General features: G+C 51.4%; 60 protein-coding genes, 6 tRNA genes and 1 other RNA gene (1 of these 67 running past the window's edge). 29 read left to right on the top strand and 38 right to left on the bottom strand.

What is annotated here, in order from left to right; all coding sequences use genetic code 11:
- From H575_RS06790 to H575_RS06750, 9 genes are all read left to right on the top strand, one after another.
- Positions 1–1,515, top strand: partial view of a V-type ATP synthase subunit I gene (locus H575_RS06790; RefSeq protein ID WP_042699883.1) — the 3' portion only. Its footprint begins 471 nt before the window's first position; only the last 1,515 of its 1,986 coding nucleotides appear in the window; the start codon falls outside the window, past its left edge; it ends in the stop codon at positions 1,513–1,515.
- Between the two features lie 3 nt (positions 1,516–1,518).
- Positions 1,519–1,770, top strand: coding sequence for an ATPase (locus H575_RS06785; RefSeq protein WP_042699880.1), 252 nt, complete (start codon positions 1,519–1,521; stop codon positions 1,768–1,770).
- 15 nt (positions 1,771–1,785) lie between these two features.
- Positions 1,786–2,364: a V-type ATP synthase subunit E family protein gene (locus H575_RS06780; protein WP_042699879.1), complete on the top strand. Its 579-nt coding sequence runs from the start codon at positions 1,786–1,788 to the stop codon at positions 2,362–2,364.
- An 8-nt stretch (positions 2,365–2,372) separates the two neighbouring features.
- A complete protein-coding gene (locus H575_RS06775) occupies positions 2,373–3,431 on the top strand; it encodes a V-type ATP synthase subunit C (RefSeq protein WP_042699876.1) in 1,059 nt (352 codons plus the stop codon).
- Positions 3,432–3,734: a V-type ATP synthase subunit F gene (locus tag H575_RS06770; RefSeq protein WP_042699873.1), complete on the top strand. Its 303-nt coding sequence runs from the start codon at positions 3,432–3,434 to the stop codon at positions 3,732–3,734.
- Positions 3,725–5,470, top strand: coding sequence for a V-type ATP synthase subunit A (locus H575_RS06765; protein WP_042699871.1), 1,746 nt, complete (start codon positions 3,725–3,727; stop codon positions 5,468–5,470). The genes H575_RS06770 and H575_RS06765 overlap by 10 nt, the downstream gene beginning before the upstream one ends.
- Positions 5,471–5,472: 2 nt before the next feature.
- Positions 5,473–6,849: a V-type ATP synthase subunit B gene (locus tag H575_RS06760; protein ID WP_042699868.1), complete on the top strand. Its 1,377-nt coding sequence runs from the start codon at positions 5,473–5,475 to the stop codon at positions 6,847–6,849.
- A 7-nt stretch (positions 6,850–6,856) separates the two neighbouring features.
- Entirely contained in the window at positions 6,857–7,522 is a 666-nt protein-coding gene (locus H575_RS06755) for a V-type ATP synthase subunit D (protein WP_042699865.1), read from the top strand.
- 250 nt (positions 7,523–7,772) lie between these two features.
- Positions 7,773–8,720 (top strand): MBL fold metallo-hydrolase, encoded by a 948-nt coding sequence (locus H575_RS06750; RefSeq protein ID WP_042699862.1) that lies wholly within the window; start codon positions 7,773–7,775, stop codon positions 8,718–8,720.
- A gap of 164 nt (positions 8,721–8,884) precedes the next feature.
- Here H575_RS06750 and H575_RS06745 read toward each other — a convergent pair whose 3' ends face one another.
- From H575_RS06745 to H575_RS06735, 3 genes are read right to left on the bottom strand one after another with little or no spacing between them, the layout of a single operon-like run.
- Positions 8,885–9,079, bottom strand: coding sequence for a 30S ribosomal protein S17e (locus tag H575_RS06745; RefSeq protein ID WP_042699859.1), 195 nt, complete (start codon positions 9,077–9,079; stop codon positions 8,885–8,887).
- Between the two features lie 9 nt (positions 9,080–9,088).
- Positions 9,089–9,601 (bottom strand): thiamine-phosphate synthase family protein, encoded by a 513-nt coding sequence (locus H575_RS06740; RefSeq protein ID WP_052320004.1) that lies wholly within the window; start codon positions 9,599–9,601, stop codon positions 9,089–9,091.
- Positions 9,601–10,152 (bottom strand): HDIG domain-containing metalloprotein, encoded by a 552-nt coding sequence (locus H575_RS06735; protein ID WP_042699856.1) that lies wholly within the window; start codon positions 10,150–10,152, stop codon positions 9,601–9,603. Before H575_RS06735 ends, H575_RS06740 begins: the two co-directional genes overlap by 1 nt.
- Positions 10,153–10,206: 54 nt before the next feature.
- Here H575_RS06735 and H575_RS06730 point away from each other — a divergent pair, with 54 nt between their 5' ends.
- Positions 10,207–10,389 carry a hypothetical protein gene (locus tag H575_RS06730; protein ID WP_042699853.1) on the top strand — a complete coding sequence of 61 codons (183 nt, stop codon included), beginning with the start codon at positions 10,207–10,209 and terminating at the stop codon, positions 10,387–10,389.
- 33 nt (positions 10,390–10,422) lie between these two features.
- Here the strand turns inward: H575_RS06730 and H575_RS06725 are convergent, their stop codons facing one another.
- The 23 genes from H575_RS06725 to H575_RS06620 form a co-directional block, all read right to left on the bottom strand.
- The gene (locus H575_RS06725; RefSeq protein WP_042699850.1) at positions 10,423–12,111 is read right to left on the bottom strand and encodes a class I adenylate-forming enzyme family protein; all 1,689 of its coding nucleotides are present in this window, start codon (positions 12,109–12,111) and stop codon (positions 10,423–10,425) included.
- A 163-nt stretch (positions 12,112–12,274) separates the two neighbouring features.
- Entirely contained in the window at positions 12,275–13,963 is a 1,689-nt protein-coding gene (locus tag H575_RS06720; RefSeq protein WP_042699847.1) for a class I adenylate-forming enzyme family protein, read from the bottom strand.
- Positions 13,964–13,967: 4 nt separating this feature from the next.
- Positions 13,968–15,674, bottom strand: coding sequence for a class I adenylate-forming enzyme family protein (locus H575_RS06715; RefSeq protein WP_081406699.1), 1,707 nt, complete (start codon positions 15,672–15,674; stop codon positions 13,968–13,970).
- A 92-nt stretch (positions 15,675–15,766) separates the two neighbouring features.
- Positions 15,767–18,199 (bottom strand): heavy metal translocating P-type ATPase, encoded by a 2,433-nt coding sequence (locus tag H575_RS06710; protein WP_042699842.1) that lies wholly within the window; start codon positions 18,197–18,199, stop codon positions 15,767–15,769.
- Positions 18,196–18,792 (bottom strand): L-threonylcarbamoyladenylate synthase, encoded by a 597-nt coding sequence (locus H575_RS06705; protein ID WP_042699839.1) that lies wholly within the window; start codon positions 18,790–18,792, stop codon positions 18,196–18,198. Before H575_RS06705 ends, H575_RS06710 begins: the two co-directional genes overlap by 4 nt.
- Positions 18,792–19,460, bottom strand: a complete 669-nt coding sequence (locus tag H575_RS06700; RefSeq protein WP_042699837.1) for a DUF5612 domain-containing protein — start codon at positions 19,458–19,460, stop codon at positions 18,792–18,794. Before H575_RS06700 ends, H575_RS06705 begins: the two co-directional genes overlap by 1 nt.
- 10 nt (positions 19,461–19,470) lie before the next feature.
- Positions 19,471–19,541, bottom strand: a tRNA-Gly gene (locus H575_RS06695).
- A gap of 42 nt (positions 19,542–19,583) precedes the next feature.
- The gene (locus H575_RS08980; RefSeq protein ID WP_081406698.1) at positions 19,584–20,237 is read right to left on the bottom strand and encodes an ArsR family transcriptional regulator; all 654 of its coding nucleotides are present in this window, start codon (positions 20,235–20,237) and stop codon (positions 19,584–19,586) included.
- A gap of 158 nt (positions 20,238–20,395) precedes the next feature.
- Complete coding sequence (gene rpsB, locus H575_RS06685; protein WP_042699835.1) at positions 20,396–21,004, bottom strand: 30S ribosomal protein S2; 609 nt, start codon at positions 21,002–21,004, stop codon at positions 20,396–20,398.
- Position 21,005: 1 nt separating this feature from the next.
- Positions 21,006–22,205, bottom strand: a complete 1,200-nt coding sequence (eno, locus tag H575_RS06680; protein ID WP_042699831.1) for a phosphopyruvate hydratase — start codon at positions 22,203–22,205, stop codon at positions 21,006–21,008.
- Between the two features lie 2 nt (positions 22,206–22,207).
- The gene (locus tag H575_RS06675) at positions 22,208–22,396 is read right to left on the bottom strand and encodes a DNA-directed RNA polymerase subunit K (protein ID WP_042699830.1); all 189 of its coding nucleotides are present in this window, start codon (positions 22,394–22,396) and stop codon (positions 22,208–22,210) included.
- A 37-nt stretch (positions 22,397–22,433) separates the two neighbouring features.
- Positions 22,434–22,508 (bottom strand) — tRNA-Pro (locus H575_RS06670).
- 16 nt (positions 22,509–22,524) lie between these two features.
- Positions 22,525–22,713, bottom strand: coding sequence for a DNA-directed RNA polymerase subunit N (locus tag H575_RS09160; protein WP_081406697.1), 189 nt, complete (start codon positions 22,711–22,713; stop codon positions 22,525–22,527).
- A gap of 72 nt (positions 22,714–22,785) precedes the next feature.
- Positions 22,786–23,184, bottom strand: a complete 399-nt coding sequence (locus tag H575_RS06665; protein ID WP_011833613.1) for a 30S ribosomal protein S9 — start codon at positions 23,182–23,184, stop codon at positions 22,786–22,788.
- A 14-nt stretch (positions 23,185–23,198) separates the two neighbouring features.
- A complete protein-coding gene (locus H575_RS06660) occupies positions 23,199–23,621 on the bottom strand; it encodes a 50S ribosomal protein L13 (protein ID WP_052320013.1) in 423 nt (140 codons plus the stop codon).
- Between the two features lie 7 nt (positions 23,622–23,628).
- The gene (locus H575_RS06655; RefSeq protein ID WP_011833615.1) at positions 23,629–23,982 is read right to left on the bottom strand and encodes a 50S ribosomal protein L18e; all 354 of its coding nucleotides are present in this window, start codon (positions 23,980–23,982) and stop codon (positions 23,629–23,631) included.
- On the bottom strand, positions 23,983–24,810 hold the full coding sequence (locus H575_RS06650) for a DNA-directed RNA polymerase subunit D (RefSeq protein WP_042699825.1): 828 nt from the start codon (positions 24,808–24,810) through the stop codon (positions 23,983–23,985).
- Positions 24,811–25,206 (bottom strand): 30S ribosomal protein S11, encoded by a 396-nt coding sequence (locus H575_RS06645; RefSeq protein ID WP_042699821.1) that lies wholly within the window; start codon positions 25,204–25,206, stop codon positions 24,811–24,813.
- A 2-nt stretch (positions 25,207–25,208) separates the two neighbouring features.
- Positions 25,209–25,754, bottom strand: coding sequence for a 30S ribosomal protein S4 (locus H575_RS06640; RefSeq protein ID WP_042699818.1), 546 nt, complete (start codon positions 25,752–25,754; stop codon positions 25,209–25,211).
- A 13-nt stretch (positions 25,755–25,767) separates the two neighbouring features.
- A complete protein-coding gene (locus H575_RS06635; protein ID WP_042699816.1) occupies positions 25,768–26,220 on the bottom strand; it encodes a 30S ribosomal protein S13 in 453 nt (150 codons plus the stop codon).
- 74 nt (positions 26,221–26,294) lie between these two features.
- Positions 26,295–26,379, bottom strand: a tRNA-Ser gene (locus H575_RS06630).
- Between the two features lie 184 nt (positions 26,380–26,563).
- On the bottom strand, positions 26,564–26,836 hold the full coding sequence (locus tag H575_RS06625; protein WP_042699813.1) for a DNA-directed RNA polymerase subunit L: 273 nt from the start codon (positions 26,834–26,836) through the stop codon (positions 26,564–26,566).
- 59 nt (positions 26,837–26,895) lie between these two features.
- A complete protein-coding gene (locus H575_RS06620; protein WP_042699810.1) occupies positions 26,896–27,510 on the bottom strand; it encodes a translation initiation factor IF-2 subunit beta in 615 nt (204 codons plus the stop codon).
- Positions 27,511–27,713: 203 nt separating this feature from the next.
- Between H575_RS06620 and H575_RS06615 the strand changes: the two genes are divergently transcribed.
- Positions 27,714–28,877, top strand: coding sequence for an archaellin/type IV pilin N-terminal domain-containing protein (locus H575_RS06615; RefSeq protein ID WP_042699807.1), 1,164 nt, complete (start codon positions 27,714–27,716; stop codon positions 28,875–28,877).
- 23 nt (positions 28,878–28,900) lie between these two features.
- Here H575_RS06615 and H575_RS06610 read toward each other — a convergent pair whose 3' ends face one another.
- The 3 genes from H575_RS06610 to H575_RS06600 are packed head-to-tail and all read right to left on the bottom strand — an operon-like array spanning position 28,901 to position 31,975.
- Positions 28,901–30,118, bottom strand: coding sequence for a phosphoglycerate kinase (locus H575_RS06610; RefSeq protein ID WP_042699804.1), 1,218 nt, complete (start codon positions 30,116–30,118; stop codon positions 28,901–28,903).
- 43 nt (positions 30,119–30,161) lie between these two features.
- Positions 30,162–31,226: a DNA primase regulatory subunit PriL gene (priL, locus tag H575_RS06605; protein ID WP_052320002.1), complete on the bottom strand. Its 1,065-nt coding sequence runs from the start codon at positions 31,224–31,226 to the stop codon at positions 30,162–30,164.
- Between the two features lie 5 nt (positions 31,227–31,231).
- Positions 31,232–31,975: a DNA polymerase sliding clamp gene (locus H575_RS06600; RefSeq protein WP_042699802.1), complete on the bottom strand. Its 744-nt coding sequence runs from the start codon at positions 31,973–31,975 to the stop codon at positions 31,232–31,234.
- A gap of 105 nt (positions 31,976–32,080) precedes the next feature.
- Between H575_RS06600 and H575_RS06595 the strand changes: the two genes are divergently transcribed.
- The 4 genes from H575_RS06595 to H575_RS06580 all read left to right on the top strand — a co-directional run bounded on the left by H575_RS06595 (position 32,081) and on the right by H575_RS06580 (position 35,763).
- Positions 32,081–32,692: an RlmE family RNA methyltransferase gene (locus H575_RS06595; RefSeq protein ID WP_042699799.1), complete on the top strand. Its 612-nt coding sequence runs from the start codon at positions 32,081–32,083 to the stop codon at positions 32,690–32,692.
- Positions 32,667–33,632: a GTP 3',8-cyclase MoaA gene (gene moaA, locus H575_RS06590; protein ID WP_042699796.1), complete on the top strand. Its 966-nt coding sequence runs from the start codon at positions 32,667–32,669 to the stop codon at positions 33,630–33,632. The genes H575_RS06595 and moaA overlap by 26 nt, the downstream gene beginning before the upstream one ends.
- 187 nt (positions 33,633–33,819) lie before the next feature.
- Positions 33,820–35,508, top strand: coding sequence for an AMP-binding protein (locus H575_RS06585; protein ID WP_042699793.1), 1,689 nt, complete (start codon positions 33,820–33,822; stop codon positions 35,506–35,508).
- A 170-nt stretch (positions 35,509–35,678) separates the two neighbouring features.
- Positions 35,679–35,763 (top strand) — tRNA-Leu (locus H575_RS06580).
- 83 nt (positions 35,764–35,846) lie between these two features.
- On the opposite strand, the gene H575_RS06575 is transcribed toward H575_RS06580, so the two are convergent.
- The 3 genes from H575_RS06575 to H575_RS06565 are packed head-to-tail and all read right to left on the bottom strand — an operon-like array spanning position 35,847 to position 39,942.
- Positions 35,847–37,721: an ABC transporter ATP-binding protein gene (locus H575_RS06575; RefSeq protein ID WP_052320012.1), complete on the bottom strand. Its 1,875-nt coding sequence runs from the start codon at positions 37,719–37,721 to the stop codon at positions 35,847–35,849.
- Positions 37,722–37,765: 44 nt separating this feature from the next.
- Positions 37,766–39,502, bottom strand: a complete 1,737-nt coding sequence (locus H575_RS06570) for an ABC transporter ATP-binding protein (RefSeq protein ID WP_042699790.1) — start codon at positions 39,500–39,502, stop codon at positions 37,766–37,768.
- Entirely contained in the window at positions 39,499–39,942 is a 444-nt protein-coding gene (locus tag H575_RS06565; RefSeq protein WP_042699787.1) for a MarR family winged helix-turn-helix transcriptional regulator, read from the bottom strand. The genes H575_RS06570 and H575_RS06565 overlap by 4 nt, the downstream gene beginning before the upstream one ends.
- Positions 39,943–40,606: 664 nt before the next feature.
- Between H575_RS06565 and H575_RS06560 the strand changes: the two genes are divergently transcribed.
- A complete protein-coding gene (locus H575_RS06560) occupies positions 40,607–41,356 on the top strand; it encodes a hypothetical protein (RefSeq protein ID WP_211213866.1) in 750 nt (249 codons plus the stop codon).
- A 707-nt stretch (positions 41,357–42,063) separates the two neighbouring features.
- Here H575_RS06560 and glnA read toward each other — a convergent pair.
- Positions 42,064–43,449 (bottom strand): type I glutamate--ammonia ligase, encoded by a 1,386-nt coding sequence (gene glnA, locus H575_RS06555; RefSeq protein ID WP_081406694.1) that lies wholly within the window; start codon positions 43,447–43,449, stop codon positions 42,064–42,066.
- A gap of 118 nt (positions 43,450–43,567) precedes the next feature.
- Here glnA and H575_RS06550 point away from each other — a divergent pair, with 118 nt between their 5' ends.
- The 6 genes from H575_RS06550 to H575_RS06525 all read left to right on the top strand — a co-directional run bounded on the left by H575_RS06550 (position 43,568) and on the right by H575_RS06525 (position 47,944).
- Entirely contained in the window at positions 43,568–43,969 is a 402-nt protein-coding gene (locus H575_RS06550) for a pyridoxamine 5'-phosphate oxidase family protein (protein ID WP_042699781.1), read from the top strand.
- Positions 43,970–44,100: 131 nt separating this feature from the next.
- Positions 44,101–44,742, top strand: coding sequence for a DUF2150 family protein (locus tag H575_RS06545; RefSeq protein ID WP_042699779.1), 642 nt, complete (start codon positions 44,101–44,103; stop codon positions 44,740–44,742).
- Positions 44,739–45,191 carry a DUF5814 domain-containing protein gene (locus H575_RS06540; protein WP_052320001.1) on the top strand — a complete coding sequence of 151 codons (453 nt, stop codon included), beginning with the start codon at positions 44,739–44,741 and terminating at the stop codon, positions 45,189–45,191. Before H575_RS06545 ends, H575_RS06540 begins: the two co-directional genes overlap by 4 nt.
- 85 nt (positions 45,192–45,276) lie before the next feature.
- Positions 45,277–45,786, top strand: a complete 510-nt coding sequence (locus tag H575_RS06535; protein ID WP_042699776.1) for a hypothetical protein — start codon at positions 45,277–45,279, stop codon at positions 45,784–45,786.
- Positions 45,783–46,970, top strand: a complete 1,188-nt coding sequence (locus tag H575_RS06530; RefSeq protein WP_042699774.1) for a M20 family metallopeptidase — start codon at positions 45,783–45,785, stop codon at positions 46,968–46,970. Before H575_RS06535 ends, H575_RS06530 begins: the two co-directional genes overlap by 4 nt.
- Entirely contained in the window at positions 46,970–47,944 is a 975-nt protein-coding gene (locus H575_RS06525; RefSeq protein WP_042699771.1) for an archaeosine biosynthesis radical SAM protein RaSEA, read from the top strand. The genes H575_RS06530 and H575_RS06525 overlap by 1 nt, the downstream gene beginning before the upstream one ends.
- 294 nt (positions 47,945–48,238) lie before the next feature.
- Here the strand turns inward: H575_RS06525 and H575_RS06520 are convergent, their stop codons facing one another.
- From H575_RS06520 to H575_RS06510, 3 genes are all read right to left on the bottom strand, one after another.
- Positions 48,239–48,430 carry a hypothetical protein gene (locus tag H575_RS06520; protein WP_042699768.1) on the bottom strand — a complete coding sequence of 64 codons (192 nt, stop codon included), beginning with the start codon at positions 48,428–48,430 and terminating at the stop codon, positions 48,239–48,241.
- 63 nt (positions 48,431–48,493) lie between these two features.
- Positions 48,494–49,369 (bottom strand): type II methionyl aminopeptidase, encoded by an 876-nt coding sequence (gene map / locus H575_RS06515; RefSeq protein WP_042699765.1) that lies wholly within the window; start codon positions 49,367–49,369, stop codon positions 48,494–48,496.
- 4 nt (positions 49,370–49,373) lie between these two features.
- Positions 49,374–50,507 carry a M24 family metallopeptidase gene (locus H575_RS06510; RefSeq protein ID WP_042699762.1) on the bottom strand — a complete coding sequence of 378 codons (1,134 nt, stop codon included), beginning with the start codon at positions 50,505–50,507 and terminating at the stop codon, positions 49,374–49,376.
- A gap of 65 nt (positions 50,508–50,572) precedes the next feature.
- Here H575_RS06510 and H575_RS08975 point away from each other — a divergent pair, with 65 nt between their 5' ends.
- From H575_RS08975 to H575_RS06480, 7 genes are all read left to right on the top strand, one after another.
- Positions 50,573–50,929, top strand: a complete 357-nt coding sequence (locus H575_RS08975) for a hypothetical protein (RefSeq protein WP_052320000.1) — start codon at positions 50,573–50,575, stop codon at positions 50,927–50,929.
- Positions 50,929–51,231 (top strand): hypothetical protein, encoded by a 303-nt coding sequence (locus H575_RS06500; protein ID WP_042699760.1) that lies wholly within the window; start codon positions 50,929–50,931, stop codon positions 51,229–51,231. Before H575_RS08975 ends, H575_RS06500 begins: the two co-directional genes overlap by 1 nt.
- Before the next feature lie 45 nt (positions 51,232–51,276).
- Positions 51,277–51,349, top strand: a tRNA-Asn gene (locus tag H575_RS06495).
- Between the two features lie 175 nt (positions 51,350–51,524).
- Positions 51,525–51,596 (top strand) — tRNA-Ile (locus H575_RS06490).
- A 194-nt stretch (positions 51,597–51,790) separates the two neighbouring features.
- Positions 51,791–53,017 (top strand): M23 family metallopeptidase, encoded by a 1,227-nt coding sequence (locus tag H575_RS08970; RefSeq protein ID WP_162139410.1) that lies wholly within the window; start codon positions 51,791–51,793, stop codon positions 53,015–53,017.
- Between the two features lie 519 nt (positions 53,018–53,536).
- Positions 53,537–53,849: signal recognition particle sRNA (gene ffs, locus H575_RS09155), an RNA gene on the top strand.
- 18 nt (positions 53,850–53,867) lie between these two features.
- Positions 53,868–54,827 (top strand): malate dehydrogenase, encoded by a 960-nt coding sequence (locus tag H575_RS06480; protein ID WP_042699757.1) that lies wholly within the window; start codon positions 53,868–53,870, stop codon positions 54,825–54,827.
- 5 nt (positions 54,828–54,832) lie between these two features.
- Here the strand turns inward: H575_RS06480 and radB are convergent, their stop codons facing one another.
- Positions 54,833–55,537, bottom strand: a complete 705-nt coding sequence (gene radB, locus H575_RS06475) for a DNA repair and recombination protein RadB (protein WP_042699754.1) — start codon at positions 55,535–55,537, stop codon at positions 54,833–54,835.
- A complete protein-coding gene (larC, locus tag H575_RS06470) occupies positions 55,522–56,685 on the bottom strand; it encodes a nickel pincer cofactor biosynthesis protein LarC (protein ID WP_042699752.1) in 1,164 nt (387 codons plus the stop codon). Before larC ends, radB begins: the two co-directional genes overlap by 16 nt.
- Between the last annotated feature and the right edge of the window lie 137 nt (positions 56,686–56,822).

The raw sequence follows: 56,822 nt of genomic DNA, 5'->3' as shown, positions 1-56,822 counted from the left end.
GAGCATGACCTTGAGATCTCTGTTCCGCACGAGAAAAATTTTGTTGCGGGAAAAGACGGAAACTTCATAGTCGTCTTTGCAGAGAGCAAAAATGCATCAGATATTGAAAGGCAGCTGGCCGATGCAGGCTTCCAGAGTGTTTCCCTGCCGGTTGAATCCGGCACCGTACAGGCAGCAGTGGAAAAATACACTGTTGAACTGAACAAACAGACACAAATCCGCGAAGACTGCAACGCAAAGATCGTTGAACTCAAAGCAAAATACGCAGACTTACTCGCCGCTTGCGACGAAGTACTGTCCTGCGATGTGGAACGTGCCGAAGCACCGCTTCGATTTGCAACCACTGACGAAGCTTTCGTCATCGACGGCTGGATCCCGGCCGACGCAGTGGAAAAAGTCACCGCGGCGCTGAACCAGGCAACTGGTGAACGCGTTTATGTGGTCGTCGACTCCTCAGAGATTGAGGATACCGCGATCCCGGTGGAGTATAACAATCCATCGTTTGCAAAGCCCGCAGAATTATTTATGGACCTCTATTCCCGTCCGAAATACAAAGAACTGGACCCGACCATTATCCTTGCGATCATGTTCCCCTTACTCTTTGGATTTATCGTCGGCGATCTTGGATACGGTCTTCTTTATCTGGCACTTGCCCTTGTCCTTCGGAAGTTCTTACTCAAGATGGGCGAAATGGGTAAGAAAGCCTTTATAGTCATCCTTGGAGCAGCTATTTCCACGAGCGTCTTCGGACTGCTCTATAGTGAGTTCTTTGGTATGAGTCTTCCCTGGCACTCGATCATTTTCTCCCGCCACCTTCCAATTGGTGCCGGCATGGAACATGCGATGCCCCAGGTAATCGAACTGCTGATAATATCAGCCCTTCTTGGTGTAATTTACATCAGCGTTGGCCGTTTCTTCGGAATGATCAATCACTACAGAATGGATCACCCCGGAAGCCACCGGACAAAAGCAATCCTTGCTCAGCTTGGATGGAACTTTATCCTTTGGGGCATCCTGGTACTTATTCTCAGTGTGGCTGACTTAAACGAATACAGCCAGTTCCCCATTGCACTTCCCACATTAGTCGGAATCCCGACCATTGCCGGAATTATCGGTGCAATTCTGATCATCGTTGGTTGTGTGTTCGTCGCAATAGAGAACCCACTTGACCTGATGGAAATCCCAACAAACACGCTTTCCCACATGCTGTCCTTCTGCCGTCTTGCTGCAGTCGGTCTTTCATCCGTGGCGATCGCGATGGTTGTAAATTTCATGGCATTTGACTTATTCATAAGCCCGGCCATGAGCGACCTGAATGTTGTTGGTGTACTATTGATTATCGTGGGTGTCATAATTCTCATATTAGGTCACGCACTTAACGTCGCTCTCGGTATACTTGGTGGTGCTCTGCACCCGATTCGTTTACACTATGTCGAATTCTTTACCAAATTCTACCAGGGCGGAGGAATCATATACAAGCCCTTTGGACTTAAACGAAAATTCTCTGAGGAATAAAAAATGGCAATCGAATCTATGACAGTAGAAGCAGCACAGGCATTAGCATCCGGATACACCGCAATCGGCGCAGGTCTCGCAGTAGGTCTCGCAGGTGTCGGTACCGGTATTGGTGAAATGGGTATCGGCGCAGCCGCAGTCGGCGCAACCGCAGAAGACCGCGGAATGTTCGGTCTTGCATTACTCTTCACCGTTCTTCCGGAAACCGTCGTTATCTTCGGTCTCGTTATCGCACTGCTCTTGATCTTCGTCTAAGCGGAGCAGTCTGATATGGGACTTGAGGTAGTAGTAGACGAAATCAAAGCAAAGGGTGACCGAGAAGCTGCAGGCATCAAAGCCGCAGCAGAGGCACAGGCAAAAGAGATCGTCAACGAAGCAAACCTCCGTGCAAATGAGATCCGTCTCGCAGCCGAAAAAGACGCTGAGATCCAGGCAGAACGGATCATGATCCGTGAAGTCGCCAGCGCCAATTTGGTCGTGAAACGTGATTTCTTAAACGCACAAAAGGAACTTCTTGACAAAGTCTACACCAGTGCCGCCGAGGAGATCGCTAATCTTCCGGCAGAAGTACACGCAAAAGCGGTACGAGAACTCTTAAAAGAGTCTGCCAAGCAGATCAAAGCCGGTGTCGTTTTCACGAACGCACGCGACGAAAAGTCTGCAAAAGAAGCATTAAGCAGTTTAAAAACCCTGAGCGGATTTACGTTTGGAGGAATCACCGACATCGCAGGCGGTGTCGTTGTACAAAGTGCCGATGGTCAGCTCACACTTGACTTCTCATACCAGACCTTCATGGGTGAAGTCTGGGAAGCAAGTCTGAAAGATGCATCGGAGATATTGTTCGGATGAGGTAAACAATGACTGAGGTAATGAGCGGAATTGCTCCCTATATCTATGTCTCAACCCGCATGCGGGTCCGCAAAGCGAAGCTCATCCCCCGGGAAGAATATCTTCGCATGCTGAACATGGGTCTCCCTGAGTTCACAAGACTCATTGAGGAATTGGAGTACAAACGCGAAATCGATGAACTCTCTGCATCCTTTAAAGGTGTGGATCTCATTGAAAACGCCATGTCCTGGAACCTTGCAAAGGAGTATCAGCGCGTAATCGCTCTGGCTCCCGGAGAGATGAAAGGATTTACCCGTGATTACCTGCACAAGTGGGATATCCAGAACATTCTGAGTATCCTGCGAGGTAAAGAACTCGGATTTTCCGATGGGAAGATCCGTGCAGTACTTGTTCCGGCCGGTGCACTCGATGCCCCGACACTGGACAGGCTCATTGCTGAATCTTCAAGTGAGCGCATCGTTGAACAGCTGCCGATCAAGCAGATGTCAGCGATTCTCAGTGAAGGGCTCAGCGAGGCACTCGAGACACATTCCTTTGGGAAGATCGAGAACGAGCTGTACAAGTACTATTATGCAACGCTGATCAAAGCAGCACGTGGCGGTATGAAGGGCGGACTTCCGTTCCTGAAATATGTCATGTTCGAGATCGACATCAAAAACATCACCAGTGTTTTCAGAATGCGTGCACAGGGCGGCGACAACGCGGCCCAGCAGAACATCTGGATCCCCGGCGGTTCCTTCAAGCCTGAAGAGCTCGAAAGACTCAGCAGTGTTGAAAGTACCGATGAAGTGGTCGATTCGCTGAAAAAGAAGATCAAAGTCACCGTACTCCTTGATGCATTGGAATCACTGCGGGAAAAGAAACCGATTTATTCGATCGAAAGCACTCTGATTGCAACACAGCTCAATCAGATGGATAAAGTATCGAAACGCAATCCGTTCTCAATCTCGCCGCTTCTCGTGTATCTCGAAAGAAAGAAGTATGAAGTATCCAATCTCCGTGCCATTGCCCGTGGAAAAGAAGCAGGCCTGGACGCAGAGATTCTCGAAAAGTACCTGGTGATGTAAATGGAAATCGCAGTTATAGGAAAGAAGGAGTTCGTCTTAGGGTTCCAGCTCGCTGGCATCAAAAAGACCTACTCTGCCGAAAATCCCGAAAAACTTACCGAGACCATTACAAAGGTACTTGAAGATACAAATGTCGGAATACTTGTGCTGCAAAGCACGGACCTTGACCAGATCCCGCGTCGCCTGCAGGTAATCATTGAAAATTCTGTCAAACCGACCATCGTGACGATCGGTGGGCAGGAGGCAGGTCTCTCCCTGAGGGAGCGTATAAAACGTTCGGTGGGTGTTGATTTGTGGAAGTAACTAGCAAACCAGGAATACTCAAAAGAATTGCAGGACCAGTCGTCACTGCAGTTGATCTTGATGCACATATGTATGATGTGGTCAAGGTCGGAAACGAGGAACTGATGGGAGAGGTCATCAAGATCGACGGTGCAGACACCGTTATTCAGGTCTATGAATCTACCACGGGCATTCGCCCGGGTGAGCCCGTCATAAACACCGGTCTTTCGCTCGCAGTCGAGCTTGGCCCGGGTCTCTTGACCAGTATCTACGACGGTATCCAGCGTCCGCTCGAAGTGCTCATCCAGAAGATGGGTAACTTCATTGCACGCGGTGTTACCGCGCCGGGACTGGACCATGAGAAGAAATGGACCTTCAAACCGGTCGTTCATGTCGGAGACTCCGTTGTCCCCGGACAGATCGTCGGTGAAGTTCAGGAAACACGCAGTATCGTGCACAAGATCATGGTCCCGCCACTCGCAAAGGGCGGCAAGGTCACCAAGATCAATGCAGGAGACTTCACCGTTGATGAGATCGTTATCGAACTCGACTCCGGTGAATCCTTCCCGATGATGCAGAAATGGCCGGTCCGTGTCCCGCGTCCTTACGTGGAAAAACACAGCCCGAGCATCCCCCTTCTGACTGGACAGAGAATCCTTGACGGACTCTTCCCAATCGCAAAAGGCGGAACAGCAGCTATCCCCGGACCATTCGGATCCGGAAAGACCGTTACCCAGCAGCAGCTGGCAAAATGGTCCGACGCAGAAATCGTGGTCTATATCGGCTGCGGTGAACGCGGTAACGAGATGACCGAAGTTCTGACCGAGTTCCCCGAACTCCAGGACCCGAAAACCGGAAACTCTCTGATGGAGAGAACGATTCTCATCGCAAACACTTCCAACATGCCTGTGGCAGCCCGTGAAGCATCCGTATACACCGGTATCACTCTTGCAGAGTACTTCCGTGATATGGGCTACGACGTTGCATTGATGGCAGACTCCACCTCCCGGTGGGCAGAAGCAATGCGTGAGATCTGTTCACGTCTTGAAGAGATGCCCGGAGAAGAAGGATACCCGGCATACCTGTCGTCCAGACTCTCCGAGTTCTACGAGCGTGCAGGACTTGTCGAGCCGCTCGCAGGCGGATCAGGCTCTGTTTCCGTTATCGGCGCAGTTTCGCCGGCCGGCGGAGATTTCTCCGAACCGGTTACGCAGAACACGCTTCGTATCGTCAAAGTCTTCTGGGCACTTGATGCAAACCTCTCCCGCCGCCGGCACTTCCCGGCAATCAACTGGCTGCAGTCCTACTCTCTGTACATGGCTCAGCTGAATGATTACTACGACGAGAAGGTCTCACCCGACTGGAACAAACTCCGGTCCTGGTTCATGGAAGTTCTGCAGAAGGAAGCAGAACTGCAGGAGATCGTGCAGCTGGTCGGATCCGACGCACTGCCCGAAACCGAACAGATCACCATCGAAGTCGCCAGAATGATGCGGGAACTTTTCCTGCAGCAGAACGGTTTCGATCCGGTCGACACCTACTGTGATCTGCCCAAGCAGCTTGACATGTTCAAGATGATCAGAGCCTATGCAGACCTTGCATATGCCGCCCAGGCAGCCGGCATCCCGCCGTCACAGATCCTTGCAGTCAAAGCAAAGAACGAAATGCCGCAGGTCAAGTTTGCCAAGGACTACAAACCGGTCCTCGACAAGATCTACGCAGGCATGGAAGCAGAATTCAAGGCACTGAGGGCATAATCATGAAAGAATATAAGACAGTCTCTAAAGTTGCCGGACCACTGCTTTTCGTCGAGAAGACAGAGCCGGTCAGCTACGAAGAGCAGGTCAGCCTTGTTCTTGCCGACGGCACGATGAAACGCGGACAGGTCCTTGATACCTCCGAAGATCTCGTCGTTGTCCAGTGTTTCGAGACCACGACCGGTCTTGGACGCGACACCGGTGTCAGGTTCCTTGGTGAAACCTTCAAGATGCCCGTCTCAAAGACCATGCTCGGACGTATCCTGTCCGGCGGTGGAAAGCCCATTGACGGCGGACCGGCGATCGTCCCCGACAAACGTCTCGACATCAACGGAGCAGCTATCAACCCGTACGCACGCGGAACGCCGAGGGATTTCATCCAGACCGGTATCTCCACCATCGACGGAACCAACACCCTTGTCCGCGGTCAGAAGCTCCCGATCTTCTCGTCTGCCGGTTTACCGCACAACGAGATCGCCCTTCAGATCGCCCGTCAGGCAAAAGTGCCCGGATCATCCGACGAGTTCGCCGTAGTTTTCGCTGCAATGGGTATCACCCGTGAAGAAGCAAACTACTTCATGGCAGACTTCGAGAGAACCGGTGCACTCGAGCGTGCAGTCGTGTTCCTGAACCTCGCTGACGACCCCGCCGTCGAGCGTACGGTCACCCCGCGTCTCGCACTCACCACCGCCGAGTACCTCGCATACGAGCTTGGTTACCACGTACTGGTTATCCTGACCGATATGACAAACTACTGTGAAGCGCTTCGTCAGATTGGCGCTGCCCGTGAAGAAGTTCCAGGCCGCCGCGGATATCCGGGTTACATGTATACCGATCTTGCATCCATCTACGAGCGTGCAGGTATCATCAAGGGCCTGAAAGGATCCGTGACCCAGATCCCGATCCTGACCATGCCCGGTGACGATATCACCCACCCGATCCCCGATCTTACCGGATACATCACGGAAGGTCAGATCGTTATTTCCCCGGAGTTACACCGTAAGGGTATCTATCCGCCGATCAACGTTCTGCCGTCCCTGTCCCGTCTGATGAACCTCGGTATCGGAAAGGGCATGACCCGTGATGACCACAAGAAGGTCTCTGATATGATGTATTCCGGTTACGCAGAAGGTGTCGATCTCCGCGGCTTAGTGGCCATTGTCGGAAAAGACGCACTCTCAGAGCGTGACCAGAAATTCTTAGAGTTCGCCGATGCATTCGAGAACAAGTTCGTTCGTCAGGGATCCGACGAGGACAGAACCATCGCTCAGACACTTGATGTTGGATGGGGTATGTTCACCCAGCTCCCGGAGAGCGAACTTGAGAAGCGTATCGACCGTGACCTCATCAAGACCTATCACCCGAACTACAGGAAGTGATTAAGTCATGGCGCTGAACGTGAAGCCTACCAGATCCGAACTGATCGCCCTGAAAAAGCGTATCAAACTCTCGGAACGTGGGTATAAGCTTCTGAAAATGAAGCGCGACGGACTTATCCTTGAATTCTTCAAGGTGTTAGCGGAAGCTAAAGATCTCAAAAATCAACTTGCGGAGAAGTACGAACGTGCACAGAAAATGATTGCGATCGCAGAAACTGTGGACGGAAGTATCGGAGTCAAATCAGCGGCGTTTTCGGCATCCGAAAACCCGGTGATCGACCTCAAAAGCAAGAACATTATGGGAGTAGTTGTACCAAAGATCGAATCCCAGAGTGTGAAGAAGTCTCTTACGAACCGCGGTTACGGTGTTCTTGGAACATCCGCCGCGATCGACGAGGCTGCTGATGCATTCGAGGAGTTAGTGGAGTGTATCATTCTCTCCGCTGAACTGGAGACGACTATGAAGCGTCTCTTAGATGAGATCGAAAGTACAAAGCGCCGTGTGAATGCCCTGGAATTCAAAGTTATTCCGGAGTTGATCGAGGCCCGCAATTTTATCAAGATGCGGCTCGATGAAATGGAACGCGAAGAGCTGTTCCGAATGAAAAGAACAAAGGGAAAGTCTGCTGCGAAAGCCGCAAAACTTGCCGCTGCACATGCAGCAGAAGTGTAATGCGAATTTCCAAAAGACCGGGAGAACCTCAGGGACTGCCGGAACGATCCGGGGTCTTCTTACCCGAATCTCTTTTTCTTTTTTATCTGTTTTGCCACAGCTGACCTGTGAATCTTTCTTACATCAGTAAACGGTTCTATATGAGTATGGCGATCAGTTCGACTGCGGATACATTGATGTTTGATCCGAAGACAGCCCGTATTTTCTAACAATAATATTCATATTATCTCCCGACCCTTTACTGTAAACAATGAATAATCTGTTCCCCGCCGACAAAGCTGATAAAATAGCCGGTATGTTTTCCTTTACGGATGAAGAAAAACGTCGTTTTGTAAACAATGCCGGAAAGGTCATTGAATATCACGGCAGGGATGATCCTGATAAAATAGTTTCAGCGATCTGCGGATATGCAGATCATATTGCAGAAAGCAGAGGAGCCGGGTATATCCCAGAGATATACGAACACACGCTTGGCGGGATCGAGATCACCCGCATCGAACCGCCGTGCGGAAGCAACACCTATATCCTGAAGACACCTGACGGATTTCTGATGATCGACTGCGGTTTTCCCTGTTATGCAGAAGATCTGAAAAAAACGGTGCTCTCGCTCTACCCGGAAATTTCTGAAAAGAAGACCGAACTTCTGATCACTCATATCGATATGGATCACATGGGAGCGATGGATCTTTTCGACTGCGTGTATCTGAATGCCACAAGCATGGAGAACTTCATGCGGGAAAAGACCGGGGTTCCAAACTACCGGGTCAAAAAACAGGATCGGGCGCCGTTTTACGACATGGTGGTGATGATGACCGGCTATAAAACGCCTTCCTTAGAAAACGTCAGGCTTATAGATTCGGTCAAACCCGATCACTCGATTCCGCTGTCTCCTATCGGCGGGCTGAACGCTGCGGGTCTTACCTTTACGGTATATGAGGGGTTTGGCGGCCATGTCGAAGGTTCGATGATCTTTCTGGAGAAAGAACGCGGTCTGATATTCACCGGAGATATTCTGATAAATCCCGACAGTTTCACGCCCGAACAGATGATTTCCAACAGATATCCGGCCATACTTGCCGGCGGAAGCGTCAACGAAGATTCAAAGAAGGCGGCGGCAGAACGTTATGCGGCATATGATCTGATGCAGGGAAAACGATGGATGGTCTGTCCGGGTCACGGAGCTGTGTTCCAGCTGTGAACAGATACCTTCAATAACCTCAAAATCAGCTTGGATCCGCCCCTTCCCGCCTATTTTGAGAATACTGGATACAATCAATTTGGGAGAAGATAGCTGAAAATCTGCACGCATACGTACGCGGCAGATGCGAAAAAACGCAGGAAAAAGATATTGGGCCGGATACGTTACCGGCGGGCGGGGGTCGTGTTGACCTTGCGGGTGACGTAGCCTGCGACCCGGTTGCGGATCATTTTGCTCTCAATGGTCGTGATTTCAGTAACAACTTTCTTGTTGTCGTCAAAGTTGCCGTTGAAGCTTTTTCCGTGCTGTTCGAGAAGGGCAATGCCCATTGATTTGATATAACTTGGCTTGATTCCCATGAGTATTCCTCAGATGTCTATATATGTAAGACGTTGAGATATGATAAGTATTCTGTTTGCTACCTCGTCCGGCGTGGTGCCAAGCACGTAGATCCTGCCTGGACCGCGGGCGGATTCCGGACAGGCGATCGCGAGCGGCACGCCTTTCCTGCACACGGAAGCAATACCCCAGTCCATGGTCGAAATACCCGGCGGATACTTTTCCGGCTCATACGTCTCAACGTCGCGGAGTGTTTCGATCGTGGTTTGAAGGATATCATCTTCATACCTGATACATGCAGCTGAACGAATGCTTGGATCAAAGCGCCGGATCGTGAGAAGTGTCCGGACGATCGGTTCATCAACACCAAACCCGATACTCGTTCCGCGCGCGATAGCGACCCCTTTATGATCGACGGCATTGACCGTTGTACAGGCAATTGCAAGATCGTCCCGGGGAATGATATACCGGGAGACATCGAGCAGCTTTCCGTGAGCTTTCTGGAGATCACGGAGAACGGATGACTGGGCAGCTGCAGACATTACATCAGCCCCAGTTCATCTTTTATCGCCGTGATCTCGGAAATAGCGATCTCATACATTCGTTCACGGGGTATCAGAGCGTCGCCAAGCGCGATCCTGTTTCTGTCGCATCCGGCGGCAAACGAGGGGGCCTTATATTTCTTGGTGACCGTCTTTACCGAGACATCAGAGATATTTCCCCCTTTGACATATGCGCAGGCAACGATCAACCCGGACACGCTGTCTGCGACCTGAAGACAGATTTCAACAGGTGTTGTGTAGTCAGATCCAAACAGCAGGTGGTTATGACGTTTTATCGGGAGAGCGATCTCCTCGCCGATTCCTGCGTCACGGAGGATCTCATACCCGGCGATCCCGTGTTTATCCATATCTTCGTGTATCTCCTCAAAATCGATGTCATGAAGGATGCCTATCGTTTCCCATACAACTGCGTCCTGTCCCAACTCGGCGGCCAGACCTTTCATAACCGCTGCCGTGGAGAGACAGTGACCAAGAAGGGAAGGAGAGACGACGTGCTGCTTGAGAAGCGTTAGCGCCTCGGTTTTTTCCATGCATATGTATTGGATATGAAAAGGGATAAGAGTCACGACGCACAATGTACATGTATGAAAGATTGGATACTCGATGTGATTATCGGCGTCTCGGCAATCATTTTGTTTGCCGTTCTGCTTCTCGCTTTACCGCATGTCCTTCCGGCAGCCTACGGATATGTAGCGGCATTCCTGATTTTTGTTGCATACCTCACAACAGCCGGACTGACATTAATAAAGAACTCAATCAAAAAATAATTTTTTTTTCTCAATAAAAACACCGAAGAAAAGCTATTCCTGCTTTTCCAGTGCTTTATAATCTGTTTTATTCATTTTCGTAAGAGGCATTTTATCCAGGATAGATACCGAGACAGGAACGCTCCAGTGATTCAGATTCGCTTTGGCAAAGGAGATGATGTCTTTTATTGCGGTCTCAGGATCCATCTTATGTTTCAGCGTCACATAGAGTTTGATCCGCGTGTCGGTCTTCCACGGAATCCCCATAGCGCATGACTGGGAGATGACAGGGCATTTTTCCATGACGGCCTCGATCATGAGCGGATAGACATTGTATCCATTGACCTTGACCAGCCGCTTATACCTGCACCGGAAATTGATGTTGTTTCCTTCCTCAATGGAGACGATGTCCCCTGTATGGAGCCAGACGCGGCCGTCTGGATGCTCACGCAGAACTGCGGCCGTCTCTTCAGGATTTTTGTAGTATCCGGTCATGATCGCAGGCCCGATCATACACAGTTCTCCTTCCATCGGATTTGGCAGAACATCGGTCGTGCCGGGAGCCACAACACAGATCTCAGTTCCTTTGAACGGAACACCCACGCCGCCCTCTGATAAAGAGGTATAATGAACGTCAGTAATCACACAGGCTCCGCCGGCTTCGGTCAGACCGTAGCCCGGACGGAACTCTGCACCGCCGTGTTCTCTGCCGAGAATATCATTATACCGGTACGCGAGATCAAGGGTGACCCGGTCACCGCCGCAGACCTGATGTTTGACGCAGGAGAGATCCTTGCCTTTGAGATACGGATACATCCGTTCATACATCGCAGGAACACCGCAGAGGAATGCCATTTTTTCTTTGACAACGAGACTGGCGCACTCTTTTGCATCGAATCTCGGACAGAGAACTACCCGCATTCCTGACGCGAGAGGCGTATGGATGCAGACGGTCAGACCAAACGCATGGAAGATCGGCAGGACGGCAAGGAACCCGTCACCGATGTGAGGGTGGCCTTGAACATAGTAAGAGATAAGCTCGGTCGCAAGATAATTTTCCGCACCATTGGAAAGCATCACACCTTTCGAGGGCCCGGTCGTTCCGCCGGTGTACATGATAACAGACGTGTCTTCGGACCGTACATCGTGCGGAGGGAGAGGAGAGGTTTTCAGGGATTCGCGACCTTCGGCAAGAAGCTCATCCCATTCACCAGCTTTGCCGGTGGTTTTTTTGGCATCACGGACCTTGTGGTTGTACACCGTCTTCATGATCCTGCCTTTGATATTCGCAGGGAAGTATGCCGGGGTTTTACAGCGGATGACCTCGACATCGAGATCGGAACAGTGTTCCTCGTTGAGTTCGAAGGTCAAAACGATCCTGGACTCGGTAAGTTCAACCGCATACCTGAGTTCATCCCCTGTCGACAACGGATGAACGAGATTGCAGATCGCGCCTATTCTATTTATTGCATATACTGCGATCACACTTTGAGGGATATTCGGCAGAAAAATGGTGACAAAGTCCCCTTTTTTCACACCGTGACGGAGCAGTCCTGCTGCACAGGCATGGACCTGATCCATGAGACTGGCATAACTTATATGATTATTATAATACTGAATAGCGGTCGCTTCGGGTCCTGCATGGGTTCCACCGTAGGTGAGCATGGTATAGAGAGACCTCTTGGTCTCATCCGAATACTCCAAATTGGTGATGGAATCATTTCTGTATATGCGGGCTGACATGAACCATTACTATATGGAGGGTAGCATATTATAGCTGGCGGTCACACAAAAATATGCCCGGAAATCAGGGTGATTTTTCAACGGCATAAATGTCCCTACTGAGAGAAGAAAGGATTTTTTTTGTGAAAGACGGACAGACCCGTTATGTAAAAAAAAGGAGTGATTATTCTCTGTCCTGCAGAGCCATATAATCGAGTTTATTCATTTTCGTCATCGGCATCTCATCAAGAATGACGACAGCTTTTGGAACACTCCAGTGATTCAGATGTTCGTTTGCATAGGCAAGGATCTCCTTTTCTGCGTCAGCATGATCCATCTTCCGCTTAAGCGTCACATAGAGTTTGATCCGCCGGTCATCCCGCCATTTAAATCCGACGGCGCAGGCTTTTGCGACGATCGGACATCCTTCCATCGCCGCTTCGATCAGGGGAGGATAGACATTATATCCGTTGACCTTGACCAGACGTTTGATGCGGGATCTGAAACAGAGATTGTCCTCTTCGCCGATGGCGAATATGTCTCCCGTATGGAGCCAGAGTTTGCCGTCCGGATGGCGTTTGAGGACATCATCCGTCGCCTCCGGATTTTTATAATAGCCTTTCATCAGCGAAGGACTCAGGATGCACAGCTCTCCTTCTTCGCCATCCGGGACTGGTTCGCATGTCCCGGGCTTCACGAGACAGATGTCTGTTCCTTCGACCGGGATCCCGACACACCCTTCCGGAAAAGCATGATACTGATTTCGCGTAAGAGAACAGGTTCCGCAGGCTTCGGTCAGACCGTAGCCCGGACGGAACTCCGCACCCCCCTTGTCCTTTCCGAGGATCTCATTATACCGGTAGGCGAGATCATGACTCACCCAGTCGCCTCCGCAGACCACATGCTTCATGAAGGAAAGGTCGTGTCCTTTCAGATACGGATACATCCGCTCGTACATCGCGGGAACGCCGATCACATAGGCGACCTTCTCTTTCAGAAGAAGACTGCTGCACTCCTTATCGTTGAACCGGGGAGAGAGCATGACTCGCATTCCCGACGAAAGCGGGGCCTGGATACAGACCGCAAGACCGAACGCATGAAACAGCGGAAGGATCGCGAGAAATCCGTCCCCGATATGGGCGGTGTGCGTGACGTTCTCGAGAAGAAGACGCGTCGTGACATAATTCACCGACCAGTTCGAGATCATCACGCCTTTCGCGGGTCCGGTCGTCCCGCCGGTGTACATAATGACAGCCGTGTCATCTGCTTTCACATCAGAGGGAGGGAGCGGCTTTGTCTGGAGCCGCTTTTCTCCGGCGGCCAGAAGATCCGTCCATTCGGTGACGCGAGACGATGCCTTCGGCGATTTCCGGACCGTGTAGGAGTACACGGTCTTCATCACGAATCCCTTGGGACCCGGCGGGAAGTATCCCGGCGTTCTGCATCGGATGATATCGACATCGAAGCCGGCCGCCAGACCTTCGTTCAGCTCAAAGGTGAGGATGAGTTTACTCTGCGTGAGTTTGACTGCGTTCTCCAGCTCTGATAAGGTCGAGAGAGGGTGGACCATATTGCATATCGCACCGATCCTGTTCAGAGCGTACACTGCAATGACGCACTGCGGGATATTCGGGAGAAAAATGGTGACAAAGTCTCCTTTTTGTACGCCGTGTTCAAGAAAGCCTGCAGCACATCTGTTGACAAGATCATACAGTTCCCCGTACGTGATCCTGTTATCGAAATATTGAATAGCCACGGCCTCACGGCCTGCATGTTCCACACCATAGGTGAGCATGGAATACAAAGACTGTTTCGTCTCGTCAGAGTACTCCAGTTCCGTTTTTGCATCGTTTCTATATACAGGACGTGCCATGATGTTACTCAGCCTGCTTTTTTTCGTTCGCCCGGGAAAGTTCCTGTTTCTCCAACAGACGGTAGTCGATCTTGTTGAACTTCGTCATCGGAAGATCGGCCACAAATTCCACTTTGACCGGAACACTCCAGCGGTTCATCTGTTCTTTGGCGTATTCGATCAGGAGCTTGTCCTCTTCGGCCGCATCAAAGGTGCCGAGCGGCTTTTCCGGAACAACAAACAGTTTGATCTTCCGGTCCAGCTTCCAGGGGGTCGCAACGGCGCAGACCTGTTTGATATCCGGATGATTCTGCATCGCTTCCTCGATAAGGGTCGGATACACATTATACCCGTTCACCTTCACGAGTCTCTTATGCCGGGAACGGAAACATATGTTCCCGTCCTTTCTGATAACAACAAGATCTCCCGTGTGGAGCCAGACATTTCCGTCATCGTGGAGGCGGAGAACATCCTTTGTGGCATCTTCGTTCTTGTAGTATCCCTTCATGACCGAAGGACCGAGGAAACACAGTTCGCCTTCAACACCGTCGGGCACGAGTTCGGTAGTTCCCGGTTTCACCACACAGACTTTTGTGCCGGTGACCGGGGTTCCGACGCAGCCTGTTGGAAGTTTTTCATATTCATTTGCAACAAGAGAACAGGCACCGCATGCCTCTGTCAGCCCGTATCCGGTCCTGAACAGGATATCAGCTTTGGATTTTTTCAGGAGAACATTATACTTATTTGCAAGCTCTTCGGAGACGCGGTCGCCTCCGCTGACCATGAGTTTCATCCGTGAGAGATCTCTTTGCTCAAAGTAGGGATACATGCGTTCAAAAAGCGCCGGCACTCCCGGAAGGAACAAAACATCCTCGGAAAAGATCTGCTGGGCACATCCTTTCGGGTCGAATCTGGGAACAAGGACGACTTTCATACCCGAGATAAGCGGTGCATGGACCGATACGGCAAGTCCAAAAGCATGGAATATCGGAAGGATCGCAAGGAACCCGTCACCCACATCGGTTTTTCCGTCACCAATGTCGATTAAGAGCTGGATAGACATGGAGTTGACCGCATAATTCGAGAGCATGACACCCTTTGAATCACCCGTTGTTCCGCCGGTGTACATGATCACCGCGGTATCATCCGGCTTCACGTCATCAGCCGGGAGCTGGAAACCTTCTTTGATCAGCTTCTTTCCTTCAGCAACGAGATCGTCCCAAATAGTGATCTTTGCAACGTTCTGTACCTTTGGATATTTGCGCATCACAAACCGGAATCCTTTGTCCAGAACGAATCCTTTGGGGGTCGAGGGGAAGTAGCCGGAGGTTCTGCAGCGGATGACCTCGATGTTTTTTCCGGAGAGGAACCCTTCATTCACCTCGCAGGCAAGAACCACGTTACTTTCCGTGAGTTTTATCGCATAGTCGATATCTTCCTGCGGAGACAAGGGATGGACCATATTGCATATTGCGCCTATCCGGTTGACAGCATAGATTGCGAGAACTCCCTGGGGAATGTTCGGGAGGAAAATGGTGACATAATCTCCTTTTTTTACACCGTGTTTTACCAGAGCCGCTGCGATGGCATGGACTTCATCCATGAACTGTTTGAATGAAATGTGTCTACCATAATATGCAGCTGCAGGTGAACTCTCACCCGCCCGGTTGAAGCCGTAAAGAAGTCCTTCATACAGCGAACGTTTGTTATCTTCAGAGTAGTTTAATGTCAAATAAGTATCCTCCGATCAAGCGGTAAAAAAATCTAATAGTATTATTTGCTCTGGAACATATAATAGAAACGTAAATATTTTTGGGGATTTTATCAGTTAATAGACAGAATCGTATAACCTGACTCGGAAATCACCCGAGTAAACTCTTCATCGGAAACATTTCCGGAAAGTTCTACCGTGGCGGTTTTTGCCTTGAGATCCACACGTGCGGAGACAACGCCGGGGATCCGCGAGAGAACTTTTTCAACAGTCATTTTGCAGTGTTCGCACATCATTCCGTCAATAGTAAGTACTTTTTTCATGGTTTCCTCTTTTGAAGTAGTTGGGAGCTCTGAAGTAAAAAATCTGAGCCTGAGAGCATTTAATACGACACATACGGAAGACAGACTCATCGCAAGAGCGGCAAACCCGGGAGAAAGTTTCCAGCCGAACGGCACAAAAAAAACACCGGCAGCAAGGGGGATGCCGATCGTGTTGTAGATAAATGCCCAGAAGAGATTCTCCTTAATGTTTCGAAGCGTGGCGCGGCTCAGACGGATCGCCGAGACAATGTCCCAGGGATCACTTTTCATTAAAACGAAGTCGGCGGATTCTAAAGCGATGTCGGAACCCGCACCGATCGCGATACCAACATCGGCCCTCGCAAGAGAAGGGGAGTCATTGATCCCGTCACCCACCATGATGACATGATGACCTGCCTCCTGCAGCGTTCTGACCTGACCTTCTTTTTCTGCAGGCATCACTTCAGCGATGACGTTTTTGATCGACAGCTGCCGGGCAATAGAATCGGCAACCGTATGGGTATCTCCGGTCAAAAGCACGACATCCAGACCGAGAGCCTGCAGTCCGGCAACGGCAGCTTTAGAGGTCGGACGGATCTTATCGGCAACAGAGATGATGCCGAGCAGTTCGTTTCCGCTCGCAAAGTAGAGCGGGGTCCCGTTGACGCTCGCCGGAGTGAGCGGGATCCCGTTCTCTTCCATGAACGCGGCGTTTCCGGCATAACAGATCTTCCCGTTAATCGAAGCAGAGACGCCTCTGCCCGGGACCGCGGAGAACTCCTGAGCTTTGACGAATGTGATCCCATTCTCCTCGGCGTAGGTGATGACCGCTTTCGAGAGAGGATGTTCTGATGCGGATTCGACCGAAGCGGCGACCGTGAGGAGATCTTCTCTGGTTCCGGAGAGCGTGATGACATCGGTGACCTCGGGTTTTCCGATAGTGACCGTCCCTGTTTTATCCAGAAGGATCGTGTCGGCACGACCAGCAGTCTCGAGAGATTCCGCAGATTTTATCAGAATACCGAGTGATGCCGCTTTCCCGGTCGCAACCATTATCGCGACAGGGGTCGCCAGTCCAAGAGCACACGGACATGAAATAACGAGGACCGATATCGCGATGGAAAGCGCAAACGTGAACGGCTCGCCAAGAAGCATCCAGACTGCTCCCGAAAGAACGGCGATGGACATGACCAGCGGTACGAATATCCCGCTCACTTTGTCGGCGAGTTTTCCGATAGGCGCCTTGGATGCATTGGCATTCTGGACGAGTTCAACGATCGCCGCGAGTGTCGTGTCCTCGCCGACCTTTTCCGCACGGAACGTGAAACTGCCGAGCGAGATCGTTCCTGCTGAGACAGAGTCTCCTGGATTTTTTACAACAGGGATACTTTCGCCAGTCAAGGCAGACATGTCGATAGGTGCCGAACCTTCCGTTATTGTGCCGTCGACAGGGATGCCGGCACCGGGTCTGACCACGATTAAGTCGCCGACCGCCACCTGTTCGGCAGGGATGATCACTTCAACGCCGCTTCGAAGAACCGTCGCCGTCTTCGGCGCAAGGTCGATGAGTTTTCTGACCGCCTCAGTGGTTTTTCCTTTTGATCTCGCCTCAAGATACTTGCCGATCGTAACGAGCGACAAAATCATCGCAGCCGATTCAAAGTAGAGATCCATAGACCACATACTGGCGGCTGAGAGATCACCTATCGAAAGAGCTGAAAAAATAGCATAGATAGCATAGACCCCATACGTAAGCGCCGCAAGAGAACCGATCGCCACAAGAGAGTCCATATTCGGAGCACGGCGGAAGAGTGCCGGGATCCCGGATGTGTAGTATTTATTGTTCGCGATGACGATAGGGATGGTCAAACCAAGCTGGGACAAAGCAAATATCCCGGCGTTTGCCGGATCATGGGTCCATTCAAGGAGAGGAAAACCCCACATATGTCCCATGGAGAGATACATAAGCGGAATAAGAAAAGCAAAAGAGATGATGAGCCGGATCTTCATCGGGCGAAGAAGAGATCCTTCCCGCGGAGGCTCTCCCATAACCAGATCATACCCGGCAGAGCGGACAGCCTGTCTGATCTGCTCATCAGAAATATCGTCCGACTCGACGACCAGACGATTTTCCAGAAGGTTCACTGAGGCGGATCTCACGCCTTCCACACTTTTCGCGGCCTTCTCAACATGAAGAGAACAGGCCGAACAGGTCATGCCGGATACTGAGTAGGTTTTTTTCATTTCGCGTTTTCTATAAAGAAATGAGCGATCTCATCCAGCATTGCGCCGGGACGCTCGATTTTCCTTGTATCAAGGTTAACGACCGTGCTCGGAATGCCCGGAAGAACGCCGCCGTCAAGCAGATAATCATGGGGGACGTTGACCTGATCGACACTGACCGGCGAGACTTCACCGGAGATGTTTGCCGAGGTCGCGGTTATCGGACAGTCGAACACAGATATCAGTTCAAGAGCAAGAGTGTGGTCAGGATACCGGATACCGATCGTACCTGTCCCGCCGGACAAGTCGCCCGGCAGACAGTTTTTCACCGGCAGAACGATCGTGATCGGACCCGGGAGAAATTTGCTGATGAACCGTTCCGCAAACGGGCTGACATCGGCGATCCCGTAGATCATCTCGATATCGGAAACGGCGACCGAGATCGGTTTTCCAAGAAGCCGCTGTTTTGCTTCATACACTTTGAGGACTGCAGTCTCCGATAAAGCGTCCGCACCGAGTCCGTAGACCGTTTCTGTTGGATATACCACAAGTCCGTCGCGGGATAAAACACGGACGGCTTTTTCTATTCTGGTTTCTTCTGTTGGTGTTATCATCAGAACTCTTTCCCTCTCACTTTTTCGATATCAAATACCCCGATCGTGCTTATGTGCATTACGGCCATGACCCCTGCCTGGATCGGGTCGGTGACGACGAGATCAGCAGCAGAAGAGGCGCTTCCCGCCATTTTCAGGCAGATCACCGGGATGCCGTCCGCCTGGATCGAGCGTATGGCTTTGGTTATCTCGCCGCCCATCAATGAACCGGCAAGAACAAGGATCGAGGCGCGGGGAAGGCGGCCGACTGCTTCTACGGCACGCGAGACATTGACTTCCCCGACAAGCGGGATCGTATCAACGGAGATTCGTTCTCCGCGAATGTTATGCCGGTCGGCTTCATTCACTGCGCCGAGCGCGACCTGGGCAACCTGGGCGCCTCCGCCGATGATGATGACGCGCTTTCCAAATATTGCCCCGAACGTATCGTGCAAAACGACTTCACGAACTCCTGAAACGAGTCTCAGTTCTGATAGGATCGCATCGATCTCATCGCCGCCTTCGATCTCGATATCTGCCCAGGCACATCCTTTGTCAGGTCCCCGGGTAAGTATTTCCTGCTGGATGGAGGTGATGTTCGCATTGTGTTCAGCACAGACCGAACCGATATCTCTGAGAATACCTTTCTGATTTTCGGCGATGAGGCTGATTGCGTGATGAGGCATCATAAAAATCGAATGCGATAACCGGGGATCGAACCCGGATTAGAGGCTTGGGAAGCCCCTGTCATGCCATTAGACCATTACCGCATCTCTGTAGTATTTTGTTTGCAGGGTTATAGAGATTTCTTATTAGGAGGTGAGTTCCGTGGTTTCCAGTGCCTGATGCGGAAGGCCGCAAAGCAGATACCGGCCTCCCTGCGCGTGAACATAGCCTTTGGATGCCAGAGAGCGCAGAGCCGCTGTCACTTCAGGGATACTACGCCCGCTGGTGTAGGAGAGTTCTATTGGCGTTAACGGGGCATACACCAAAGCGAGAAGAAGTTCGGCCTCGATAGTGTTCTGGAAAACTGTTCTTCCGTTGACGATCACGTCACTCATCATCTCATCGATATCCTTTTCCACAGCTTCAAGATTTTCGATGAGCTTTTCTCTGGAATCAAGGAGCCGGCGTATCATCATGATCTTGTCGGAAAGCGGGAGTGCATCCCCATTTTCGGCACAAACCGGCTCGGGAGGCTGCTCGGTTTTTGTGACCTGGACCGAGAGGGTGAAGTCATTCACGAGATAGTAGTATTTTCGCCGTTTGTCATCCTGATAACTGGAGATGACCGCTTCCTTCTGCATTATCGCAAGGTGTTCGATGACGGCTTTCGGGTTGATGACCAGACGATCGGATATTTCGGTAACGAAACAGGGTTTCTGGCGGAGAAGATCAAGGATCCGCCGGCGGTTCCGGTTTCCAAGAATGTCCAATAGATGAGATATATTATCTTGGTCAAGCATTTTTATCGAGATTACATTATGTAAGGGGATATTTATTTAAATGCCTTCTGATGCAGTCTGTGAAAATATCAGACCCCACTCAGTGGATCAAAGATTTAAAAAAAATGCGGGGGGATTTTCTATTGTTTGCTGAGTGCAGCCTTCGGCTTTTTTCAGCTTTAGAACTCAGACTCAAAGTCTTCAACCGTCATGGCTGAGACAATGCCTTTCTGTCTGAGGAACTCTTTGGTCAACAGGAAGTAAACCATAGAGAGTGCTTTGCGTCCTTTGTTGTTGGTCGGGATAACGAGATCAACATTGTTTGTACGGTTGTTGATATCACAAAGTGCAATGACCGGCATACCGGACTGGACTGCCTCGGTAATGACCTGGGCATCTCCGATCGGATCGGTAACGATGACGACCGAGGGTTCAACATATTTCGGGAGTTTCGGGTTGGTTAAGGTTCCGGGGATGAATCTGCCAACGTGGGAGAGTGCACCGATCGTATCTGCGAACTTCTGTGCCGGGTACTGACCGTACTGACGGGAAGTAACGACGAAGATCTTTGCAGGCTCGTAGCGTGCAAGGAACTTTGCTACCTGTTTGATGCGCTCATCGGTCTTTCTGATATCGATGATATAGAGACCGTCAGCTCGGACACGGTAGATGAAGTCTTTCATGTCGTTGTCTTTCTGCTGGGTTCCAATGTGGACACCGGCGGCAAGATATTCTTCTACGGATACTAATGGTTCGTTTAATTCAATTCCAAGTTCATTGTCGGTCATTTTAGAAATGCTCCTCAATTCTTATAAGTTCATTTAATTTAGCAATGCGCTCTCCGCCGACAACACCGCTCTTCATAAAGCAGCAGCCGAATGCTGTTGCGAGATGTGCGATGGTATTGTCGGTCGTTTCACCGGATCGGTGGCTCATGACCGATTCATACCCGTAATCACGGGCGAGACTGATCGTTTCGAAGGTATCTGTCAGCGTACCGATCTGATTTGGTTTGATCAGGATACAGTTGCAGGCATCATTTCTGATACCTTCTTCCAGACGGACAACATTCGTAACGAACAGGTCGTCGCCGCAGATAAGGGTGTCACGGCCGGAAACTTCCTCGGTGATACGTGCAAACCCTTCGAAATCTTCTTCCTGGATCGGGTCTTCGACATAAAGCAGGTTATAGGTCTCGGTCAGGTCTGCAATGTATGCAATCTGCTCCTCAGTAGTTCGCTTTGCATTCTTATAGACGTATCTCCCGCTTGCAGCATCCCACATCTCTGACGCGGCAACATCAAGACCCATGCGGACTTCAATGCCGGTCTCGTCAAAGACTTTGGTGGTAGCTTCGTTCACGATTTCAAAGGCTTCAAGGTCAGCGATGTGCGGAGCCCATGCCCCCTCGTCACCCTTTCCACAGCCTTTGCCGCGCGCAATAAGGATCTCTTTGATGCGTTTGTGGACGAGTGCGTTCGTGAATACAGCCTCGGCTGCAGAAGATGCGCCGGTCGGTATGATCAGAAACTCCTGGATATCGGTCGCGTCAACTGCGTGGGCGCCGCCGCCGATAACATTGCCTAACGGCAGAGGGGTCTGGGAAATGAATGCGCCGCCAAGATACTGGTAGAGTTCCATGTTGAGGGAACTTGCAGCTGCTTTTGCATTCGCAAGTGAAAGAGCAACGGCGATGTTGGCGCCGATCCCGGAAAGGTCAGACGTTCCGTCGATCTCATGAAGGGTCTCATCAAATCCGCGCTGGTCGGCCGAGTCAAGTTCGATAAGTTTCGGGATCAGATGTTCCCTGGCTTCAAAAACAGCCTCGTCAGATGGACGGACTTTTGCCTCGTAGATGCCGGTCGAGGCTCCGCTCGGAGCGCATGCGCGGCCAAAGCCGCCGGAGATCGTGGAAATCTCGGCTTCGACGGTTGGATTTCCGCGCGAGTCGAGAATTGTCCGAAGTAAAATGTCAGCAATTTCAGTCATACTTACAGCACCTCTGACCGGACACCGAACTGGCGTTTCACCGTTATCGGGACCCGATCAGCGTCGAACTCCTCAAGTGCAATTTCAAGAGGATCAATCTTTGCAGTTTTCACGAGAACCGGAGCTCCCATGGAAATCTGTAAAGCACGCGCCCCGACGATACGGGCGCGTTCATAACGTGTATATGTCATAGAAAATCACATCCACAAATAAGAGAGAATGGAAAAATGGGGTCGCTGAGATTCGAACTCAGGTCACTACGTCCCGAACGTAATAGGATGGTCCAGGCTACCCTACGACCCCGCAATTCATTCATGTCTCACGTGTACGGATACAACTCATCAACAGTCTCTTTGTGAGAGATAAGCATTCTTCTGCAGCAGTATCGGTCTAACCCGAGTGAATCAAGAATCTCTTTGGGATCCTCGCCTGCAGCTTTTCTCTGTTGATATTCTTCCCATACAGTAGAAATTACTTTTCCACAGGTGAAACATCGAACTGGTATCATAAGTTATCTTTACGTCCTTATTAAATTGTTGATATGTGGGGTTGCCCCCGCATATATTCTGTATGCTGTGCCTTAACGATAAGACTTCTGGAACCGTGCACGGGCACCGCGTCCATGGGGCTTTTTCGCTTCCTTCTGACGGGAGTCGTTGACCAGGAGAGTTCTGTCGTAAGAAAGGTACACTTCCTTGATCTTCGGGTCATTGGTCCAGGAAAGGATACCGCGGCCAAGTGCCGTGCGGATTGCCTCTGCCTGTCCCATGACGCCTCCGCCGGAGACATCAATATCAACATCGACATTGTCGATGGATCCTGGTGCAAGTGCAAGTGCCTCGGAGATCTTCATACGGATGATCTCGTTGCCGTACACTTCAAGAGGGACAGAGTTGATTCTAACTCTGCCTTTTCCCTCGCGAAGGGTGGCGCGGGCAATTGCGGTCTTTCTTTTTCCACTGGTGTTAATAATTTTCATCTTAGATCACCTGTTTAGAATTTTGCTCCAAGGTTTTTGCTGATCTCGCCAACAGAGATGTATCTGGCTCCGCTCAGCCGTTTCCGGTGTGCGTCTTCCAGAACTTCTGCCTCTACGTCTTTGAATTCGTAAGGAACTCCGACGTATGCTTTGACACGGCGGAAAGCTGCTGCTCCCGGCCGGGTCTTGTAGGGGATCATTCCACGGATCGTGCGTTTTACAAGGTGATCCGGGCGTCTTGGGAAGAATGGACCTCCCTCAACGGATCCGCGAACACGAGTTACCTGGTATTCGTTTAAGACCATTGCACGGGCACCGGATACGATGACCTTCTCGGCATTGATGATTGCAATCTCCTCACCGGCGAGGATGCGGGTTGCAACGATACTGGAAAGTCTTCCAAGAAGGAGATTTTCTCCATCAATAACTGTTACCATATTCATCTCACCTCAGGATCCTTACGCGGCTTCCTTTCGGATTTGCAGCAACAAGCTCTTCGATTGTCATGCAGGTGCCTTTTGCTTCAGTTATTTTCTCACGGGCAGCATCGGAGAAGTTGAGAGCTGCAACTGATACTGAAGTACCAATTACACCTGCTGCGAGCACTTTGCCCGGAACCAGGATGATCTCATTCTCGTTTGCATAGCGGTTGATTTTACCGACGTTCACTTCTGCCTGATTCTTGCTGGACGTGTTCAGACGGCCGGCAATCTCACGCCAGATGTTTGCCTCGTTCTCCCGGGATGCGCGTTTAAGCATCATGATTAAGGATTCGAGACGTGGGTTAGTTTTATTCATTTACAGTCCCTCCTGTAATGCTTCAATCAGATCTGAAGATCGTGATTTGATATGCAGCAGTGCTCTTTCAATGATCTCTTTCACCGGTAAGGACCCGTCGCTTTCAACAACGAAGATGAACTTCGTGCTGTCTGCACCAATAATAATGGCCGGGTCCTCGCCGATGCCGCTGTCCATACATGCAGTCTCACAGAGACGGCATAACGAACAGTCTTTTTCCTTGCTTTCGCCGTTTACAACACGGATGCTTACGGTATCTTTCGTGAGTTCCAGAACGTCGCGGGGACATTCAGAAACACATTTTCCGCAGCCGTCACAGGTATCTTTAATGGTGATGACCGGATACTCAGAGTAGCCGCAGGCAAGAGTCGGCTGCCATTTGGCATGCTCTTTCCCGTAGTTTACTTCTGCCACTGCTTCTAAGACGACCTTCTGATTTTCCCAAAGTTTGACGATCGGGATGTTGTTGTGGACCGGAACGGTGTTTTCGTCCATGGAGATAAGATCACCGGAGGTGACCATCTTCGGGCCTTCAACACTCAGAGTGAACATCACAGTGCAGTGAGGACATCCCGCGCCGCCGCAGGAACATTCGCTTCTTGGAACATACTGCGAGAGATCGGTCTTGATCGGGATGAGTCCCATTCTGTGTGCCAGCATCTCATCAAAGAGAACACTGGTATTGTCATAGATACGGATATCTTCGATGGCGAGGGTTGGCACCTCACCGATCATCGAGCGACGAAGTGCGTTGGCGAATGCAGGAGTCGCTCCGTGAATAGTAAAACGTGCGACAGAGTCATCGAGCCTGCTGAATACCAGATCCATTCAGACTCTCCTGCCCCTTCTGCCACCTTTAGCACGAATGCTGTCGTGTGGTACCGGAGTTACGTCTTCGATTCTGCCGATGCGCATACCTGCACGTGAAAGTGCACGGATTGCAGCCTGGGCGCCGGGCCCCGGTGACCGCTGTCTGCCGTTTCCGGGAGCGCGAACACGGATGTGAAGTCCGGTGATACCTTTGTCCTTTGATGCCTGGGCAATGTTGATCGCCATCTGCATTGCTGCATAAGGCGAAGACTCATTGCGGGCCTGCTTAACGACCATACCGCCGCTTGACTTGCAGACGGTTTCTGCGCCTGAAAGATCGGTGACGGTGATGATGGTGTTGTTGAATGAGGCAAAGATGTGGGCAATGCCCCATTTTTCAGTTGCTTCTGCCATGATTATGCCCTCTGATTCATGATACGCTGACGTTCACCGTTGGCTTCATCAACAAGACTGGAGGTTGCATAGTACATAACTCCTGCTTCTTCCGCGATCGGAACCATGTAGCTTGGAACACTGACACGCTGTCCATTGATGGCAATGTGTCCGTGGGTGATAAGCTGACGAGCCTGTTTCGGGCTGCGTGCAAGACCTTTGCGGTAGACGATCGTCTGAAGACGGCGCTCAAGGACATCTTCCACCTTTAAAGACAGAATGTTATCCATTGATGCATCCGGACCAATAAGTCCATAGCGCTGGAGCGTGGCGACGAGTTCGTCACGGCGGGCAATAGTCTTTGGTGCTTCACCGACAGAGGAGGTCATTGCAAGAACTTCTCGAGCGCCCCCTCTGTGTTTTCTGAGGACTTCGGTGGCTCTCCAGATCTCGCGTTTGTTACGCAGACCATAGGTGATCGCAAGGGTGCGTTCTGATTCAATACGTGACTTCTCGAAGCGGCGCTTCGGGGAAGAGTACTGTTTGGTGTTCTTTCCTGGGTATCCCATTTAAATCACCTGATTAGTTCCGCCTCTTGGAGACACCGACGATCTTTCCAAATCTGCCGGTTGCTTTAGTACGCTGTCCGCGAACTTTGAGACCATTCTCATGACGGATACCGCGGTAACACCGCATCTTCTTCATGAGGTTGATGTCATCATCCTTCGCAAGGGAAAGGTCGCTGCCGTAGAGGTGTTTCGGTTCTCCCGAATACACATCCACCGGGCGGTTGACCATCCATTTTGGCACTGAGGCAGGATATGCTTTAACCTGCTCTTCAATCGCGGCCACATCGTCATCGCCTAAGAGACCCATGGTAGCACGGACATCAACGCCGGCTCGGCGGGCAATGACAAGTGCGGCATGGAGGCCGATGCCCTTAATTCCCGTCAGCGCAAGCTGAACAGGCTGGGTACCGTCCAGATCAGTGTTAATGATCCGCACAAAATATTTTAATTCTGACTCTTCAACCATTTTTTCGCCTCTCTTTTGGAGAGTTTAGTCTAAATTTGAAACACACAAAATGTGTGTGTGTTGCGTACGTTAAGCGCAGACGGAGGGATTTGAACCCTCGAGTCCCAGGGGGACACAGGTTTAGCAAACCTGCGCCATACCAGGCTTGGCTACGTCTACAGAGAACTCCGCATCTTTCCTTCCGACGAATCGGAAGGCTGCACAAAACCCATGTTGAATCGTATGCAGATCGACACTCGCAGTATGCCAGATACTGCTCCACTAAACTGAGTGCTCTATTATGTAAGGGTTAGAGCAATATAATACTTCGCCTATTCCCTTGAGAGAGGGAAGGAAAAAAGTATTAGTTTTTCAGACAGGCAAGAAGAGCGTCGCAACGGTCAACCATATGCTGTGCGGCTTCACGGATAACGGTGATCGGGTCTTTTGCAGATCCGGGTTTCATGGTGACAAACAGTTCCGGGTCGGAGAACTGGTATTTGATCACATATTTGGCAACATCCACTTCCGGATCTGCAAGGATCTCATCCACCAATGCGTTGACCATGGTATGCCCCTCACCTTCCAGGGTGATCCGTATTTTATCCTTCTCAAGCTCGATAATCTTCAGCTTCATTCCCTTATAGATTCGCTCGGCGACACTATATAATTGTGGGGTAGGCGGTAAAAAAAAGGTTAGAGGATTTTCTGTGTGAAGGCAACCTGACCGGAGATCCTGGTTATGCGCACTTTCACATTCTGGCCGGCCTTGGTTCCGGCAACATACAGGATATATTTCCCGATTCTTGCAACGCCGTCGCCTTTCTTACTGATAGACTCGATATGGACCTCAAGTTCCTTACCCTCCTCAATAGCAGGACCCTGCACCTCGGTCTTTGCTTTTCGTTTCCGGATCGGCCGCTTTGATCCGCACGCTTCACAAAGAAGCATCAATACGCGGTCATCTTTCACAAGTTTCGTGTCAGGCCGGCCGCACTCGGAACAGATGACGTAATCGCCGACATACGTATCAACGATCGCATCGAACTGAGCCTGCTCGAACTTTCCATTGAAGACCGCGCGGTTTCCGTCGATCTTTCCGGCAGTACCGAGCTCACCTAAAATGAACTTCATGAAATGATCCTTATCGCGGTTGAGTGAATCGATAATATCAGAAAAGTTCTCAAGAACCGTCGTTTTACCCTCGATATAGATCTTCGCCTTCGGCATAACAAACCGTTCGCCCGTCTCCGTAGGCTCGCCCATCCCGGAATACGCGGTCTTTAACATATCTTCGTATGACTGCACCATAATACTTAGACATTGGTCGTAAGAACATATAGGTCTGATGCAGACGGGAAAACCGACCCATGGCATTTGAATCGCGCCGTGCCATAATATTTTGTCAAATACGAAGAGGGGGAAGAGAAAAAAGCGGGCCCGAACACAGAAAGACTTTTGTCATTTCAAAAAAGGAGGTACAGTACAATAACATCTGCGTTTGGAATTTTTTCATGATACAGAGAGTTGAGTCCGGCATATCCCCGATAATCAGCGTCATACTGCTCATATTTTTAACTCTGGTTCTGGTCGGAGCAGCAGCACTGGTATTTTTCAGTTTCGCCGGCGATACCGCGGATGCAAAACACACCTATCTTACTGCCGAAGCGACAGGCAGCAGCATTGACCCCCTCTTGATCCATCTCTGGAAAACTGACGAGGGATCCGCCCTGAAATCAGTATATGTTTCGGTCAGCACACCTGCCGGCATATCCGTCGGGACACCCTGCCCGGAGCAGGAAAGATATATTGAAGGATGCAGCATCCCAATCAGATTCGATATCGGATTTCCTAAAGGCAGCTACCCGATGACCGTGACCGGCGTCTTTGATGACGGGAGCGAGCAGGTTCTCTGCATCAGGACCATGACCCTGGAAGCTGAGGGACAAAAGATACAGGAAGTAAGTACAGAAAAGCTGATCCTGGTTGCAGAATATCGCAGCTGGAAACCAAATCAGATTTATCTGACCGACACAACACCCTACACAAATAGAAGTAACGTTTCCTACTGGATGCTTGACTTGGGATATACCGGAGCCGTCACACAGATATTATTCGAACCGCTTGTTGGTGTTGAGTATACATACCCCTTAGAGGTATTCACCAGCCCGGAACAAGACTTTCTGATCACATATACGGCATATTATACCGACGGGAAAACCAAAACCACCATCCGGAAAACAATACGGCTCCATACAAGCGAACAGGAAGATGAAATCGGAGAATTCATCGGAAATTATAAGATCGGGGGAGAATCCCTCCAGGGAACAGGAGATTCCACACATCACATACCGCTGATTGGAACAACATCCGCCGAGATATGGAGAGAGGATATTGCCGGGAGATATATCATAGTGGACGGACATAACGTCCCTGCTCTTCAGATCAATCTTAATTCACCTAAAAATGGAGCATATTCAGTGACCGTCATCTGCGATACCGAATTCCGCGTGGGCAGTACCGCATATTTTGCGAGCGGTGAGACCTATGAAGGAAATCTGTCGACATTCTACCCGAATACGGCAAACAAATCCTCAATAACCGCCACCCTCAGCGTATATGACATAAACAAAACAAAACTTGCCGAACAGACAACCCTCATCATCATACGGGAATAAAAAAGGAGGAGAAAAAGAGCCGCTCAGTTGCCAAACTTCTTCCAGGACTCTTCGAGCGCAGCGATCGCCGGAAGTTTCTTTCCTGTCAAAAACTCGATACATGCGCCCCCGCCGGTTGAAAGATGAGAGTATTGGGGCTCAAGACCCAGCTGCTCGATGACCGCCGCCGTATGTCCTCCCCCGCAGACAGAAAATTCCGCATTTGCCGCTGCACGAAGCAGTTCAAAGGTCCCGGATGCAAACTTTGCCTCCTCAAAAACACCGGCCGGACCATTAAACACGATCGAACCGGACGCCGCAAGTTCCCGGGAAAACTGCACGATCGAATCCGTACCCATATCCAGGATCGGACAGTCCTTTGGAATCGTGAGAATAGGATACTCTTTGCGCTCATCCTGCTCTTTCACTGCCACATACTCCGGCAGCAGGACCTTATCCGGATACGAATCAAGTATCACCTTCGCTTTAGCGACCTCACCGTCATACCCGAGAGTGCGGATCAGATTTCGTGAAGGCTCGCCGATATCGATACCCTTTGCCAGATAAAACACATTGGCCACCACCCCGATGACGGCGATCTTGTCTGCTGTTTTATTCGCAAGCACATTTCCGGCCACCGCGATGGAATCATCGACCTTCGTTCCGCCCAGAACAAACGTCACCGGCCTGGGCGCCGAGGTGAACACTTTTGAAAGCATCGCGACCTCCTTTTCCATCAGAAGACCCGCCACCGTTTTCATCGCATAGGGCAGGCCCGTGATCGTCGGCTGCGACCGGTGCGCCGTGCCAAACGCATCATACACACAAAGATCGGCCATGGCCGCAAGTTTTCTCACAAGATGGGTCTTTGCCCCTTCTTCGGGTTTCAGACTCAGATTCTCCTCAGCAGAGAACCTGACATTCTCCAGCAGAACAACATCCCCGGGATGAGAATCATAAACTGCGCGCTTCGCGCAGCTGCCGATGATATCGTCCACATACGTGACCGGCATCCCTAAAAGCCGCTCCAGTTTATCAGCGTGGGCCGCGAGAGTCGTGAAATCCTTTTTACCCGGCCGGCTCTGGTGTGCGATGACCACAACGCGTGCGTCTTCCAGCGCCTGCAGAGTCGGAACATGTTCACGGAATCGTTTATCATCCAGGATAGTATTGGAGGAAGGATCTATAGGGGAGTTGAAATCCACACGGACAAGAACGGTTTTTCCGCGTGTTTCAATATCTGCAAGAGTCCCGAAGTTCATAGCAAAAAGATATGCTTTTCGTACCTATAAATACCCAGTGTCCTCAGTCTTCAGATGCTTCTTTTCCTAAATTCCCGCCGTCCAAACCCTCTGCTTTCTTTGCCGTCGCCTCATCCCTCATCCGCATCTTTTCCATCATCTTCTTTTTGGAGCGGTAATAATTCAGCGGGTGGGAAACCGACTCGCAGAGCCGGTCCTTATTCACACAGATTCCGTGCGTCAGCATTGTCGCGCAGGAAGGCGTGGTATACTCATTCGTCAGGATATGATCGACCTGATAATTCGTCATATCAGGATTATAATCCGGACTCCGCGCAAAGATCCCGCCGATCTGTTCATTGTTCATCCCCACATTATGCAGAAACGCCGTCATCGAAAACCGCCCCGAATGGGTCAGATTCACCCCGGCAGCCGCAGCGGAGATCAGCGACTGGATACAGGGAGGATACGCCGACTCATCGATCGCCCCAAACTCGGCAAGGGTCCGTTCCTGCACTGCCGAGAGGATCTTATCGCTCCACGGCAGATACTCTCGCAAGATCGGCTCGGGGATGTCGAGCGGCAGGCCGCAAGAAAGGATGTTTCGGATCCTTTCGGCGATCAAAACATCCATCTCATCTGCAGAAACCTTCACGCGCCCGGCCAGCACATCACGATTGATCAGCCGCCACTTCGCATCACGCACACGGGATGCAAGCTCCACATACCGGATCACAGCGAGCGATCCGTCACCGGTCTCAAGACCGAGTTCCTCACACACCCGTTTTTTCAGAAGCTGATTCTCCTCGGCATGAAAATACGCATAGACCCGGGCAGCCTCCATCCTGCAGAGCCGGTCGATCGTCCGCTTGTCTTTCGTACAGGATACGAGGACCCGTGCCAAAACATAGGTGATGATATCGGAGACCACATCATCTTCCGACTCAGGATAGACGGTTTTTCCGTTAAGTGCGAGCATGATCCGGTCGGCCGCACGGTCAAGATAGGAACAGCCGGTCGTCGAGCCGGAAAGACCGGCCATTTTGATTCCGCGGGACGCAAGCAGCCCCTGTGCTTCAGGTAAAAAAGGATAGTGAGCCAGATCGCGCTTTTCAACGGACGTACGCATAACGGTTAATCTGCCTCGATCCTCGGAGCAAGAAGATAGCCCACACTTCCTTTGCCGCCTGCATAGACGAAGGAAAACTGGACAGGATGATCAGTCCCCAGACGGATCTGCACCTTGTCCGCACGGCTGATGGATTTGCCCATATCCTTCAGATAGTCCAGAGAGAACAGGGATTTTGCATCGGCACAGGTGATATAATGGACATCTTCGCCGGCAAGCTCGCGTTTGATCCGGTCGGAGTCACCGTCGGCATTCATCGTAAAAACGCAGGTCTCGGCAGAAACGGCAAGGGAGATCTTATCAGAAACCATCGCTGATGCCTTGATCGCATCATAGAACATGATGCCCGGTATCTCGAAGGTGGCAGGGAGGTTCAGGTTCGGCGCGTTCGGGTCTTTTCTGATGGTCTTTGTATCGAGGAGGGTTATTGAATATTCATACCCGCCGAAGCTGATCTTAAGTTTTTTGCCTGAGTCATCAAGTTCAAGAGAGACGATATCCGTCTTGCCGATCATCGACATCATCGATCTGATCTTTTCTATATCGAGACCTATTTCACAGGGTTCTGCCGCAAATGTGAGAAACGCCGACGCAGAGAGCTCTAATGAAACCATGGCCACATTGGACGTATCCACCGTGATCGTTCTGATTCCCTTCTCGTCAACGTGAAGACGGCATTCGTTTACCAGTGCTGAGACCGCATCGATGGTCTCCCGGAAAATATCTGCTTCGATTGTTGCTTTTAACATCAGTATAACCCCTTGACACACTCTCTTATACCAGCGTGACAAACTTTAATAGTATAATTATATCCGCGCTCATATAAGATATACGTTAAGTTGGGAGGAAAACACATGGGATCACAATGGACAAAAGATAATGTATATAGAAAAGCCATGCGGGATGGATATAGGGCCCGCTCGGCATACAAACTCATCGATATCAATGAACGATTCAACGTTATCCGGAACACGGACAATGTGGTGGATCTCGGCGCGGCCCCGGGAAGCTGGCTTCAGGTCTTAAAAACGATGACCGAAGGTCAGCTCTGCGGAGTTGACCTGAACCCGATCATCTCACTGGAAAATGTCATAACCATCACCGGAGATTTCACCGATCCGGCCGTTCAGGCAAAGGTCAGAGAAGCGATGCCGCTTGTGAATGTGGTGGTCTGCGATGCCTCACCCCACCTTTCCGGAGCAAAATCCTATGACCAGGCACGGGTCATGGGTCTGAACGAGGAAGCCCTCAACTTTGCCTCCACCCTGCTCAAACAGGGAGGGAATCTGGTCATGAAATCCTTCCAGGGTTCGGACTTCAACGAGCTTCTTGAACTGGTGAAAGAGAAGTTCTACTCGGTGCGGGTCATCCGTTCCACGGCGACCCGCCGGGGAAGTACCGAATGTTATATCATTGCAAAGAACTTCATTGGGGAAGGAAATGACGACAGAAAGAGACGCGAGTGAGATCCTAACTGACTCATACAACCGAACGATTTCAAATGTCAGGATAGCCGTGACCAGCGCGTGTGATCTCCGGTGTATCTACTGCCACAGAGAGGGGGAGGGGGACAACGGATGTACGCGGGATGAACGGACCTCCCAGATGACCCAGGAAGAGATCGCGGAGCTTATCGGCGTTTTTGCCGAGCTTGGCGTCAGGACGATCAAACTCACCGGCGGAGAGCCGCTTCTCCGCCCCGATCTTCTGGATATCATCCGCTCCATTCCCCCCCACATCGAGTCGTCACTGACAACGAACGGGACCCATCTTGCGAAACTCGCAGATCAGCTGAAAGCAGCAGGTCTTTCCCGGGTGAATGTAAGTCTTGACACTATGGACCGGGAAACCTACAAAAAGATCACCGGGCGTGACCGGCTGAAGGATGTTCTTGACGGGATCGATGCGGCACTCGCGGCAGGTCTCACACCGGTAAAACTGAACATGGTCGTCTTAAAAGGTATGAACGATCAGGAGATCGATGAGTTCCTGGCCTTTGTGCGTGCACGCGGCGAGAATCTCATTCTGCAGATCATCGAACTCATGGATATCAACGGATGGACCGACGATATGGATCCTGCCGTCCATGGAAATGCTCAACTCGTTGCCGATCTTGAAAAAGAGTTCGCCAAACATTCCTCGCAGGTGACGACCCGCCATATGCACCACAGGAGAAAATATCTGGTGAACGGCGCTCTTGTTGAGGTCGTCAGGCCGATGCACAATCCGGAGTTTTGTGCAAACTGCAACCGGCTGAGGGTGACCTCGGACGGGCTATTGAAGCCCTGCCTTCTCAAAACCGGAAACGAGGTCTCTATCCGCGGGCTGCACGGAGACGAGCTCAAGGCGGCGATCGGCGCTGCAGTGAAAAACCGCAGTCCGTATTTTTGTCCAGAAGAGAGCTGAGCTCTTCTTCTCTGTTTTTTCCAAAATCCTCTGCACGTGACGGGTTGAAGATCCGACAGTCAATACCAATCCCCAGATGCTTACCGGTATCCAGTCTAAGAACTGACCCGCAAAAACTATGCCGAAACGCGTTTTTTCATCCATGCGTTAATTACGGGATAACGCAAATATCATTACAGATATCGCCATGACCGAAGAAAAAGGCAATATTGGAGACTACGAGGAAACCTACAAAACCTTCTCCATCGACGTCCCCAAACATTACAATTTTGCGTTTGACGTCATTGACGCCTGGGCAAAACGCGATCGCAACCATCTTGCGATGATATGGACCAACCAGGACGGTGAAGAAAAAAAGTTCACCTTCTGGGATCTGATGATCCACTCAAACGAAGCGGCCAATATCCTGATGAAGTTCGGCATCCAGAAAGGTGACCGTGTTCTTCTGATGCTGCCGCGTGTTCCCGAGTGGTGGATCCTGGTCCTGGGCATCATGAAGCTCGGCGCGGTGTTCAGCCCCTCGCCCCACATGCTTACTGTCAAAGATATCGCCTACCGTATGAAGGTCGGCGGATTTAAAATGGTCATCACCGACAGTGAGAATATGGCAAAGGTGGATGAGGTCGCGACCCAGTGCCCCCACCTTCAGCTGCGAATGACCGTGGATGATAAACCCGGCCAGAAACTTCCCGGCCAGTGGATCGGCTACCAGAACGAGCTCAAATACCCGGCGCCCGTCTCGACAAAACTGGTCAGTTCGACCGGACGCAAGGTCCTCTCGACCGACCCGATGCTGATCTACTTCACGTCAGGTACTACAAAAGACCCGAAGATGGTTCTTCACGATTATGCCCATCCGCTCGGACAGATCGTGACCGCAAAGTTCTGGCATGATCTCACGGAACATGACGTCCATTTCACCGTCTCGGATACCGGCTGGGCAAAATGCGGCTGGGGAAAGATCTACGGTCAGTGGATCTGCGGTGCCTGTATTTTCGTGTACGATTACCGCACGAAATTTCACGCGACCGAACTTCTCCCGCTCATCGAACGCTACGGGATCACCTCGTTCTGCGCGCCGCCGACGATCTACCGGATGCTGATCATCGCCGATCTGAAGAAGTTCTCGTTCTCTGAACTCAGGACATGCACAAGCGCCGGCGAACCGCTGAACCCCGAAGTCATCAGGATCTGGCGCGAGGGAACAGGCATCACGATCCGCGAAGGCTACGGACAGACCGAGACCTGCTGCTGTATTGCGACCCTGCCCGGAATGGAAGTAAAACAGGGATCGATGGGAAAACCCGTCCCCGGCTGGCACATCCAGCTCCAGGACGATGACGGACATGAAGTGGTGCAGGGAGATATCGGCAAGATCGCGGTCTCACTGAACCCGCGACCGGTCGGACTTATCAAGGAGTATCTGAACAATCCTGAAGAAAACGCTGCGATGTTCGTGAACGGCTGGTATTACACCGGAGACAAAGCACGTCTGGATGAGGACGGATACTTCTGGTTCGTCGGAAGAAATGATGATGTGATCAAAAGTTCCGGATACCGTATCTCCCCGTTCGAGGTGGAATCTACCCTCCTTGAGCACCCTGCAGTCAAAGAGAGCGCAGTCGTCGGATCGCCCGACGAGATCCGCGGCATGGTGATCAAGGCATTCATCGTTCTGCATTCCGGGTATCAGCCTACCGAGAAACTCGCCAAGGATATCCAGGAGTACGTGAAGCGGACGACCGCGCCGTACAAATATCCGCGTCTTATCGAGTTCGTTTCCGATCTGCCGAAGTCATTTTCGGGAAAGATCAAACGCGGCGAACTCCGCGAACGCGAGATGAAACGGTTCGAAGAGGAAAACACCGATCAGTAAGAAACAAACCAGCGGGCATTCGCGTGAGACGGATATTCCCCTGTCTTTTTTTCCCGGGACGGGGCGGTTCTCCGCGAATAAAACCGCATGTATATTTAGCAGAACGTCGAATATGTAAAAGCACGTCTGTGCAATGGCCCCTTTGTGAAGTCAAAGGAGTCTGATCACTTGCGAAGGTAGCCAAGCCAGGTTAAAGGCGCCAGCTTCAGGGGCTGGTCTCGTAGGAGTTCTGGGGTTCGAATCCCTTCCTTCGCACTGTTTTTTTAACACGTTCTTTAGCATGAGAGCGGAGTGTTTCGATCTTAAAAAAAAGGATTTTTCCCAGCCGGGAAAAATACTCATTCCAGCTCAAACGCGCCGGAATACAGCTGATAATACCGTCCGCCTTCAGCGATCAGCTTTTCATGACTGCCCCGCTCGATGATCCTGCCTGACTCAAGGACCATGATCACATCAGCATTATGCACCGTTGAAAGCCGGTGGGCGATCACAAAAACCGTGCGTCCCTTCATCAGGGAATCCATGCCTGCCTGGACAATAGCCTCGGTTCGCGTATCGATACTCGACGTCGCCTCATCCAGGATCATCACCGGAGGATTTGCCACCGCGGCCCGTGCGATGGAAAGAAGCTGGCGCTGCCCCTGGGAAAGCGTTCCGCCGTCCCCTTCGAGTATCGTATCATACCCCTCCGGAAGACGGGAGATGAAGTTGTGGGCGTTGGAAAGATGCGCGGCGGCATACACCTCCTCATCAGTTGCATCCAGCTTTCCAAATCTGATATTTTCCCGGACCGTTCCGGTAAACAGATTCGTATCCTGCAAAACGATCCCAAGCGACCTTCGCAGATCCGCCTTTCTGATCCGCCGGATATCGATCCCGTCATAGAAGATCTCCCCTTTCTGCACATCATAAAACCGGTTGATCAGATTGGTGATCGTTGTTTTTCCCGCCCCCGTTGCGCCGACGAACGCGACCTTCTCGCCAGGACGGGCATACAGCGTCACATCATGCAGAACATCCTTGTCCGGCGCATACCCAAACGTGACCCCGCGAAGCTGGACATCCCCTTTCAGCTGCGTATAGACCGGACGGCCGTTTTGTATCTCCTTCCAGGCCCAGACTCCCGTATAAACGGATGATTCCGTCAGGGCCGCGCCTTCTATCTCCGCATTGACCAGCGTTACATCGCCGGTATCCTCCTCAGCCGGTTCATCCATCAGCTGAAAGATCCGCTCTGCTCCCGCCAATGCCATGACAACCGAACTGAGCTGCTGGGAGACCTGACTGATCGGCATCATGAAACTTTTACTCAGCTGCAGGAAGGCCGCGATCGCTCCAAGAGTCAGACCGCCTACCCCGCTGATTGCCAAAGCTCCGCCCAGTACGGCCACCAGAACATACTGGATATTTCCGATATTCACGACAACCGGCATGAAAATATTCGCAAACGTGTTGGCGGATGCCGCATGCCCGCGCAGTTCATCGTTCATTACATTAAACTCAGATTTGACCGTGTCTTCGTGACAAAACACCTTGACAACCTTTTGTCCGTTGATCATCTCTTCGATGTAGCCGTTTACTTTTCCGAGGGATTTCTGCTGGCTGACAAAATAGGTCGCGCTTTTCCCGCCGATCTTTTTCATTACAAAGAACAGGATGACCACCATGAATACAACAAGGATCGTCAGGATACTGCTCGTATAGATCATTGCGGCGAAGACGAAAATGATGGTCACGACCGAAGAAAACACCTGCGGGACACTTTGCGAAAGCATCTGGTGCAGGGTCTCGGTATCGTTTGTGTAATGACTCATCGTATCGCCGAATTTATGCGTGTCGAAGTACCTGACAGGCAGCTTCTGCATATGGGCAAACAGTTCGTCCCGTATCCTCTTCATGACCCCCTGGGAAATGATGACCATGAGCCGGCTGTAGATCAGCGTCGACAAAATACCGCAGAGATAGATGAGCCCCATGAAAAGGATCGCCTGGAGTAATGAGGTGAAGACCGGATTTTCCATACCAAGAAGCGGCGTGATGTAATCATCGATCAGCACTTCGAGGAAGAGCGATCCGATCACTCCGGCAAGGGTGCTTAAAAGGATACAGACGACGACGACACCAAGCGTTATCTTATACATCCCCGGCAGATAGGAGAGAAGACGGCCCAGGGTCTTTTTTACATCCTTGGGTTTGTTTCCGACTACCGGCATTCCCGGACGTTTGGATCGTGGGGAGGGAGGTCCCATCGGCGGCATTACAGCTCACCTCCCTTCATCTGGGTCGCATAGACCTCCCGGTAGATCGGGTTGTTTGCCATGAGTTCGGCATGGGTCCCGACCGCATTTATGTGACCTCTGTCCATCACGACGATCTTGTCCGCATCCTCTACCGAAGAGATCCGCTGGGTGATGATGATCTTCGTGGTGCCGGGCAGTTCGGAGAAGAGCGCCTGTCTTATCTGCGCATCCGTTTTCGTATCCACGGCGCTTGTTGAGTCGTCCAGAATAAGGATCCTCGGTTTTTTCAGCAGAGCGCGGGCGATGCAGAGTCTCTGTTTCTGGCCGCCGGAAACATTCGAACCTCCCTGTTCGATCCTTGTGTCGTATCCGTCGGGAAACTTTTGGACAAACTCATCCGCACAGGCGAGTCTGCTGACACGGATCATCTCTTCGTCGGATGCGTCGGGATTGCCCCATTTGAGATTGTCACGGATCGTTCCTGAGAAGAGCACATTTTTCTGCAGGACCATGGCGACCTGATCACGCAGCGTTTTGATGTCGTATGCTCTGACATCGATCCCGCCGACCATTACCGAGCCGCCGGTCACATCATAGAGCCGGGGGATGAGCTGGACGAGGGTGGTTTTGGAACTGCCGGTCCCCCCGAGGATGCCGACCGTCTCGCCAGACCTGATCTCCAGATTGATCTTCTGCAGACAGATGCGTTCGGCAGCTGAGGAGTAACTGAAGTCAACATCACGGAAGCTGATATCACCGTTTTTGACAAAAAATACGGGGTCTTTCGGGTTATGCAGATCGCTTTGCTCGTCGAGGACCTCGACGATCCGTCCGGCGGATGCGCGCGACATGGTGATCATGACGAAAACCATCGCCAGCATCATCAGACTCATCAGGATCTGCATGGTGTAGGCAAAGAGACTGACCAGCTGACCAGTTGTCAGGGTCTCGGCAACGATCAGCTGGGCGCCGAACCAGGAGATGAGAAGGATGGCCAGGTAGATGACAAACTGCATCAGCGGGCTGACAAAGGCGAGCAGTTTTTCCGCTTGCGAGAAGTAGCGGTAGATATCCTGTGAAACGCCTTTGAACTTGGCGGTCTCGTAGTCGTCACGGACATAGGATTTTACGACCCTGATCCCGCGGAGGTTTTCCTGAACGACTTTGTTGAGCCGGTCAAATGTTTTGAACACCTTTACAAATATCGGCTGGACCCTGGTGATGATAAGATACATCCCAACCCCCAGGATCGGGATCAAAAACAGGAAGATCAGCGAGAGCTGGGGATTGATCCCGATGACCATGATGTAGGATAAGATCAGCATCAGCGGGCAGCGCATCGCGACCCGTATGATCATCTGATAGGCATTCTGGACATTGGTAACATCGGTGGTCAGTCGGGTGATGAGGCTTGATGTCTGGTATTTGTCGAGGTTGGCAAACGAAAAGTTCTGGATCGCGTAAAAGATGTCCTGCCTGAGGTTTTTTGCAAATCCGGTTGAGGCGGACGCGGCATATCTGCCGGCGAGAACGCCAAACAGCAGTGATAGGAGGGCGGAGATGAGTAACGCAAGGCCGAGCCGAAGGATAACGCCCATATTCCCGCCGGTGATCCCGTCGTCGATGAGACTGGCAAGGATCAACGGGATGAGAACTTCCATGACGACTTCGAGTCCGACGAACACGGGTGTAAGCAGACTGTCTTTTTTATACTCGCGGATCGAGCCTGCAAGGCGTTCTACGGTGCGGTTCATGTCATCTTCTCCAGATTGTTCAGCATTTTCCAAAGAACCGAACGAACTGCTTCGAGTTCTTCTGCGGGGATGTCTTTTGTCAGATGTTTGTCGAGATCAGAGACATTGCGTTTTGCCTGCCGGCTGACTGCCAGGGCTTTTTCTGTGAGCAGGATCTTTTTGAGCCGGGCGTCATAGTCGACCGGTTCTCTGATGATGAGGTCGTTTTTTTCCATCAGCTGGAGTATCCCGGTGGCCGTAGACCGCCGGATGGAGAATTTTGTCTCGATGTCTTTTTGGAAGACGTCGCGGGTTCCTGCGTGGCGGATATAGCCGATTATCTGGATCTGGGTGCCGGTGAGATTTTTCAGCGGCCCCTGGGAAGCGGTATTGTCCAGGTTTCGTTTGATATGGTTTGCCAGGATCCTGATCAGGATCGCCGCAGGGGGTCTGTCTTCCATGTATGGAATAGTTAGGGGGCTAACAATATATACGTTTTCAAGAGCGGGGTGAGCTGCAAGGCTCGCCCTCAGCTGAGCAAACCGATAGACTTGCAACCAAGTTTTCAAAGGAAACTTGCGAGCGGGTCTTCTCCACTCCGGAAGAACTACTTTGAAACAAATATGGGTCTCAGAAAATAGGATATCCCGCCGCGGGCCGCTCCGCGCCAGATCGCAAATCAAAGATTTGCTCAGCTGAGGCTGCCCCTGCGGGGCAGCCCGTAGTCACTTCCCGCACCCCGAATCAAAAAATATCTCCCGTTACTCCGCCCCTGTCCCCCTTTTCGTGAATTTCGTTGGCGGGTTGGACACGGAACGCGGACAAACTCAGCAGAGGCGGATTGACGGCGCAGCCGGAGATCTTAGCTGAGCAAGTCGATAGACTTGCGAGCAAATCTCTGATTTGCGTTATGTTTTCGTGAATTTCGTGTGATGACCGCAGTCGCAAATCAAAGATTTGCTCGCAAGTCTATCGACTTGCTCGGCTGAGCCCGCCCCTAAAGGGACGGCCCGCCTCCGCTAAGGGACCCAAAGGTCCCCGCTCCCGCCAGCAGAACCTATATCGACTCTCGCGATGATACGATACTACAAGGGTCATCCGGAAATGAAAAACAGACACTCGCCCTTGAGTGAATGGAAAATACTCAGTGATCATCCTGCTTATGACAAAACAGGAGCCGTTCTCCGTGCGGAAAAAATCACCTGGTACTGCGAATATACCGACAAAACAGCCAGTCATACGATCCTCTTTCTCCACCCGGCGTTTTGGAACACAGCCGAAAGCTTGACCGCATATCAGACGGATATCCTCATATCCCTCATCGGTCTTCCAGCTGACGATCCGCGAGAATACTTCGATATGATCTCCCGATACCTCAGAACCGCGTTACAGACGGCTCAGGATCTCTGGAACAAACAGACGGAGTTCTGCCGTTTTTATTGTGGAACCGATGTCCTGGACGGCGGACCATGCGAATCATGCGATAGGTATTCTGCTCCCGGGGACACAAAAGTGTCCGCGGATCTGGAAAAATATCTCGTACGGAATGCAGAAGAGCTCCGTCGCCAAACGGCAGAGTTCGAAGCTTTGCTCCGATCGAAAAACGCGGAGAAAACCATCGGCTGGAAGAAAATGTACCCGGGCGAAACCAGCCTGCCGGGATCATTTGAGGAGTATACGGGTCGGTATTTTGAACGGAAAAACGCGATCCTTGCAGGCATCCAAAAAGTTCGTACGTTCCTTGCGGAGCTGCGGGAGGTGACAGACCTATTTGACGAAGGAAAATACAAAGACGTCAAAGGATTCTGCAAACTTGCCGATGAAAATGATTTGCGCCGAAATAACGGATCACTCGATCCTGTCAGGTATGTATAGAAGGGTTTCAGTACCATCATTCCGCCCTCAGGTATGTGTGTATGTAGACATATGTGGTGAAAAAAAGGATGGGGGGGGATAAGGACTACGTCCGTAAGTAAGTAAATACGGGAAGAAAATTGCTCATCAATCACTTTTTTTTTATAAGTATAGTACATAGTTTGTTTTGTACAGAAGAGAGAGAGAGAGAGAGGAAGTAAAAACGCATTTGTCTATGTGTGTATGTAAGTACGTCTTTCCTTACGTCCGGACGTAGTCGGGAGGGGGATATCGTTTTTTTTTCTTGTGTGTATGTAGGTACATGCGTAGATACACACGCAGTATTTCGCGGCATGCTCTCAATCCAATTCGGGATCCCGGGATCGGTCTCCGGAAACATTTCCCCCGACGAAATTTTGTCCAGATTTCCACTCGCAAATAAGTATTTCCACTCCATTTTGACCTTCCGGTAATCATTTTTGACAGTTTTTTGATGGTGATTTTTCGTGGGCAAATGTCGAAATCGCCAGCATTCCGCGTATATTCTCTTTGTGGCAGGATTTCTCACCTCCCGAAAAAGGGTATTTTTGATCGGCGGACGGGCATTTTCGAATCGAAACTGTGGTTTTCGAGTGGAGACTGAGTAAAATGAGAGCTGTTTGGATGAGTCAGCTGAGGGGGGAAGGCTAAGCGTACCCCGTCAATGAAAAAAAAGTATGGGGAATGTCTCAGTAGGTCGCGAGATAGCGTCTGATCTCCCAGTCCGTAATAGACTTGGAGAAGTCCGCCCACTCGAGTTCCCCGATCCGGTTGATCTGGGCAAGCACATGCTGCCCTAGAACACTGCAGAGAAGCGGATCGTTCATCAGAGCGGTGTTTGCCTCGTGCAGACTCCACGGAAGACAGCGGATGCCCTCTGCCGCCCGTTCGGCCGCGCTCATTCTGAAAATATTTTTATCAACACTCTCCGGAGGCTCGAGCTTCTGGATCACGCCTTCCATACCTGCCGCCAGCATAACGGCAAATGTCAGATACGGATTGCAGGTCGGGTCGGGGCTTCTGAGCTCCGCGCGGGTGCTTTTTCCCCGGGAAGAGGGGACACGGATCAGTGCGGAACGGTTCATTGCCGACCAGCCCACATAGACCGGAGCTTCGTATCCGGGGATGAGACGCTTATATGAATTCACCGTGGGGTTCGCGATCCGCGTGATCCCGTCGATGTGTCTGAGAATTCCTGCAATAAAATGGCGGCAGGTGTCAGAAAGCTGGTGTTCTCCTTCGGGATCGAAGAATGCATTTTTGCCGTCCTTCATTAAAGAACAGTTGACATGCATTCCAGAACCGTTGATGCCGTAGACAGGTTTTGGCATGAACGTGGCATGAAGACCGCGGTGGAGAGCCAGGGTTTTTGCCGCGAACTTAAAGGTCACGACTTTATCAGCCATAGAGAGGGCATTTCCGTAGGTGAAATCGATCTCGTGCTGGGACGGGGCGACTTCATGATGCGATGCCTCGATATCGAATCCCATCTCTGACAGAGAGGTCACGAGATCGCGGCGCACATCCTCTCCGGGATCGGTCGGGGTCTGATCGAAGTAGCCCCCATGATCCTGAAGTTCCACCGACGGATGACCATTCACCATTCTGAATAAGAAGAACTCCATCTCGGGACCGACATTGAAGGTGTATCCGAGTTCTGCCGCCTTTTCAAGCTGCTGATGCAGAATATACCGGGGATCACCGGTGAAGTGTTCGCCGCGGGTCGTGTAAACACTGCAGATGAATCTCGCAACACGATACTTTTCATCCGACCATGGAATGATCTGATAGGTCTCCGGCTCGGGCCGGAGCACCATATCCGACTCTTCCAGTCTCGCAAACCCCTGGATCGAGGAACCGTCAAAACTGATACCGTCAGTTAAGGCTTTCCTCATCTGTTTCGTCGGAATCGCGACATTTTTCGGTTTCCCCTCCAGATCTGAGAACTGAAGAAGAACCGACCGTACATGGTCATTCTCAAGCTGCTTGAGAACTGCACCAATTAACTCCTCACGGTCGCCGCTCTTTGTTGCGGCAGGAGAGCCAAACGGACTTTTACGTTCGTCAGAAACCATGCACATATATGCGTGGTGATTGATAATAAATGTCAAGTTCACACCAGGGAAAAAAGGCAGATCAGACCCGGTTATAGGAGGAAAAGTTTGACATACCTATACAGCACAACTACTCCTTATGACACTACTTACTGCAGAACTCAAAGACCAGATCGCCAAAGTCGGCGTATGTCATCTGGTCACTGCATCGAAAGCCGGCGTCCCGAATGCAGCCCCGATGGGCGCGGTATGGGTCATGGAAAATGATGTGATCTGGATCGCAAATAATTTCATGAACAAAACCATTGCAAACATCAAAGAAAATCCCCAGGTATCCCTCCTTGTCTGGAGCAGGGATATCGGCAACTGTTTCCAGCTGAAAGGAACTGCCGCCGTCGAATCCGGAACCGCCGACCACAAAAAAATGAAGGAGCTCATGGAAGCAAAAAAACCCGGCCTTCCGGGAAAGGAACTGGTCAAAATCAGCGTGAAAGAGATTTTTACCTGCCTGCCGGGACCGGATGCAGGAAAAAAACTCTAACTTTTTTTTATCTATCCTGTTTCAACGGGATAAGTCCCGGTATCTTTGAACCAAAGAGATGGGCATTTCACCCCCCATAATCAAACACAAGTTCTATTACCACACTCGACCGAACTATTCTGTACTTAAGCATGGCTGCCAAAAAAAGTAAGAAAACAGCTGAGCCGGAATCTGCTCCCAAACTCTTTTACATCTTCTACAATCAGGAGAGATGGGACAACTGGCTCAAGACCCTCGAGACGGCTGACTGGGCCGGGGATGAAGAATCTGATGAAATGCCGGAAGGATTCCGTATCCTCGACGGATTTTCCGATGACATCACGCTTGCCGTGATCAAGATCATCAGACTCTGTCAAAACAGCAGGATACCCCTGGAAGAAGCAAAGTCCAAACTCCGCAGTGTCGAAGAGATCGTCATGGCCGAGGTCCCGGGCGAAGAACTTGCAGAGATCGTTGGTTCAATGCAGGTCTCCCTTGTCGTCCTCTTTGCAGCAGGACAGAAGTATCTCGAAGAGATCCGCCCGCCGGCAGAAGAGGTCAAGAACCTGGTCAAAGAGGGACGCAAAGTCGTCACAAAAGACCCGGAAAAGGCGCTGGACATCGCATCATCCATCGGATCAGCCGTTATCAACGGAGCTTCCTGCTGCGGAAAATATGTCAAAGATACGGATGAACCGACCCTCTTTGACGAGTGGCTCGTTGAGGTCGAACGGATCGCCGACGCAATGAAATCGCTCAAAGACTTTGATGAGGAAGCCGGAGAATCCTCGTGATCGCGGGCAGAGCACGATTTCGTTACATAAAAAAATTACAGCGTGCTGCAGGTCACCGTCTGCCTGACGGAGCCTTTCACCCGGCAAATCTGGAAGCGATCACCGGGTCAATGAATATCGACGGCCTGGATCCGGGAACGCGGGACCAGATCCTCCGTTTTTTTAAGGATTTTCTGGAATGCACCTGCCGCGACTCACCGCTCTGCGGGTGTCCGGAACGTAAATTCGTCATCAGCATCCTGGAACTCAGAGAGATGGGGCTGAACCATAAAGAGATCCACCGGCACCTGATCGATGAGTACGGGATCGATCTATTTCCGGCGGATATCCTGAGTTTTCTTGAAGAATCCGTCCACCTTCTTGAAGCGATACGAAGCGTGGCCGATCTGGCAGGTCAAAACGAACTGGTCAGACGGGCCGATGACCACATCAGAGAGATCTCACGCTGATATCCTCCGTCAAATACCCGGGCATCACATAAGGGAACTTCCCAAAGCCCAACTCTTTTTGTCTTGCACACCTAACAAGAATAGTATGTTACTGGAGAAGAACGACTATTCGCAGCAGATCGAGTACCTCTATCGTAAATCCCTTATTCTGGAAACCACTTCCGAGATGGACCCGGTTTTGTATTTCTACTATATCGACACGATAGCGCATCTGGATTATACCCTATCTGCACTGGCATACAGCTCCGACTCGATAAAATGCACGATGACAGGGGAGTATCTCCGCCGCCGCGTGGACACGGCCAAAGAGGGAGATCATGCTCTCTTCCCGGCATTCATGGTCTGGCTGCGGGACAATCACAAAGAACAGTTCGAGGAGACGCCGATCCTCTGGCAGCTCGTGTATGATCCGGATGAGGTCTCCTGTTATCTCGGCTTTCGGATCGTGCTCGATCCAAACTCAAAGATACCCCTGCCGCCCCAGTTCTTCCATGACATGGCCGATGATCTCTTCGGCCTCAAGTTCCTCAGAAGCATCTATCCGGAGGGTACCCTTGGAAAACTCTTCGCGGAATTTAAAAGGAACAATGTATGAATGTTGCAAAACTCTGCTCTGATCTGATAAAGATCCGAAGTGACAACCCCCCGGGCGACACCAGGGAGGTCGCGGAGTACATCCGTTCTGTTATGGAAGGGATCGGGATCCCCTCAACGATCACAAACGGCCCAAACGGCCATGATAATGTCATATCGACCAGCCAGAAGGGACGTCTTCTTCTCAGCGGACATATCGATGTCGTGCCTGCGCTCAATGACGGCTGGACCTATCCGCCATACTCGGGCAAAATCGATGAGACCTGGGTGTATGGACGCGGGGCAACCGATATGAAGGGAGGGTGCGCCGCGATCCTTTCCGCAGTTGCCCGGGCAAAAGATGCCGGAGACGAACTCCCCGTCTCTCTTGCATTCGTCTGTGATGAGGAGGGAGGAGGAAAATACGGGACCAGATATCTGCTGGAAAAAAATCTCATCCACCCGTGTGATGTTCTGATCGCCGAACCGACGCCGGCGCACGCTCCGGCAGTCGGACAAAAAGGCGTATGCAGATTCGATGTGGAGTTTGCCGGAACACCGGGTCATTCGTCCCTGTATCCGCTTTTTGGAGAGAGCGCGGTGACGCAGGCGATGGATTTTCTTGCCTGGATGAAAAAACTGCACTCCCGTGTCTACCAGCAGACCGCGGAGATGGAGGAACTGATCGAGCACTCCATACAGATAACCGGCGAAGGAAACACCGCGGATTACGGACCGATTTTCCGACAGATCATGTACAATCCCGGGGTCATTTCCGGGGGAGAACGGGTCAATATCGTTGCCCAGAAGTGTTCTCTTATGATGGATATGCGGCTCCCCTGGGGATGCGACTGTGATGAAGTCCTCGATGAGATCTGCAGCCATATCCCGAAATCAGCTGTTCTTACTCCGAAAACCAAGGCGAATGCTTCGCTTACCGCGAGTGATTCGTTTCTTGTCCAGAAAACCTGCGATGCGATCGGTGAGGTGTACGGGATCACCTCGCGTCCGATGGTCCAGTGGGCAGCGTCCGATGCGAGGGCACTTCGCCTGGCAGGATTTCGCGCTCTCGAGTACGGACCCGGGGATCTTTCGACCATGCACGGGCTCAATGAACGCGTCATGATCGACCAGCTGAAAAAATGTGAAGATATCTACTTCCGTCTTATTCAGAGTTACACAGATATTACCAAGGATACATTATAATGACAGATTTACGCAAACCTCTCGCTTCATGGAAAGGACAGGACAGATATTTCGGCGAGGTCCTCTCCTCGCTGACAGGGATTTTCCTTTCCGGCGGCTGTTCGTGGAACAGATGCCGGATGTGCGGATATAAAAATGACCGGGATACCTGCGCAAAGGATGAACTGATCGACCACATGAAAGGGCAGATCCTCTGGATGCAGGAAAACTATGCGCCCGAAGAGTATCAGCTTGGAAAGATCTTCACATCTGGCAGTGTTTTCGATGAGAAGGAGGTGCCCCTTCCGGTTCTCGACGCGTTCGGCGAGTTCTTCGCAGGAAAACCGCTGATCGCCGAGTCCAGATCCGAATACATTACGGAAAACGCGCTCGCCCGTCTGTTGAAAAGTCTGGACAAGGGTCAGGCCCATCCGCTGACGGTCGCGATCGGTCTTGAAACGACGAATGATTCCATCCGTGAGAAGTCGATCGATAAAGGAAACACGTTTGCTGATTTCATCAAAGCTGCCGAGACGGCGCATAACGCAGGCGTCGGCGTGAAGGCATATCTGATGATGAAGCCGCTCTTTTTAACCGAAAAGGAGGCGCTGGAGGATATGGAAAAATCCATCCGCGAGGTCGCGCCCTATGCTGATATGATCTCGATGAACCTCTGCACGATCCAGGGCAGGACGGAACTGGAACATTACTGGCAGAAGGGAGGTTTCCGGCCGCCGTATCTCTGGTCCGCGGTGAAAGTTCTCCGGGAAGCGGATGTTCCCGTAGCGTGCGATCCGGTCGGCGGCGGGTTCAAGCGCGGCCCGCACAACTGCGGAACGTGTGACAAGGAGATCGTTGCTGCGATCAATGAGTATTCCCTCACAGCCGATAAGGGTGTTTTGGATGATGTGTGGGAGATCCCCTGCGCATGCAAAAAAGAGTGGGAGTATGTTCTTGAGAACGAACGTTCGTGGAACATGCCTCTTACGAAATAATCTTTTTTATAGGAGTTACGCGGTGTGCTCCCAACCGAAAAAACTGAAGTCCTTATGAGATATACTTCGATTTCGTGTATGAAATAAGTGTGAATACATGAGAAATCCCACCGCGAATAATCGCGAATCTACGCGAATCGCATTTTTCCTGTTCCGCCCTCTTGACCTTCGGTCGCGTCCCTACGTTGCGCCTGATCGGCTCCGCGTGGTCGGGACGGCGGAACGAAAAATGCTGGAAAACCCGCGTCGCGGGTTTTCTTTAAAGATTCTCAAATCCTTGTAATAAGAAAAAGATCAGGATTTAATCGGGAGAAAACCCGCGACGCGGGTTTTCCAGCATTTTCCACGCTGGCGTTCCGGCCACGCGGAGCCGATCAGGCGCAGCGTAGGAACGCGGCCGAGGAGTGAAACGACGAGGACAAGAAGACAGCGGAAGGAAAATGCGATTCGCGTTAATTCGCGGAGATTCGCGGTGGGATTTCTCATGCGTCCACACTCAGTCACCCTCCACCTAAATTGGATCCATACCAAACCGCGTAAGTCCTATTTTTATCTGGTCGTTACCAGAGCGCCGTCTGCGGTCACGATGATCGTGTGTTCGAACTGAGAGACAAATGATTCAGGAACATCCGATAAACAGTGATACAGAAAGAGGTTCCCCTGACGAAGCAGGGTCGGAAGTGCCAGTTCAGCTTTTGGAACATTCAGCCAGCGGCGGGCAAAAGGCATACCGTGCATCTCTTCCGCCTTTTTCATGATTTTCCGGCCGGCCGGAGATCTGACCGGGGCGTCCCCGACCACCTGATATATCTCGCCTCGCGGAGTCTCATGGGTCATACCGGAGCCGGTAGATGCGAAGGGTTCGATGGCAATAACCATATCTTCCCTTAATACTGCACTGCCGAATCTTCCCGTGTTGGGAATAGAGAGACCATGATGCGGGTTATAGCGGGCAATGCCATGGCCTGTCAGGTTGATGATCGGCTTGTAGCCAAATGATGTGATGGTTTCTTCGACGACCGCGCCGATCTCGCTGACCACTACTTCCGGCGCGACAACATTGATCGCGGCATCAAGAGCTGCGCGTGATGCCTCGCATAATGAAGCATGATCACCAAGATCTACCGTAACGGCAGTGTCCGCGATGTATCCATCAATATGTGTTCCGATATCCAGTTTTATCAGATCCCCTTCAGCAAATATCCGTTCCTCGTCCGGAGAGGCAGTGTCGTGAGCCGCACAGTTATTTAATGAGATATTCGGCGGAAATGAGTGAGACACACCGGCCGATGAGATCTCATCCATGACCATATCAAAAATTTCCGCAAGACCAACACCCGGTTTTATTTCAGCAGCGCATTTGTGCAGAACGGTTTTTGCCACCCGGCCCGCTTCTATGTAGGTATCCAGTTCGTTATCGATCATAATTCTATAATACTAATTTTTCTTCAAAGCACGTAAAGCTGTCAAATCCATCACTTGTCACGACACCCATATCCTCAAGTCTGACCCCGCCGATTCCCTGATAATAGAGGCCGGGTTCAAGCGTGATAACATGCCCAACTTTCAGTTCGCCGCCGGACGGAGAAAGGGATGGAGCTTCGTGGATCTCCAGACCGACGCCGTGACCAAGACTATGCGTGAATCCCGAGGATCCGGCCGTTTCATAGCCGTTCTCCCGGAAAAATTCCACAACGGCAGAATAAACCGAAGCACCGGTCACTCCCGGCCGGATCATCGATACGGCGAGTTCTTTTGCTTTTTGTACAGAATCGTACATCCTGACGATCTCATCAGAGGGGGCACCTTTGGATACGGTCCTTGTCATATCGGCGAAATATCCTGTCAGTTCACTTCTCGGAAACACATCCATCACGATAGGCTGGTTCGCATACAGCGGACCGGTGCCCCGCGCATGCGGCATGGAGGATGCTTCCCCGCAGGAGACGATCGTGTCGATGTCTTCGCAGTTGAAGGGCCGAAGCGCAAAGTGAATGATGTCCCGGACCCTTTCCGATGTAAGAGGAGCATCTTCCAGCATCAGAATCCCTCTGTCATCAGGCTCGGATTTTCGTATCGCATCAACGGCTGCGCGGGTGGCTATCTCATTTTTTTTCTGGACGCAGCGGATCTTTTCTATCTCGTCCTCGGTCTTGATGCTCCGGATCCCCGCGATCGTGCCTGAATCGATGATCACTTCGGCGACCTCGGTCAATTTCCGAGCAAATCCTACCGGCATCGAGGGGGGGATGAGGAGCCGCGGACCGGCAAAATTCCGGATCATATGAGCCGCGGCCAGCTCAGGATCAGGGTATTTTTTCAGGAGTTCCGGAAGGCCTGCAGAGATGCGTGTCACTATGCTACACGCTGACTCATAGCGCGCACGCGTTTCTTCCATGGAAGAGACGATCAGAGTCGATGCGCCGTCTTTTGAAAATACGTAGATATAGGGGTCCGATGCCAGAAAACCCGAAAGATACCGCATATCCGCATCGTCTGACGAGTCGTATGCAACATAGGCATCACATGCATGTTTTTCCAGTTCTTCCAAAAGCCGCTTCATACTTCCTCATTATTGGCGCTCTAAAGAGATGTAGTTTTTATCTTTGGGACACTGATGTACTTACAATGGATGAAACCGAGCGGACGCAGTTTAAGGGAAAATTTACGGTTCTCGTAGTTATCTTAAACATCCTGATATTTGCAGCAGCTGCGGCAATCATTGTATTCTTCCTGGTTCCTGACTCGATCTGGCTCAAAATACCGATCGTGATCCTCTGTATAGCCATTTTTATAATCAGTATTGCCGTATTTATTCCAAAATACCGCGCTACCAAAGCCTGGCTTGATGTCCACGGAACAACAAAAGAAGAACGTCTTGCCCAGATGCAGAAGGAACAGGAAGAATACCGTGCGCGTATCCGTGCAGAACTTGAAGAAGAGATGCGCGAAGAAGAATCGGCCTCGAAAAATGTGGAGAAATAATGCTTAGTAAAATCAATGGCGAAGTAGAGCTGCTCGAACGTCACCTGTCCGTCATGCGTGTTGTTGCACGCCAGGGTCCGATCGGGATTATGAAACTTACCGAGGAACTCAGCCAGCCTCAGCACAGAATACGGTATTCTCTGCGGGTTTTAGAGCAGATGCAGTATATCAAGGCGACTCCGTCCGGCGCTGTCGCCACGCCGAAGGCCCATGAGATGCTGGCAAACTTTGACCAGGATCTGGAGATGCTCGTTAAACATCTCGCTTCACTGCATCAGGAAAAAAAGACACATAAATCATAATCTTTAATACAAAGACCGGCACATGTAATTAGGCAACACAACTGTGCCGCCATAACTCAGTTGGTAGAGTGGCTGGCTGTTAACCAGCATGTCACAGGTTCGAGTCCTGTTGGCGGCGTTTCTTTTTGTTTTTTCTGTGATTTTTCCCGGAATCCAAAATCCCGCTTTTTCCAGAACATCAACAAACACCTTTATCTATCAGCATACCAAATATGATATGTTCTTCTGCAAGGGAACAAATTTTGAGGGCGCGTGGGTCAAACCACAAACCCGTTTTACGTACTTCTCTCTGCGGGCCTGTAGCTTAGTGGTGGAGCGCCCGGCTCATAACCGGGTGGTCGTGGGTTCGAACCCCTCCGGGCCCATTCTTTTTACATTTTCCAAACAAAATGTGACTGGAGCCGCCGTTGGAAGATAAACAATACCCTATTTTTCGTTTCACTGCCGCTGAGAAAAAGAACGCGCAGATCCGACAGTGATGATTTTTCTCCGCACATGAACATATCTGATAATGCATGTACTTTATCATTCAACACGGCAATTTGAAAATACGGTAATCATGTCAAAAACGTATCATATCCCTCTTCTCTTATGCCTGATGCTGATCACCCTTCTGATCACTGCAGGCTGTCTTCAGCCGGCGGATCCGCTCCATCAGGCAGGAACGCCGGAGATCAGCATGACCATTCCGGTCCCCCCGATCCCGGTCGCCGGCAGTAACGGCATAAATCTGGCATATGAGATTGCGTTCGGACTGCCCGAAAACCAGACCTTCACGCCGGTAAAAATCGAGGTGATCGACCCTGCCAAAGAAAAGATCCTCTGGTCTGCCGAGGGAGATCTTCTCTCAGAACTCTGTCACCAGGTCAGTGACCCCCTGCCGACCGCAGAGGAACTGAAAAACGGCACGAGCAAATTGTCTCACCCGCGCATCTCGATCTGGTTCGCCGTCGGGGAGGACAGCGTTCCCGATTCGCTGACGCATCGGGTCACGTTCAGGACCGGGAGCGGGCAGGAGACCGCGGAGATAACAGGAGGAACGGTAAAGGTCCGCAAGGATCTTAGACCGGTAATCATTGGCTCCCCTGTCCGCGGACCCGGATGGATCGCGATCGAAACGAGCGAGCCTGTGACGCACCACTTCCTTGGCCAGATCACCCTGGACTCAGTGACCCGCGTTCCGCAGAAGTATGCGCAGGACTGGATCTATATCGATCCCGACACCGGATCCGCCGTAACCGGAGATGCATCCCTTGCAAAGAATTATCTGGGATATGGAAAAGAGATCTTCTCGGTTTCCAGCGGGACGGTAGCGGATGTTCTGGACGGGCTGCCCGATTATGAAGAGATCTATGCCCAGCGGAAGATAACCTTCGAAACTGCAGCCGGCAATTACGTTATCATCGATATGGGGAATGACAAGTATGCCTGCTATGCCCACCTGATCCCGGGCTCGATCACGGTCGCGAAAGGAGAGACGGTTACAGAAGGACAGGTGATCGGCCTGATGGGAAACAGCGGCAATTCAGATCTTCCGCATCTGCATTTCCAGGTAGTGACCGACAAGGCGTCGTTCCTTGGTGCAGAAGGCTACCCGCATGTGTACCGTTCCTTTGAGGTGATCGGGATGATCGACACCTCGCTTGCACAGAAGAGGATGGAGGACCCGGGATATACGATGACTCAGTTCTGGGGAGGGCTTGATGAATTTTTCGTGAGCAAACAGCCCCCGTCTGTCCGGCAGAACGTTCTTCCGACCGGCTGGGAGATCCTGAGAATGCCCTGACCGCACATTTTCGTGCCGCGGAGGAAACAGCGAATATTTTTTTTATGCAGAACTACGCGAAATATTTGTGAGATTTCGAAAGCGGAAGGTCCGTTCGGCTGAAAAACAGAGGTTTTTTCTGGGATGCTCTCGAGGGTTTGAAACTCCCGGGGCATTATTTTCTGCAGGTTGACGGCAGACGGCAGACGTCAGCTTGGGGACAAAGAGTCCGCAAAGACGGTAAAACTGTTTTGATCATCCCAAAGGTCCGGGAGAAGAGTATCTGTTCTGTTCTTTTCCCCTAAACTCAGAATAGGGCAGACACGTTTTCATTATTGCTGTTTTCCAGATCACGTCCGAAGGTGTTTTTCTCATCTTTTCGCGAAATTTTTTTCACGGATTTTGCGTGATGCCCGCTGGTGAAAAACAGGAAATGGAAAAACAACGTCGATGTACAGCCCCTATACCCGCGCAAGCAAGGAAAAGACAAAACCCCGTTTCATACCCTACATCATTTTATTCTCCGGGCATCCCATATATATTGGGACTAGTCCGGGTGGCTTGGCGTCACCTGTAACCTGAAACTGCCAATACGCAGGGGACGAAGTTTGAGGACGGCTGTGTCAGTCCTTCCAATGGTACGTATTCCAACGTTGATACCTTGTCCTGCGAGGTCAGCGGATGTGATGGATACATCCGGAGGGATGTATTATCTCATTGTTGTGGGCACCGGTTCAGGCCCGGAAGGGAGCAGACCTCACCGTAAACGCATGGCGCCCGCAGGGTTGCGGGGCGGAGAAGGGATATGTAACAGAAGTCGGATATGCGCTTCCTACCAAGAACGTGTCCCAAATATCTTTTAAGGGTTCTTATGGCAAAAGTGACGATCGTCGGCGCAACCGGTCAGGTTGGTTCATATGTAGCACATGCAGTATCCCAGTTTCCCCATGTCCAGGAGATGTGCCTGTACGGAAGACCCGGGAATGAAACCTATCTCGATGGCCTTGCGCATGATATGATGGACTCGTTTGCCGCACGGGGAACAAATACCCGCGTAACGTTTGGGACCACGCCAAAAGATCTCCGGGGTTCAGATATAATCGTTCTTACGTCCGGCATTCCAAGAAAAGCTACTCAGACCCGTCTGGATCTGGCTCTTGAGAATGCACGGATTGTAAAAGGATATGCCGAACAGATCGGACGCATGGCGCCGGAAGCGATCCTCCTTGTCGTGACAAACCCGGTGGACATCATGACAACGGTCGCCCTGAAATACTCGGGAATGATGCCGCACCGCGTGTTCGGCCTTGGAACACACCTTGACTCGATGCGGCTCAAGGCATGCCTTGCGGAGTTTTTCAACGTGCATGTCAGCGAAGTCCATACACGAATAATCGGCGAACACGGAGACACCATGGTCCCTATGTGGTCCGCGACAACGGTCGGCGGTATCCAGATCGACAATCTTCTCGGCGTAGCAAGACTTCCGCGCGAAGAGATGATCCAGCGGGTCAAATCCAGCGGATCCTACATCATCCAGGCCAAAGGCGCAACCGTCTACGGACCGGGCGATGCGATCGCGACCCTGACCAGGACGATCGTCGAGGACGAAAACCGTATGCTCACCGTCTCGACCCAGATCCGCCGCGAGGTCTGCGGACATGAAGGGATCTGCGTAAGTGTCCCCGCACGGATCACCCGCGGAGGAGTGTTCCCGATCGCGGTAAAGTTTTCAGATGAAGAGGAACAGATGTTTGCCAAATCCGTTCAGCTCATCCGTGAAACCACCGATAAAGTCTGTGCAGTCCTCGATGCGGAATCCAGACTGTAAAATAATCACGCTGTTTTTTCTGTATTCAGGCGGGGTTGCCGGTCTTTTGCTCCGGTACCGGTCAGGACAAAATCCCACGAGGTCCCTTCGGCCTGTGACCGGTGCTTGAAAAGAACCGCACGCCTGAAACCCTCATGTTTTTCCACCCGGACGATCGCCTTTGAGATATGCGAAAGCGCCGTGCCTCCAAGCCCGCTCAGCCGGTGATGATCGATATCCATAAACACCTGATTGGTAATGACCGCCGGAATATCATACCTCTTCGCAATGCCGAGAAGGACCATCATCTGGCGTGAAAGCATGGACAGGGCATCCTTCGTGTTCGTCTGCTCCACACGGTACAGAGCAGTCGCCGAATCCACAACGATCATCCCGGCCGCCCCTGATTTGATCAGCCGCTCCGACTCGGAGATCATCAGACCCTGTTCGGCAAAGGTCGACGGCTCAAACACAAACAGACGCTGAGCAAACTCATTCGTAGAATCTCCGGCGATCTGTGAGAATCGTTCGATGGAGAAACCCTCCGAATCGATGTATACGACCCCCCTGCCGCTTCGAAGAAGTTCAACAGCCGCCATCAGACAAAGCGTGCTCTTTCCCGAACCCGCCTCGCCAAAGAACTGGGTGATCATACGCGGCTCGATGCCGCCGCCGAGAAGTGAGTCAAGGCCGAAAGCGCCGGTCGGGAGTTTTTTTACTGCGGCTTCCATGCATCCTCCTCAACGATCCGCTTCACCGTCCGGACCGAAATGCCGGATGCATCGGCGATCCGCTGCAGATCATCAAACTCGGCTTTCCGGGAATATATCGCCCCGTCCATATATGCCGTCTTGACATTCACGGCAAATACCTTGTCATTGATCACGATATGCTCCTCTGCGATCGTCCGGTCGGCAATGAACCGGTGGACCATCGGGATACACCGGATCCCAAGACTGCCGGTCTCGCGTGCAAGGATCTTGGCAAGACGGCCTGAATCGGCGGGCAGAGAGATGACGCGGATCAGGTGACCGGGTCTCCCTTTTTTCATGACGATCGGGACGACCGAAGCGTCACGCGCCCCTTCATGCATCATGGTGGAAAGAACGGATGCGAGTAGTTCGCCGGAGACATCATCGACATTTGTTTCCAGCACATCAACTTCCGACCCTTTCTCTTCGGTATCGAGGACATAGGCCAGAAGAACATTGGGGTGATCCGCAGGATCGCGGGTCCCCGCACCGGAACCGGAGGCGATCAGCCGGCCGGTATGGATATGCGTTCCAAAGATCTCCTGGAAGGCTGCAAGAAGCGCAGCCCCTGTAGGAGTGCAGAGTTCGCCTTCAAACGAGCCGAGCGATACCGAAAGCGCGGACGCTTTCAGGATCTCTGCCGTAGCGGGCGCCGGAACCGGCATGATCCCGTGCGAACATTTCAGCGTTCCGGATCCAACGGACACCGGGAGAATATGTACGCCGTCAACCTGCAGGGATAAAAGTGCGGTGACCGAGCCGAGGATATCTGATATTGCGTCGTCGGCCCCGACCTCGTGAAAATGAACATGTTCTGTCTGATGGACGTGCGCTTCTGCTTTCTGGATCCGGTAAAACACCTGTTTGGCGATCTCTTTTGCTTTTTCAGGAGCATCGGCCGCTGAGATGACTGCAAGGACCTCCTGGAGGTTCCGGGCGGATTTTCCAGTATTGGTCCTGATATAGGTCGCCGGAATACCGGCGCGGGTCACCTCGGTTATATCGGGTTTTGAGACGGTAGACACCGAGCGGAGGACAAAATCTTTGTCTGCACCAAGACTGAGAAGCGCTCCAAGGATCATATCGCCTGCAGCGCCAAAACGGGGATCAAGTACCAGAATACGCATAGAGTATATATGTATTATACCCCGGGTCTGAATAATTATCGCCTTAAGCACGAAGAGGATCTGTCCGGGGAAAAGTTTGATGAGGGGGGAGCTTGTTCAGAGAACATGAGATCAGACCGATATTCAGGAGTGTATGT

Origin of the sequence: Methanocorpusculum bavaricum DSM 4179 (assembly GCF_000430905.1) — an archaeon.
GTDB classification, from domain to species: domain Archaea; phylum Halobacteriota; class Methanomicrobia; order Methanomicrobiales; family Methanocorpusculaceae; genus Methanocorpusculum; species Methanocorpusculum parvum.
This window is presented reverse-complemented; position numbering and strand designations above follow the sequence as displayed.

Excerpts from the sequence above, each read along its gene's own strand:
- H575_RS06785 (WP_042699880.1), top strand. The coding sequence starts at position 1,519 with ATGGCAATCGAATCTATGACAGTAGAAGCAGCACAGGCATTAGCATCC.
- H575_RS06780 (WP_042699879.1), top strand. The coding sequence starts at position 1,786 with ATGGGACTTGAGGTAGTAGTAGACGAAATCAAAGCAAAGGGTGACCGA.
- H575_RS06775 (WP_042699876.1), top strand. The coding sequence starts at position 2,373 with ATGACTGAGGTAATGAGCGGAATTGCTCCCTATATCTATGTCTCAACC.
- H575_RS06770 (WP_042699873.1), top strand. The coding sequence starts at position 3,432 with ATGGAAATCGCAGTTATAGGAAAGAAGGAGTTCGTCTTAGGGTTCCAG.
- H575_RS06760 (WP_042699868.1), top strand. The coding sequence starts at position 5,473 with ATGAAAGAATATAAGACAGTCTCTAAAGTTGCCGGACCACTGCTTTTC.
- H575_RS06755 (WP_042699865.1), top strand. The coding sequence starts at position 6,857 with ATGGCGCTGAACGTGAAGCCTACCAGATCCGAACTGATCGCCCTGAAA.
- H575_RS06750 (WP_042699862.1), top strand. The coding sequence starts at position 7,773 with ATGAATAATCTGTTCCCCGCCGACAAAGCTGATAAAATAGCCGGTATG.
- H575_RS06745 (WP_042699859.1), bottom strand. The coding sequence starts at position 9,079 with ATGGGAATCAAGCCAAGTTATATCAAATCAATGGGCATTGCCCTTCTC.
- H575_RS06740 (WP_052320004.1), bottom strand. The coding sequence starts at position 9,601 with ATGTCTGCAGCTGCCCAGTCATCCGTTCTCCGTGATCTCCAGAAAGCT.
- H575_RS06735 (WP_042699856.1), bottom strand. The coding sequence starts at position 10,152 with ATGGAAAAAACCGAGGCGCTAACGCTTCTCAAGCAGCACGTCGTCTCT.
- H575_RS06730 (WP_042699853.1), top strand. The coding sequence starts at position 10,207 with ATGAAAGATTGGATACTCGATGTGATTATCGGCGTCTCGGCAATCATT.
- H575_RS06725 (WP_042699850.1), bottom strand. The coding sequence starts at position 12,111 with ATGTCAGCCCGCATATACAGAAATGATTCCATCACCAATTTGGAGTAT.
- H575_RS06720 (WP_042699847.1), bottom strand. The coding sequence starts at position 13,963 with ATGGCACGTCCTGTATATAGAAACGATGCAAAAACGGAACTGGAGTAC.
- H575_RS06710 (WP_042699842.1), bottom strand. The coding sequence starts at position 18,199 with ATGAAAAAAACCTACTCAGTATCCGGCATGACCTGTTCGGCCTGTTCT.
- H575_RS06705 (WP_042699839.1), bottom strand. The coding sequence starts at position 18,792 with ATGATAACACCAACAGAAGAAACCAGAATAGAAAAAGCCGTCCGTGTT.
- H575_RS06700 (WP_042699837.1), bottom strand. The coding sequence starts at position 19,460 with ATGATGCCTCATCACGCAATCAGCCTCATCGCCGAAAATCAGAAAGGT.
- H575_RS08980 (WP_081406698.1), bottom strand. The coding sequence starts at position 20,237 with ATGCTTGACCAAGATAATATATCTCATCTATTGGACATTCTTGGAAAC.
- rpsB (WP_042699835.1), bottom strand. The coding sequence starts at position 21,004 with ATGACCGACAATGAACTTGGAATTGAATTAAACGAACCATTAGTATCC.
- eno (WP_042699831.1), bottom strand. The coding sequence starts at position 22,205 with ATGACTGAAATTGCTGACATTTTACTTCGGACAATTCTCGACTCGCGC.
- H575_RS06675 (WP_042699830.1), bottom strand. The coding sequence starts at position 22,396 with ATGACATATACACGTTATGAACGCGCCCGTATCGTCGGGGCGCGTGCT.
- H575_RS09160 (WP_081406697.1), bottom strand. The coding sequence starts at position 22,713 with ATGATACCAGTTCGATGTTTCACCTGTGGAAAAGTAATTTCTACTGTA.
- H575_RS06665 (WP_011833613.1), bottom strand. The coding sequence starts at position 23,184 with ATGAAAATTATTAACACCAGTGGAAAAAGAAAGACCGCAATTGCCCGC.
- H575_RS06660 (WP_052320013.1), bottom strand. The coding sequence starts at position 23,621 with ATGGTAACAGTTATTGATGGAGAAAATCTCCTTCTTGGAAGACTTTCC.
- H575_RS06655 (WP_011833615.1), bottom strand. The coding sequence starts at position 23,982 with ATGAATAAAACTAACCCACGTCTCGAATCCTTAATCATGATGCTTAAA.
- H575_RS06650 (WP_042699825.1), bottom strand. The coding sequence starts at position 24,810 with ATGGATCTGGTATTCAGCAGGCTCGATGACTCTGTCGCACGTTTTACT.
- H575_RS06645 (WP_042699821.1), bottom strand. The coding sequence starts at position 25,206 with ATGGCAGAAGCAACTGAAAAATGGGGCATTGCCCACATCTTTGCCTCA.
- H575_RS06640 (WP_042699818.1), bottom strand. The coding sequence starts at position 25,754 with ATGGGATACCCAGGAAAGAACACCAAACAGTACTCTTCCCCGAAGCGC.
- H575_RS06635 (WP_042699816.1), bottom strand. The coding sequence starts at position 26,220 with ATGGTTGAAGAGTCAGAATTAAAATATTTTGTGCGGATCATTAACACT.
- H575_RS06625 (WP_042699813.1), bottom strand. The coding sequence starts at position 26,836 with ATGAAGCTGAAGATTATCGAGCTTGAGAAGGATAAAATACGGATCACC.
- H575_RS06620 (WP_042699810.1), bottom strand. The coding sequence starts at position 27,510 with ATGGTGCAGTCATACGAAGATATGTTAAAGACCGCGTATTCCGGGATG.
- H575_RS06615 (WP_042699807.1), top strand. The coding sequence starts at position 27,714 with ATGATACAGAGAGTTGAGTCCGGCATATCCCCGATAATCAGCGTCATA.
- H575_RS06610 (WP_042699804.1), bottom strand. The coding sequence starts at position 30,118 with ATGAACTTCGGGACTCTTGCAGATATTGAAACACGCGGAAAAACCGTT.
- priL (WP_052320002.1), bottom strand. The coding sequence starts at position 31,226 with ATGCGTACGTCCGTTGAAAAGCGCGATCTGGCTCACTATCCTTTTTTA.
- H575_RS06600 (WP_042699802.1), bottom strand. The coding sequence starts at position 31,975 with ATGTTAAAAGCAACAATCGAAGCAGATATTTTCCGGGAGACCATCGAT.
- H575_RS06595 (WP_042699799.1), top strand. The coding sequence starts at position 32,081 with ATGGGATCACAATGGACAAAAGATAATGTATATAGAAAAGCCATGCGG.
- moaA (WP_042699796.1), top strand. The coding sequence starts at position 32,667 with ATGACGACAGAAAGAGACGCGAGTGAGATCCTAACTGACTCATACAAC.
- H575_RS06585 (WP_042699793.1), top strand. The coding sequence starts at position 33,820 with ATGACCGAAGAAAAAGGCAATATTGGAGACTACGAGGAAACCTACAAA.
- H575_RS06575 (WP_052320012.1), bottom strand. The coding sequence starts at position 37,721 with ATGCCGGTAGTCGGAAACAAACCCAAGGATGTAAAAAAGACCCTGGGC.
- H575_RS06570 (WP_042699790.1), bottom strand. The coding sequence starts at position 39,502 with ATGAACCGCACCGTAGAACGCCTTGCAGGCTCGATCCGCGAGTATAAA.
- H575_RS06565 (WP_042699787.1), bottom strand. The coding sequence starts at position 39,942 with ATGGAAGACAGACCCCCTGCGGCGATCCTGATCAGGATCCTGGCAAAC.
- glnA (WP_081406694.1), bottom strand. The coding sequence starts at position 43,449 with ATGGTTTCTGACGAACGTAAAAGTCCGTTTGGCTCTCCTGCCGCAACA.
- H575_RS06550 (WP_042699781.1), top strand. The coding sequence starts at position 43,568 with ATGACACTACTTACTGCAGAACTCAAAGACCAGATCGCCAAAGTCGGC.
- H575_RS06545 (WP_042699779.1), top strand. The coding sequence starts at position 44,101 with ATGGCTGCCAAAAAAAGTAAGAAAACAGCTGAGCCGGAATCTGCTCCC.
- H575_RS06535 (WP_042699776.1), top strand. The coding sequence starts at position 45,277 with ATGTTACTGGAGAAGAACGACTATTCGCAGCAGATCGAGTACCTCTAT.
- H575_RS06530 (WP_042699774.1), top strand. The coding sequence starts at position 45,783 with ATGAATGTTGCAAAACTCTGCTCTGATCTGATAAAGATCCGAAGTGAC.
- H575_RS06525 (WP_042699771.1), top strand. The coding sequence starts at position 46,970 with ATGACAGATTTACGCAAACCTCTCGCTTCATGGAAAGGACAGGACAGA.
- H575_RS06520 (WP_042699768.1), bottom strand. The coding sequence starts at position 48,430 with ATGAGAAATCCCACCGCGAATCTCCGCGAATTAACGCGAATCGCATTT.
- map (WP_042699765.1), bottom strand. The coding sequence starts at position 49,369 with ATGATCGATAACGAACTGGATACCTACATAGAAGCGGGCCGGGTGGCA.
- H575_RS06510 (WP_042699762.1), bottom strand. The coding sequence starts at position 50,507 with ATGAAGCGGCTTTTGGAAGAACTGGAAAAACATGCATGTGATGCCTAT.
- H575_RS08975 (WP_052320000.1), top strand. The coding sequence starts at position 50,573 with ATGGATGAAACCGAGCGGACGCAGTTTAAGGGAAAATTTACGGTTCTC.
- H575_RS06500 (WP_042699760.1), top strand. The coding sequence starts at position 50,929 with ATGCTTAGTAAAATCAATGGCGAAGTAGAGCTGCTCGAACGTCACCTG.
- H575_RS08970 (WP_162139410.1), top strand. The coding sequence starts at position 51,791 with ATGTCAAAAACGTATCATATCCCTCTTCTCTTATGCCTGATGCTGATC.
- H575_RS06480 (WP_042699757.1), top strand. The coding sequence starts at position 53,868 with ATGGCAAAAGTGACGATCGTCGGCGCAACCGGTCAGGTTGGTTCATAT.
- radB (WP_042699754.1), bottom strand. The coding sequence starts at position 55,537 with ATGGAAGCCGCAGTAAAAAAACTCCCGACCGGCGCTTTCGGCCTTGAC.
- larC (WP_042699752.1), bottom strand. The coding sequence starts at position 56,685 with ATGCGTATTCTGGTACTTGATCCCCGTTTTGGCGCTGCAGGCGATATG.